The organism is Helicobacter fennelliae, assembly GCF_900451005.1.
GTDB lineage: Bacteria > Campylobacterota > Campylobacteria > Campylobacterales > Helicobacteraceae > Helicobacter_B > Helicobacter_B fennelliae.
Genome location: NZ_UGIB01000002.1, coordinates 1 through 57,671, shown reverse-complemented (window position 1 = coordinate 57,671; position 57,671 = coordinate 1). Strand labels below are relative to the sequence as shown.

Here is a 57,671-nt window from a genome sequence, read left to right as displayed (position 1 = left end):
TTTGGTGAGCTTAAATTAGATTCTCTAATCCTCTCGCCCCAAAAACACACAATCACGCTTGACTCTAAGCCTATCCAAACCACACGCAAAGAGTTTGAATTGCTTGAATTTCTGCTTCAAAATATGGAGCGCACTTTCAGCAGAGAAGAGCTTTTGGAGATTGTCTGGGGATATGAATACACCGGTGAAACGCGCACAATCGATATGCATATCAATACTTTGCGCACCAAACTAGGAGCTTTAGGCAATCATATTAAAACAATTCGCGGAGTCGGATATAAAATCACCCAAGACAAAGAGTAATCAAATAGCCAAAAAGGAGGGCAGAATCTAGAATCTGTATTTTGACATTCTGACTCTAGCATTATAAAGGGAAAGAATCCAGTCAAAAAAATGCAGAATTGCATTTAATCATCATCGCTAAATCGCTAAATAGAAAAATAGATTCTAGATTCTACTCCCCCACCACAAACCCTCCAACTTCTTATTACTTTCATTTTGCTTTCATTTAAGGTTATTTAATTTTATTTCAAGGTTAATTAAGTTCATTCAAGTTTAATTTCTTTAAGGTTAATTTTTGATTTGGATTGCTACAATCACATCTCGTCTCTAGAATCTAGTTTTTTGTCATTGTGAGACTTTTGTTAGAAGTTGTGGCAATTTATAAGAATCTACTTTGTTGTTATTTCAAACAAAACAATGCCAACTAGAATCTACCCAAACAAGCAAAATAAAAGAATCAAGATAAAAGAATTAAAAGAATAAATAAAAGATGATAAAAAGATAAACTACATAAAAGGCATATCACATTGAAAAATGTAAAAGCGAATATAAAAGTAAGAGAATTAAAAAGCATAAGGAGCTAAAAAGTGAGAGGATTGAGAAGTTTTAGTATTCGTATTTTGGCACTTTTGGCTTGCTTGCACTCTGTGTGCTTTGCCTATCTGGATCCTGGTAGTGGCTCGCTCTTGCTCTCATCAGTCGTGGCGATTTTTATCTCTAGTATTTTTTTCTTTAAAGGTATATTTTATAAGATTAGCTTTTTAATAAATGGGGGGGGGGCAAGCAAAAGCTTATTTAGGCAAAAAGATAGCACTAGATCCTACAAGCCTAGATTCTACAAATATCGTCTTTTATTGCGAAGGTAAGCAGTATAGCAATGTTTTCTCCCCTATCTTAGACTATTTTGATTTACTTCATTTTCCATATATTTATTACACCTCAAGCCCTGATGATCCCCTGCTTACTCGTGCTAAAAGTTGCACCCATTCGCACTTTGAGTTTATCGGTGATCCAAACAAGGCATGGGTAAAGCTCAATTCGCTTACCGCAAATATTGTAGTGATGACTACGCCCGCACTTGATGTGCTACAAATCCGCCGATCAAAAGGTGTAAAACATTATTGCCACATTATCCATTCTCCTGCAAGTGTTGATAATTACGAAGTTTTTGCACTTGATTATTTTGATTCTGTATTGGTTAATTCCACAATACATGAGCCATTTATTCGTGAAGTTGAAGCTGTGCGAGGACTAAAGCAAAAAAAGCTTATCCTCTCTGGCTGCACTTATCTTGATGTATTGCAAGCAAAGCTAAAGGCTTTTCAAAACACACAAAAACCAAATACAGAATCTAAAACTTCAAAAACTATCCTTATCTCACCTTCTTGGGGAAGAGAAGCATTACTAAGTAAATATGGTATGCAACTTATCACGCCTTTAGCAGAAGCTGGGTTTGAGATCATCATTCGCCCACATCCACAAAGCTTTATTTCAGAATCTAGCCTTATTGTTTCCTTGCAGAATCTCACACAAAGCTATCCTAATGTCTCTTGGGATACTCGCACAGATAATATTTATGCGCTAGATAGAACAGATCTTATGATAGGAGATTTCTCTGGTGTGATTTTTGATTTTATATGTCTTTTTGAAAAGCCTATCATCACAATAGAAACACATTTTAATGTAGTAGGTTATGACTTAGAAGACACAAGCTTCAAAGAACCTTGGGTGTGTGGTGTGCTTAAAACTATAGGCAAAAACATAAAAGCAGAGCAAATACCCCAAATCGCACAAATTGCTGATGAGATTTTGCACTCTAAGGAATCTAAGCAGATTCAATCCAATATAAAAGCCCTCAAATCATCGCTTTGGACATATGAAGGATACGGTGGAGAAGTTTGCGCTAAAGCACTTCTTAGTCTGCAACAAGAGCTTTTAGCACAAGAGCTAAACCCATCTATCCTCTCAAAAGTAATGCAGATAAACTCTATTTTAGGCAATCAACAAAAACAAGGAGGCATAAATGCTTGATATTTTGTATTTTATCCTCATCTATCCACTAGAGCAAAGCTTAGATTTTATCTTAGGATTTCTTATTAAGTGTTTGCATAGTCCTGCACTTAGCATTATTGCGATAAGTATTTTGATAAATCTATTTTTATTTAAACTTTTTGTTTATACCGACAGGCTTGCAGAATCTGATAAAGCAATAAAGCAAAAGCTAGATTCTCGTATCAAAGGCTGGAAGAGTGTCTATAAAGGCGCAAAGCTCCATGCTTTTACTAAAACACTCTACCGCCAAAACCACTATCACCCTATTTTTGCATTGCGAGGACTTGGGGGACTAGCACTGCAAATTCCATTTTTTATCGCGATTGCTGCAGTCATTAGTAAAAGCTCTGTATTTGAGGGTATCTCTTTTCTTTGGATAAATGATTTGAGCAAGCCAGATTCTGTGCTTTTTGCAAATCTGCATATATTGCCGCTTTTAATGACAATATTTACTTTGCTAAATGTCTTTATCTCTAGTAAAGAGAGGGCTGCTAGGATCCAAGGCACGCTTATTGCGCTAATATTTTTGGTGCTACTTTATAATATGCCTAGCGCGCTTGTGCTGTATTGGACGATAAATACACTTTTTTATTTGCTAAAAAGTGTGATAAATAATTATAAATTGTCATTGCGCAGAAATAAATCACAAGAGACAAGCAAAATCTTTAGTGTAATTCATCATCATTGTGATTCAAGCAAAGAATCATCATCTTGCCATAAGCCAACTACTTGTCATTCTGAAGGAGTGCAAAGCATGACTGAAGAATCCGCAAATACTAGATTCTTCGCTCACACTCGCAATGACAAAGTGGATTCTATAGATTGCCACGCTTCACAAGTGAAGCTCGCAATGACAAAAGGTGTGTGTTGCCATAAATCTATTAATGTAGATTCTAGCAATGACAATACAAACAAATCACTTTACATAAATATCTCAATCTTTGCGATTTTAAATATCTCCTTTTTAATCTGTGTATTTTCACCCTTTGCGGTATATAGCTCTGATGTGAGTCAGTTTGACCCTACACAGACAAGTGCCACACTCTCTGCACTTTTTGGAATCTTTTTGCTTAGTAGCTTTGTATGTATATATCTCACAAGCTTTTTTTATAATACAAGATTACTAAAGCTTGGGACTTTTGCAGTAAGTGTAATCTTACTTATAGGATTAGTTTATACTTTTATCTTGGATTATAATGTGGTTACGGGTGAAGCATATTCGCAAATGGACAATTTCGTTTTCAAAAATCCGCATAATCTTAGCAATCCTTATGCCAAATATGTAGATTTAGGCATTGGGATTGGTGCGTGCATTTTAGCTTTATTCCTTTTGCGCTTCGCTGGATTTTGGGATAAAGCCCTCAAAATTATTAGCGCAACCCTTGCTCTTGTATGGCTGTTTTCACTTTTTACTATCTATGCAGAAAATAAAAAACTCTTAGCTTCCAAACAAGAGATAAAACTTAATGCGAATCTCGATGAACTTTTACCAAGTTTTATGCACGATTTAGGAGCATTTAGCAAAGATAAACAAAATGTGCTTGTGCTTTTGTTTGATGGATTCACAGGCTCGCATTTAAAAGTAATCTTAGAGCAATTTCCAGAATTTAAAAACAATTTACAAGGATTTACTTATTATCCAAATACCCTTTCGCTTGATGGGCATACTTCACGCACAGCACACACTATTCTAACAGGACATAATCTTTCTGCTTACGCGCAGAAAGATAAATCAATGCAACAATACAGCGAAACCATAACAAATGCGCTTATAAATTCATTTTCACAATTTGCCTCCAAAGGCTTTGAAGTGCAATCTTATGGTATGCCTTATATTAGTTCTAATGACCTTGACACTCCATATATTACAATCATAGAAGCAAATCAAGATTTTTTACCTTATTATGAAAAAATACATAATATTCAAGAACAAATCCAAAATTTAAGGGCACAAAATCGCCCTATTGGTGAAATGGCATCTATTGGATTATTTTACTTTGCGCCTTATTCTCTTAGGACAAGAATTTATAAAGATTTTGAATTTGGCAACTACTCGTGGCTTTTTGGCGCAAGAGTGCAAATAGGTTCTTTTATCAATGGAATCTCTGCTGCTTCTGCTCTATCTACAATCGTGCGCAATCTTAATACGGACGCAAAAAATAAAACTTTCAAATACATTCATACAAATCATACACATTATCCTTTTGCGCTAGATTCCACCACTTGCACGCCAAAAATGCACGCTCCTAGTCAATTACCACAAGAATACAACCCATTTATTGCAAACAAAGGGCACTATGATAATGAAATCTGCGCAATGAAAGAAGCTTTTATTTTAATTGATTTTCTTAAGAAAAATAAGATTTATGACAATACAATGCTTGTGCTTATAAGCGACCATAGCTATAATGACATCATCGACCACAAGCAAGCTTATAAACCTTCAATAGGCAACAATCCAAACCCACTTTTGCTGATAAAAGACTTTAATAGCAATGCTCCTTTAAAAGTAGATTCTCGCCTGATGAGTAATGCTGATGTTTATGGGATTTTATGCGATGAGCTCAAAGCGTGCAATAAAGTAAATATCTTAAAGAACTATCCAGAATCTAGAGAGCTTATCCACACACTTAATGTGCATTGGACAGAGCAGGCAAAAAACGCTTCTTATCTTATATTTGAAAAAATTTGGCGCGTCAAAGATAATGTGCTAGACCCTAACGCATTTAAGGAAATAAACAAGGAGCAACAATGAATAAATCTACCTCTACACAAACTAACCCCATAATCTATGTAGCCATGGCGGCAGATTTACTCCATGCAGGGCATATAAATATTTTAAAATTTGCAAGAGAACTCGCAGATTCTAATAATGGCAAAGTCGTAGTAGGTTTGCTTACAGATAGTGCGATAGCTCAGGCTGATGAAGCACCATTTTTGGACTACGAACAGCGTAAAATCGTACTAGAAAATCTCACGCTTATAGATTCTATAATCCCTCAAGAAAGTTTCAGCTATAAAGACAATCTAGCCAAGATAAAACCGCAATTTATCGTGCATGGCGATGATTGGCAAAGTGGGTATTTAAGCAAGTATCGCAAGGAGGTGCTAGACTTCCTCCATGCCCATTATCCGCAAGATTTAGAGGATAAATCCACGCACCCTGCACTCGTAGAGATCCCATACAGCTCACAAATAAATGCTCTTGGTATCAAAAAAGCGATGAATTCACTAGGCATTAGCACTGCTATGCGTCAAGCACGACTAAAAAAACTCCTCACACTTAAAAAGCCTCTACGGATTCTAGAATCCCACTCTGCCCTATCCGCGCTCATCGCCCAAAATGTCTATGTGCTGAAAAATGGCGTGCGCGTGGAATTTGATGGATTTTGGAGCTCTAGCCTTACAGACTCTACCCTGCGAGGCAAGCCAGATATCGAGGCTCTCGATCTCACAAACCGCCTGCAAAGCATAAATGAGATTTTTGAGGTTACCACAAAGTCGCTTATCTATGATGCAGACACGGGCGGGAGAGTGGAGCACTTTATCTTTAGCGTCAAGACCCTAGAGCGACTAGGGGTGAGCGCGGTCATTATCGAGGATAAAACAGGCTTAAAGAAAAATTCGCTCCTTGGCAATGAAGTAGCGCAAAGCCAAGAGAGCATAGAGGAGTTTTGCGCAAAGATCACCGCCGGCAAGCGCGCGCAAGTAACCAGCGACTTTATGATAATCGCGCGCATAGAATCTTTGATACTTGATAAGGGGCAAGATGATGCACTCAAGCGTGCCTTTGCCTACATAGAGGCGGGCGCAGATGGCATAATGATCCACTCAAGGCAAAAGAGCCCGAGTGAGATTCTGAGCTTTTTGCGCGCCTTTAGAGCAAAAGACAGCACCACACCAATCGTGCTAGTGCCCACAAGCTTCAATGCCATCACCGCCACAGAGCTAGCAGATGCCGGCGCAAACATCATAATCTACGCCAACCACGCCCTACGCGCAAGCTTCGTAGCGATGCAGGAAGTCGCACAGGGGATTTTGGAGCATGACAGGAGCTTGGAGATAGAATCTAAATGTATGAGTGTGAAAGAGATTTTATCACTAATCCCGGGGACGATCTAATGGAAATCCTAGAATTTCCGTGTGCGGTTTTGGTCTCGCTTGGATTACGAGCACTTAGATTCTGTGGTTTGTCATTGCAAGCATTAGCGTGGCAATTCAACAAAAAGAATTCATCATCACAACCAAAGGAATCCTATGCTTGATACAAACGAATTTGGCGCGCTTTTGGGCAGGCTTGGGTTTTGCGATTTTAGCGGTGTGCCCTGCTCCTACCTCGCGCCACTCATAAACTACGCGATAAACTCAAAGCACTTTATCATGGCAAATAACGAGGGCGACGCGGTGGCAATCGCTGCGGGAATCTCGCTTGCTAGTATGGGAAATATAGGCGAGGTTTTAAATGAGGATTCTAAAAATTTGCAGAATCTAGGCGCGCAAAGTAAAAATTCTAAAATTTGTGATGAGAAATTGCGAGATTCTGCGAATGAGGCGCACCTAGATGTGCGTCGCAGTGAAGCAGAAGCGATGCGTGGCGATTTATCGCGCAAAGATAGAATTTTTAAAAATTTTGGCTGTGTGCTGATGCAAAACTCCGGACTTAGTAATGCATTATCACCCCTCACAAGCCTAAATCACACTTTTAAGATTCCAATCATTGGCTTTGTATCGCTTAGAGGCGAGCGCAACGAGCGCGGAGAAAACACCGATGAGCCACAGCACGAGCTTTTGGGCGTGATAACCGATAGGCTTTTAGAGACTTGCCAAATAGAATATGAGTTTTTAGACTCTAATATCAATGTCGCAAAAGCCCAGCTAGAGCGCGCAAGAGAGGTTTTAGATTCTCATCAATGCTTCTTTTTTATCGTGCGTGAGGGGACATTTGCAAAGGTGGGGTTAAAAGATTTTAGTGTTTGCGATGAGAAATTGCCAGATTCTGCGAATGAGGCGTTTTTGAATGCAAATGAGATTCTAAACGCGCTAAAAAATCCAAGCGAGACCAAAACCGCGTGCGGAAATTCTAGAATTTCCTTGCCTACAAGATTACAAGCTTTAGAAATCTTACAAAATCTTGCGCTTAAAAATTCCGCCCTCCTCCTTGCCACCACCGGCAAAACCGGGCGCGAGCTTTATGAGATCGATGATACACCAAACCAGCTCTACATGGTCGGCTCCATGGGCTGTGTGAGCTCTCTAGCACTTGGGCTAAGCCTCAAAGCCACAAACAAGGTGCTAGCCATCGATGGAGATTCTGCGCTCCTTATGCGACTTGGTGTGCTCAGCACAAATGCCTACTATGCCAAAGCACACAACACGGGCAATTTCTGCCATATCCTGCTTGATAACCAAAGCCATGACAGCACCGGCGGGCAGTTTAACCTCTCGCCATTTGTGGATTTTTGCCAAATAGCTAGATCCTGTGGATATGAGCTTGTCATCAATGCGCGCGATTTGGGCGAGTTTAGGGACGCGATTGAGCGCATTTTGGAGCGCAAAAGTGGCGGAGCAAGCTTTGTGTATCTGCGTATCGCCAAAGGGAGCAAAGAGAATCTAGGACGCCCTAAAGTAACGCCAAGGCAAGTGGCGCAAAGGCTTGCGGAGTTTGTGGCAAATCCAAAAATACAAAGGAGACAAAATGAAAAATAATACAACAAAAACTTGGCATGACATTTGGGCGGGCAAAAATGCTCAAATCAATAAAAACACAGAAGCAAACAAAATCCTAGAGCAACTCTTTGTGCTCACAGGGTTTGATTCTAAAAGCTCGAGTGCCATCAGTGTGGAAAATTACAGAAAATTTGTCAGTGAGACTTTCAAGTGGGCAGACTTGCAAACTTGCGATAGTCTATATGAGGTGGGCTGTGGAGCTGGAGTTTTCCTTTATGCTATGGAGCTCGAAAAAGCATTAATGGGGGGGGGGGCAGCAGCAAATGAATAGCGGATTTGCGAGACTTGGCGGCATTGATTATGCAAAAAATCTTTGTGCTATCGCTCAAAGTGTCTTGCCACACGCTCATATCGTCCAAATGCAAGCAAAAGATTTTGATACAAATCCGCAATATGATTGCGTCGCGTCCTTTGGCGTGTTTCATTATTTTGAGAATCTAAACTATGCAAAAGAAGTGATTTATAAGATGATAGCTAAAGCAAAGAAAAAGGTGCTTTTTTTGGATATTTTAGATTCTAAAAAGCGCGATGAGGACAAAAGCTACAAGATTAAAGCTTACGGAGAAGAGGAATATAAAAAGCTCTATGAGGGTGAAACAAAGCATTTGTATTATGAAAAATCATTTTTTAGAGAAATTGCGCACGACCTCAATCTAAAATGTGATATAAAAGATCAAAATATAACAGGCTATAAAAATTCTAGCTTTAGATTTAACTGCGCAATAAGTAAGGAAAAATTATGATAGCAGTGATCTTAGCTGCTGGACTTGGTAGCCGACTAAGAGGACTAAATGGTGATTTGCCTAAGGGATTTTTACGCATTAGCGGACTAGAGCTAAGCCTCATTGAGCGATCAATCGCTCTTTTAAGTAAATTTGGAATAAATAAAATCATAATAGGCACAGGATATAATGCCAAAGAATACGACAAACTTGCCCTAAAATATAGCCATGTACTTACGCATAAAAATGAGCATTTTGCTAATACTGGAAGTGCATATACGCTTGAATGTCTAAAGGGGATTATAGATGAAGATTTTTTGCTTTTAGAATCTGATTTGCTATATGAGAGCAAGGCTCTTAAAACATTGCTTGAAGATAATCACAAAGACTTAATCCTAGCAAGTAGCCTTACACAAAGTGGCGATGAAGTATTTTTAGAGATTGTAGATTCTAAGCTAAAAAATCTCTCCAAAAATCAAAGCGAGCTAAACTCTATAAATGCCGAGCTTGTAGGAATAAGCAAAATTTCACTAGATACTTTTAAAAAGCTAGATTTTACAAAAGTAAAAGATTATGAATATTTACTAAAAAATTTTCAAGCAAAGATAGAAAACAATCTAATTTGGTGTGAGATAGACTGCCTAGAACATTTGCATCGCGCACAAGAAAAAATAATCCCATATTTGGATTTTAAAGACTTAAAAATCACAAAGGAGAAAAAATGACAAATGTCCTATTAAATCCCGGTCCTGCAAACACTACACTAAATGTAAAGCTCGCGCAAGTAGTAGAGGATATATGCCCTAGAGAGAGGGAATTTGGCGTGACTATGGAGGAAGTAAGCAATGGGCTTGTAGAGTTCGTGCAAGGTGGAGTAAATAAAAAAGCCGTGTTATTTGGCGGAAGCGGGACTTTGGCGGTAGAATCTGCCCTAAGCTCGATCGTAGGAGCAAATGACAAGCTTGCTATTATTACAAATGGAGCTTATGGCAAGCGTATGGAAGAAATAGCAAAGGCTCACTCGCTTAATTTTGTGGTGTTTCAATCAAGTTTTTTAGAGCCACTTGATTTTGATGATGTTGCAGATTTTTTACAAAAAGAGCAACCAAATTTTATCGCAATTATCCATAGTGAGACTACAAGCGGACTATTAAATGATTTGCATACTTTAAGCAAAATTGCAAAAAATATAGATGCAAAAATTATCGCTGATTGTATGAGTAGCTACGCGTGCTATCCGCTAAACCTTGATGAAGTGGATTTTATCATCGCTTCAAGCAATAAAAACATTCAAGCAATAGCAGGAGTAAGCTTTGTGATAGCAAATGAGGACAATATCCTAAAAGCAAGCCATTCAAAAAGCCTATATCTCAATCTAAAAGCACAATATGAATATTTTAAGGCACACTTTCAAATGCGATTTACTCCACCGGTGCAAACCATCTATGCGCTAAAAACTGCGATTGATGAGCTAAGAGCTGAGGGGCTAAATATGCGATTTGAGCGATACAAGGCAAATAATACACTTTTAAGAGAGGGTTTAAAATCTCTTGGATTTGAGATTTTTCCAAAGCGATCTTTTGGCGTCATCATCACTGCTATTACCCTACCTAATAATATGAGCTTTGAATCTCTACATACACACTGCAAAAATCATGGCTATACGATTTATCCGGGCAAAATCGATGGGCTAAATATGTTTCGCATAGCAAACATTGGCGCGATTACCCAAAATGAGATAAGAGGATTTTTGGAGGTTTTGAGGAATTTTGAGAAATAAATTTCTTAGGCTTTTGTGGATTTGTGGGATTCTACTAGATTTTTAAGTTTTGCTATATTTGCGATTTTTACACCAAAATATCTGCTACAATACATTTTTTATTATCGCTTTGAGTGCAAGGAGTGGCGATGCAGGCAAAAAAAGTTTATATTATTCATGGCTATGACGCGCATCCGCACAAGCATTGGTTTGTGTGGCTAAAGGGCGAGCTGGAGCAAAGCAAAAATGTGCGCGTTGAGATTCTAAGCTTGCCAAATCCTAGCGCGCCTGTGCTAGAGGAGTGGCTGGCGACTTTGGAGGTGCAGATCGGCGTGGCGGATGAGCACAGCTTTATTATCGGGCATAGCCTTGGCTGCATTACGACTTTGCGCTATGTGGAGCGGCTAGATTCTGTCGCTAGCGTGGGTGGCGTGCTGCTTGTGAGTGGCTTTGATAAACCCCTAAGCATTTTGCCAAGCCTCAATCCTTTTACGCGAAAGCCGCTAGACTACCCAAAACTGCGACAAATCATCAAGCAAAAAGTCGTGCTAAGCGCTAAAGATGACACAATCGTGCCAACTGAACTAAGCAAAGAGCTCGCAGAAAATCTAGGCGCAGAATTTATACAAACGCAAACAGGCGGGCATTTTATGGAATCCAATGGCTTCACAACCTTCCCACTGGTGTTGGAGAAAATGCAAGCAATGCTGGGGGAATGAATTATTAGCTCAAACACGCTTTTAATAAAGTGGTGTTTATTTTTATCTTGGCTATCTAAATAATCTACCACCTGCGTTTTATTAGATTGACTAAATATGCAGATATTCTATGGTTTCATCTTTTTTGTTGTATCTTTTGCTGTATTTTCACTATACATTAAGCTTTTTACATAGTGAAATTTACAAGTTCAATGCCACTTCTTTGCACCTTATTTTCTTTTAAGCACATATAACCTCTTTTTTCAAAAAAGCCCTTTGCACTAAGTGAAGCATAAGTGATGATAGGAGTTTTTATCTTGCTTTCTACATTTTCACAAAGCAAACTTGCTATGCCTTGTCTTTGGTGCTTATAAGAGATGAAAAGATACTCAAGCAAAGCAAAATCATCTTGTATTTTCATACTTGCAAAACCTAGAATTTCTCTATCTTTACAGGCTATGAGAGTGTGATTTTGCTTGAGTTTTATATCAAATTCTTGGACATTAAGAGCTTTAGCCCACGCTAAAATCTGCTCTTTACTATAATCTTTAATATTTACATTTTTAAGAGTATTATAAAACAAGCCTAGCAAAGCCTCGTGATAAGAGCTATTGTAGTTTTTAAGTTTCAAAACAAGCCCAAATTTTGCAAGAATTTTATATCTCTTATTTTATTTTTCATCATTTCACTATTTTTTTCAAGCTCCAGTTTTCTTGCCACCGAGATTTTTACAAACTCGCTTTCTTTTTCAAAGCCTATAAATTTTCGTCCCAAGAGATTTGCCGCTATGCCTGTGCTCGCACTGCCACTAAAAGGATCGCCTGTGAGCGAGTTTGTATTACTTGCCATTAAAAGAAGGCGGACAAGTAAAGCTAAAGGCTTTTGAGTAGGGTGTTTGCCATTTATTTTCTCCCAAGGAGCAATCGCGGGAAAAGCCCAAACATCACGCATTTGTTTGTCATTATTAAGTTTTTTCAGCAAATCATAATTAAAAATATGTTTGTGTTTGGCTGATTTTCTCGCCCAAATAATTTGCTCGGTTGAGTGTGTCAGATAGCGACAGCTAAAATTTGGTGGAGGATTAGTCTTTTGCCAAGTGATAATATTTAAAATCTTAAAATCAAGCTTTTGCAAGACTCTACCAAGCGAAAAGATATTATGATAAGTTCCGCTTATAAGCAAACTTCCTGTATCTTTTAGGGCGGTTTTAGCATTTTGTATCCACTGCGTGTTAAACTCATCAATATCACTAATACTTGCCTCCTTATCCCACTCGCCCTTATTAACACTTACAATTTTGCCACTTTGAATGCTTAAGCCATCATTTGAAAGAAAATAAGGCGGATCAGCAAAAAGCAAGTCAAATTCTCCTTTAAACTTTGGTAAAAACTCGTTGCAATCGCCTTGATAAAGGATAAATTGTTTGTCTTTACTTTCAAAGGTTGGGGGTTTAAAATTAATTTGAGGAGCTGTCATTTTTTTATCTTTGAGATAAAATCTTGTATATTGTTAAGATTATAAATTTCTACACTTTTATAGGCTTCTTGAAGTTTGTTTTTGGCTGATAACCAACCTCGCCCATCAGTTATCCAAATAAATTCATAATTTGAAAAATTCTCAAATTTAGGGGCTAAATCTTGATAGGCTCTTGAAGTTTCATTGAGTTTGCTTCCACCAACAGAATAAAAGTTACATTCTATAAAATAACTTTTTTGTTCTGCAAAAATTACAAAATCAAATTTTTTAATATCATCACCAAAAGCCTTGTGTAAATCTGAAAAATCTTTAATATTTACTTGTTCTTTAAAATATAAATTAGCCTTTGTAAAAATTTGTGCGATGAGGTTTTCCATAATTTTACCACTTCGTTGTTTGCGTGCATTGCTATCAAGTCCTACTTCTATACCGAAGACAAAATCATTTAAATCTTTGATTTTTTTATCTGCAAATATTTCAGCTAAGCCACTTTCGCAAATAAAAGTATAAATTCCTTCTATACTAGAAAAATAAGAATTTAAAGCTCTTTGTCTGCCAAATTCATCAAATAAAATATCCTTTTCATCTCGCACAGACAAAATAATATGCAAGCACTCAAACGCCTTTGGATATTCTTTAAAAAGCGTTGTTATATTTTGTTTTAACTCAGTTTTTTCTTTGCCAAGTAAAAAATTTAGATGATTTAAAGAAATGCTTATTTCATCACGATTTTTTAAACACTTTTGCCAATCTACATAAAAAGATAGGGTTCTATTACTAGACCTTAAGGTAGTTATAAATTTTTCAAAATCCAATCTATTTCTCATGCTTAACCTTCCCCTACTCCCACTCTATCGTAGCAGGCGGTTTAGAGCTTATATCATACACCACGCGGTTTATGCCTGAGACTTCATTAATTATCCTGCGGCTGATATTTTCTAGTAGCTCATAGGGCAGATGCGAAAAAGTCGCTGTCATTCCATCTTGTGCTTCCACGGCTCTTACACAAATAGTATTATCATAAGTGCGGTTATCGCCCATTACGCCCACACTTCGCACATTTAAAAGCACACAAAATGCCTGCCACACGCTATCATACAAACCCCATTTATGCAGCTCTTCTATAAAGATAGAATCCGCTTCTTTCAATAGCTCTAAATCCGCCGCATTCACCTCGCCCATAATGCGTATGGCAAGTCCGGGTCCGGGGAAAGGGTGCCTCATAAGCATAGATTCAGGCATTCCTAATTCTCTGCCTAACGCCCTTACCTCGTCCTTAAAAAGCTCTCTTAAAGGCTCGATTAACTCAAACTTCATCCATTCAGGCAGTCCGCCGACATTATGGTGGCTTTTTATCGTTTTGCTAGGACCTTTCACGCTCACAGATTCAATCACATCAGGGTAGAGTGTGCCTTGTGCTAGGAATTTTATTTCACCTTTTGTGTTGTGCTTTTTAGCCTCAGCTTCAAAGACTTCTATGAAGGTTTCACCAATTATTTTTCGCTTTTGCTCAGGCTCTGTAACACCCTTTAACCTTCCTAAAAATAGCTCTTTTGCGTCTGCTACAATCAAAGGCACTTTTAGATTCTCTTTAAACATCGCTTCTACCGCTTCTCTCTCCCCCTTTCTTAAAAGCCCAGTATCCACAAAAACAGGGATAAGATTCTCCCCTATGGCACGATAAAGAAGTATGGCTACCACGCTAGAATCTACGCCCCCACTCACAGCACACAACACTTTCTGCGTTGGCTTTTGCGTGCTTTTAAGGGAGTTTGATTTTGTAGCTTCGTCATTTATGTTTAATAAACTCCTTGCTTCAAAATCTGCACAACCCTTAAAATCATCACAAAATCCTTCCGCATTAGAATCTAACCCTTTTTCTTGTAGATTTTCTTGCGTTGGCTTAGAATCCACTTTTTTAGAATCCCCAAGCACTTTTTCACGCAGTTTTGCAATCTCACTTTCCGCAAAATTCCGCATATTCCAGCTTGTATCTGCCCCACAAATCCCCACAGCAAAATTCCGCAAAATCTCTCCGCCACACTCACTATGCACGACTTCTGGGTGAAACTGCAAAGCATATACATTTCGTTTAAAGTCCGCGATAGCACAATAATGCGTATTTCCACTTTTAGCTAATTCCACAAAGCCGCTAGGTAGAGACTCCACCTTATCCGCGTGGCTCATCCACACGATAGAATCTTGCTTTACACCCTTAAACAACGCCAAATTTAAATCCGCAATTTCTAAAACCGCTTTGCCAAACTCCTGTGCCTCTGCCCTTACCACACTTCCGCCAAAAAAATGTGCGATATACTGCATACCATAGCAGATTCCAAGGATTGGCACGCCCAGTGTGAAAATCGCAGAATCTAGCTTGTAGGCATTCTCCTCATACACGCTTGCAGGTCCGCCGCTAAGTATTAGCCCGCGTGCGCGTTTAGCGCGGATAGATTCTATGCTTGCATTATAGGGCATTATCTCTGTGTAGATTCCGCATTCTCTAAGCCTACGCGCGATAAGCTGCGTGTATTGACTGCCAAAGTCAAGCACCAAAATTTGTGTATTCATACTGCCTCCCAAAATCTTTAAACTCAAAATATTTTTATATTGTTGCAAATTGCGGATTCTGCCAAAATTACCACTAAGCAAAATCCCACTCTAAAGTCAGAGAATCTAAAATCGCAATCTTAGCACATTCTAGCTTAAAGCAGATTCTAAAGGCACGGATTTTGCTACACAAGCCCAAACAAATAATAAAAGTCTGCATAGAAGCGCAATTTAGGTATGTGTGATTAGGCAGATGGGCGCGACAAAACGATAAAAACGATAAGGCGACAAATCAAAATAAGGAGAGTAAATACCAAATAAGGCGATGGAAGCGGTGGCAAAAGAAGTGCGCAAAGTGCGTGATGGCGTCCTTTGTGCGCTTATAGCAGGAGACTACGCGCAGGGTTTAGAGCTTGCAAAGCAAGTGCTTACAGGACAAATGCCTTATGACAAAAAACACATCAAAAACCATAACAGAAAGCAGAGACAACACACCAAATCAAGCACAAGTAGAATCTCAAGAGATTATCGAGTTTGCCAGTCTGTGCGCGCTTTTGTGTAAAAACGCTCAAAGCGCATTGCAACTTTGCACTCTTGCTTATGAGTGCGACCCTTCGGCTTTTCACGCACTCTGCCTTGCCAAAGCTTACGCACTAAATGGCATATATGACAAAGCGTGCGAAATCTGTGAGAATCTTAACTCTCACACAAGCGCGCTAGATTCTAGTGCGCTAGAATCTGTATTCAAGCCCCAAGTGCTTGAAGTTTTGTGCGAATGCTTTGAGAATCTAAAAGACCCTCAAAATCTCATACAGAATCTCGCGCAGAATCCAACGCAGAATTTAATATGGATTCCAATATAGAATCTAATATAAATTCTTGCACAAACTCAAGCATAAAATCAAGCCAAAACCCCCAAAGCACCACAAATCACACAAAAAAATCGCGCTTTTTTGGGATACGGAGCTTGATTATAACGATTTCCGTTCAAGAAATCTCTCACTCACATTTTTGCTTGATATGTTAAAATTTTTGCCCGATTCACACATTGAGCTTCTCTCCTTTCAAGTGCCCAAAAATGCGATTGGGTGGGGGGCTCAGACAAAAAAATAGCAAGAGCAATTACACAAAGCAGGCATTGTGGATTGTGGCTTGAAATTTAGCGATTGGCTCGATACTTACAAGGCGCTCAAAGAAGTGGATTTGCTTGTTTGCATTGATAGCGCGATCGCGCATTTGGCACTTTGCGTTGGCGTGCCTACTTTTGTGCTTTTGCCAAAATATTTTGACTGGCATTGGGGCAGACTAGAATCTCCTGCAAGCATATTTTATCCGCACGCGCATTTACTGCGGCTTGAGGATTTTCACCCAATCACACAAAACCAAAGCACAGAATCTCAAGCCAAAATAGATTCTCAAAGCCAAAAAATCTGTGCAAAAATCTGCGAGATTCTAGGATTGTGATAAATTTTGTTATTATTGCAAGTAAATCTAGTCTATGTTGCAAATCTTAGCGACCTTTGACATCTAAAATCTTAGTGTGTTTTTTGATAAAGCAACAGATAAGGAAATTTGCAAAACTTATCACAAAAAATATCGTCAAAATACAATTAGGAGCGACAAAATCGCCTTTTGTCAGAATCAAAACAATGCCATAATGAAGCACAAACAAAGATGTGCCTGATCCACAAAAGCGTTATATCGCGTCTTAGTATAGATTTGAAGCTAAATTCTAGGGCTGCTTTTTTGAAGTTTTTAAACGATGGTATAAAGCAAGAAGTTTGATTGGCAAAGTTAGGTATTCCTCTCTAAATTTTTGTGTCAAAAACGCCTCTTCAGCACTCACGATTCGCTCATAATACAGCCAAAATGCTAGAACAAAAACAAGGATAAAAAGAAAATTGCCACTCAAAATCACAGGGCTAAGCATCATAAAAAAATTGCCTAAATAGAGGGGATTTCTACATACAGAATATAGCCCTGTGGTATTGAGACTGACTGCTTCTTGGGCTTTGGTGCCTTTTATGGAAGTGCCTGCTGGGACGACACCTGCGACAAGAGTGCGTATAGTCTGCCCCAAAAGCCCAACTACAAGAGCTGTAACAATTAGAGGAATGTTATAAATTGCCCCCCCCCCCCGACAATACCGCCACTATCGCCTTTAGGATCACTCTCAAATAAAGGCGAACCATAAAAATACACACTCAAAAGAAGCAAAGGAATCATCACCAAAGGCAAATAACTTCTGTATCGAAACAGAAAATCACCCTCTGCAATTAAAGATTTTTGCAAAGTCATACGCTCTCCTTAATTTTTTATTTTTGTTTGGTTTAACTTGATTTTTATTTGGTGCTTTAAACGCACATAAAAATTTGGATTTTACTTTATGTTTTATAAAAATCACATAAACTTTATACACTCATAGAATCCATAATCACTTCGCAACACTCAAACCATAAATAATGCAAAATCTAAATTCCAAACGAGAATCTAAAATCTCTAAAAGGTAAAAAAATATTTTACTAAATAAGGTGGCTTTAAGTAGTTTTGTATCAAACTTGCATTGTTAATGCAAATAAATAGGAAGTTTGAGTATAATCTTAGGATTTTTAGATTCTGCTTGTATTTTGGCATAATGCAGAATCTAAATTGCAAAGCACAACAAAGGAATTAAAGGAGACAAAATGTCAAATATGATTGCTCCAGATAAAACGCCTGTGTGGGTCAATGAGACACGATGTAAAGCTTGTGATATATGTGTTTCTCGTTGCCCTGCGGGAGTTTTGGGAATGAGATTGGATCACCATAAGGTTTTGGGGAAAGTCATTGAGGTCGCTCACCCAGAGAGCTGCATAGGGTGTTGCGAATGCGAATTGCATTGTCCAGATTTTGCAATTTATGTTGCCGATAGGAAAGAGTTTAAATTTGCAAAACTCACTCAAGAAGCCCAAGAAAGAGCCCAAAAAGTTCGGGAAAACAATTTTATGATTATTGATAAAAAGGAAGAATAATGCGAGAAGTGATTTCTGGTGGAAATGAATTAGTAGCAAAAGCGGCTATTGATGTGGGTTGTAGATTTTATGGTGGGTATCCTATTACGCCATCATCTGATATTATGCATGAGATGAGCGTTTTGCTTCCGCAATATGGTGGTAAATTTATCCAAATGGAAGATGAAATCAGTGGTATATCTGTTTCTTTGGGTGCTTCTATGAGCGGGGTTAAGGCGATGACTGGAAGTTCTGGACCGGGCATTTCGCTTAAAGTTGAGCAAATCGGGCTTGCATTTATGGCAGAGATTCCTTTGGTGATTGCTGATGTTATGCGCTCTGGTCCCTCAACAGGAATGCCAACTCGCGTAGCACAAGGCGATATTAACTTTTTGAAGCACCCAACACATGGCGATTTTAAATCTGTGGCTATCGCTCCGGGTAACCTTGAAGAATCCTATACACAAACAGTGCGTGCGTTTAATTTGGCAGAAGAGCTGATGACACCGGTATTTTTGATGATGGACGAAACCATAGGACATATGTATGGCAAAACCTACATTCCGGATTTGGAAGAAGTGCAAAAAAATATCATCAATCGTCGCGTATTTACCGGTGATCCAAAAGACTACAAGCCGTATGAAGTTGGTGCAAATGAAGGGGCGATATTAAATCCATTTTTTAAAGGGTATCGCTATCATATCACAGGATTGCATCACGGACCGCTAGGCTTTCCGACAGAAGATGCGAAAATGGGGCAGGCTCTTATTGATCGATTGTTTAACAAAATAGAATCTAGAGAATCAAGCATTTGTCAAAATGAGGAATTTGAGCTAGAAGATGCAGAGATTGTGGTTATTGCGTATGGATCGAGTGCATTAGCAGTCAAAGAGGCGATTCCTCATCTTCGGGCAATGGGCAAAAAAGTCGGGTTATTTCGCCCTATCACGATTTGGCCAAGTCCCAAAACACGACTCAAAGAATTAGGCAAAAAATACCAAAAAATCATTGTGATCGAGCTCAATAAAGGACAATACCTTGAGGAAATCGAGCGGATTTTGGAGCGCAAGGTAGAATTTATGGGGCAAGCAAATGGGCGAAGTATCGCTCCAAATCAGATCATTGAACGAATTAAGGAGATATAAAATGGCTTTTAATTATGATGAATATTTGCGTGCAGATAAAATGCCTACACTTTGGTGTTGGGGCTGTGGCGATGGTGTGATTTTAAAATCCATAATCCGCACGATTGACGCGCTTGGCTGGAAAATGGACGATGTGTGTTTGGTGAGTGGGATTGGCTGCAGTGGGCGAATGAGCTCTTATGTGAATTGCAACACTGTGCATACGACACATGGACGCGCTGTGGCTTATGCCACAGGTATAAAGCTTGCTAATCCTGATAAACATGTGATTGTCGTTAGTGGCGATGGTGATGCGCTTGCTATCGGTGGCAATCACACAATGCATGCGTGTAGGAGAAATATTGATATTAATTTTGTGCTTGTAAATAATTTTATTTATGGTTTGACAAACTCGCAAACTTCGCCCACAACCCCAAAAGGAATGTGGACTGTTACAGCCCAATATGGCAATATCGATAATAATTTTAATCCATGCACTCTCGCAGATGCGGCAGGAGCAACTTTTATCGCACGAGAATCTGTAATTGATCCTAAAAGAATTGAGAAAGCATTTTTGGAAGGCTTTAAGCATGAGGGCTTTAGCTTTTTTGACATTCATAGCAACTGCCATATCAATCTCGGGCGCAAAAACAAAATGGGCGAAGCGGTGCAGACACTCAAATGGATAGATTCTCGAATTATGACAAAGCGCAAGTTTGATGAATTATCACCAGAAGAGCAAAATGGCAAATTTCCAACCGGAATCCTCAAGCATGATACAAGCAAAATGGAGTATTGCAAGGCGTATGATGAAGTCATCCAAAAAGCACAGCAAAAAAAGGGAGGACATTAATTTATGGAAGCGCAACTTAGATTTACAGGAGTAGGAGGACAAGGGGTTTTGCTTGCAGGGGAGATTCTCGCAGAATCCAGAATCCGCGCAGGAGGCTATGGGATTCAGGCTTCTACTTATACTTCACAAGTGCGTGGAGGTCCTACAAAAGTCGATATTTTGCTAGATTCTAAAGAGATTTTATATCCGTATGCAATCGAAGGGGAGATAAGCTTTATGCTCTCCACCGCGCAAGTAAGCTACGATCAATTCAAAAGTGGCGTCAAAGATGGCGGGATCATTGTCGTTGAGCCAAATTTAGTCAAGCCAACACCTCAAGATGAGCAAAAATTTAGAATCTATCATATTCCTATCATCACCATAGCCAAAGAAGAAGTAGGCAATGTCGTTACGCAATCAGTCGTCGCACTTGGCGTTACGGTGGCTTTCACACATTGTGTCGATAGAGATTTGGTCTATCAAACAATGATTTCCAAAGTGCCTGCCAAAGTCGTAGAACTCAATAAGAAAGCATTTGAACTTGGCGAAAAATACGCAAATGAGGCGTTAAAAAACAAAAGCTAGATTCTAGGGCTTAAGCCTATGCCTTTTATCCAAAAAGATTTTTACCTCCATACCCCGATAAAAGCGACTCTTTTTTTGAAGCAATTGGGGTATCCGCCACATCTCGCGCAAAAAATCATCGACAAAAAGCGACTCAAACACAATAACATTCCTGTAAAAAAATCTCAGATTCTGCAAGGGCTTGTGCGTCTGACTTATTTTGAAGAGCGGTTTTATCAAGCAAATGAGCTGATAGAGCCGTTTTTTATCACAAAAGATTTTGCTTGCTTTAATAAGCCACCAAAGCTCTTGATTCACCCAAAGGGAAGCTTTTTGCATAAGAGCCTTTTAGATTCTATGATGTTTTATTTTGACTCGCACACAAAGCCTATTCATCGCCTAGATTACGAGACAAGCGGGATTGTGCTTGCAGGGAGAGGATATGCAAATGAGCGCGCTTTGAAAGATATGTTTATGGCAAAGCAAGTCCAAAAGCTCTATATTGCAAAGATTAGAGGACATTTATCAGAATCTATAACAATACAAGCTCCTATCAAAGAACCCACCAAGGCTGATAAACTCGCAAGAAAAAATCTTTGCATTCGCTCACAAATCCACCCACAAGGCAAGCTAGCCACAACGATTGTAATTCCTATTGCATATCATGGTGATTGCACTTTTGTCAAGGTGATCCCACTCACAGGCAGGACGCATCAGATTCGGCTTCACCTTTGGTATAGTGGCTATCCGATTGTCAATGATTTTTTGTATAGCGATGATGATGCGCAAAGTATGCGCTATCTTGATGAAATCAAAGCCAGCTTTCAGTCGTATTCGCATAAATTTGCGCCAAATCCACACATAGAGCAAAACCCCGCACTCAACGATTTGTATGCTGATAAATTTTTATGCCTGCATGCGTATGCGCTTAGATTCTGCTTTAAGGGCATTACATATCATATTTGCACGACGCAAAGCCTGCATGTATTGAATTGGTGGGATTGTGATTTGGATTTGGCACAAGTAGGAAGTTTTTAGAATCTAAATTCCACAATACAAAACAATCCAAACTCAAGCAAGCCACAAAGTCTTAAGTCCATCTCACGCAAAATTGCCACCCAATCTCTCACCACCCAAAATATGAAAATGCAAATGCGGCACTTCCTGCCCGCTATTTGCACCAATATTTGTAACGAGCCGATAGCCACTCTCTTTGATTCCAGCGATTTCTACGACTTTGAGTATAAATGCGCTCATTTTACCCATAAGGGCAGAATCTATCGCATTAAAATCTTTGAGCTCTTTTTTGGGGATTGCAAGGATATGCACTTTGGCTTTTGGGGCGATGTCATAAAACGCCAAAAATTCCTCATCTTCATACACTTTTTTGCAAGGGATTTCGCCTTTGATGATTTTTGAAAACACACTCATTTTTGCTCCTTTAGTCCTAACTTCAATCCTACGCGCATTTTTGACGCGGATTTTGAATTGTATATCAAATCACTAAACACATCAAAATCCACACAAAAAAAGCACATTTATCTCCTTAAGCTTTGGTTTGCTATGATTGCGAATTATTTTAGATTCTAGGATTATGATGAGACATATACCTGTGCTTTTAGATGAAGTGTGTGCGCTGTTTGAGCCTATTGGTAATAACATTAATGGCGTTTTTATCGACTGCACGCTTGGCTTAGGCGGGCATTCTCAAGCACTTTTAGCACGACACAAAAACATCACACTTATTGGCATAGACAAAGACACTCAAGCCATAGCTATCGCTAAGCAGAATCTAAAAAATTTTAGCGATAGGGTGCAGATTCTGCAAGGTGGCTTTGGCTATCAGCTAGAAGTCGCACTGCATCGCGCATTTAAATCTCAAAAAAAAGTCGTAGGAATCCTAGCTGACATTGGCGTAAGCTCATTGCAGCTTGATAGTCTTGAGCGCGGGTTTAGTTTCAAGAGTGAAAACCTTGATATGCGAATGGATACAAACCAGAATCTTGATGCTCACTACATTCTTTGTCATTATTCGCAATTTGAGCTAGAGCGGGTGTTTAGAGAGTATGGCGAGATAAAAGAATACAAAAAGCTTGCGCGCTTGCTGAAATCACGCGAATTTGCGAGCGCAAAAGATTTGAGCGCGTTTCTTTCACAACATTTTAGCAATCCTAGAATCAACCCTGCCACTTTGGCATTTCAGGCATTGCGCATCGAAGTCAATGACGAATTAGGAGAATTAAAGCGTTTTTTCAATACCATTGCCAAATATTTTCACGAGCTTAGCGGCGCGATTGTAGACGTGATAAGCTTTCATTCTTTAGAAGATAGGATCACAAAAGAGACTTTTAGAGAATGGAGCAAAAGCTGTATCTGCGATCCAAATGCCTATCGTTGCGAATGTGGTAATAACCACGCTAAAGGGCGGATTCTAACCAAAAAGCCAATCACGCCAAGCCAAAATGAATTGCGTGCAAATCCACGTTCAAGAAGCTCAAAACTGCGAGCATTTGTGGTGGATAAAACATAAAATAAAATCTTAAGAATATCAAGGGCAATATAAGGAGAAAAAATGAATGATGTAAGAATCGAGTATGACGAAAAAAACGGGCTTTCTATCGGAGAGGAGAGCACTCAAAGAGGGCTAAGCATTAGCGCGCTTATTTATGCGTTTGTGTTTTTGCTTGCGGGGCTTTTTATCTGCGTCCCCAAAATCTATCTTAGCAGCACGATTTATTATTTGAGTCGCGACATCAATAAACTCCAAACCCAAAGCGATCTACTCAAAGAAGAAAACAAACGACTAAGTAACGAGCGCGAAATATTGCGCTACAACTATCTCAAGCAAAATCTCAAAGCCTTAGAATCTCAAGTGGCACCTTAAATGCCTTATCGCACCTCGCAAGCAAAACGTAATAATAAAACAAAATACACAGGCAAATTTTTCAAGTAGCACAAAGCAAAAATCTAGATTCTAGAATCCCAAAATCTCATGGAAAATGAATATTATCCAAATGCTCTTTATAGGTTGTGCTAAAAGTATGCACGCCATTTTTATTGCGCACAAAATACAAATAATCCACATCAGCTGGATTTACAGCCGCTCTAATCGCCTCGATACTCGCGCTTCCGACAGGATATGGCGGAATGCCTTTGTTGCGGTATGTATTAAATGGCGTTGGATCAGTTCTAATGCGTTGGGGTGTGATTTTGGTGTGCGAATACGCTCCATAATTAAGCGAGCCGTCCATTTGCAAAGGCATTTTGAGCTTTAAACGATTGAAGATGACAGCCGATACAAGTGGCATTTCTTGCTTGTTTGCGGCTTCTTTTTGTATGATAGATGCTATTGTTATATATCTAAACCACTCCTCTTGCTTATAGCTACCAAGTAATTTTACGGCAAGATTCTGGTGTATTTTTAAGGATTGCTGCACCAAATTCATCATCAAACTTTCCTCATTAATGCCTATTGGAATCTTATAAGTATTTGGAAAAATCACTCCATCTTCATAAGGTGCGTATTTGCTATAACTCTCTTTGAGCTTATTTTCATCAAGCGAAAGCTTTACTGCAATATCTTGGATAAAAAAATACAAAGTCTCGCCCGGAATCAGCACGATTTTATTTTGTGCGGCTTTTGCATTGACAAGGCGATACAAAAAATCCCCCTTAGCAATGCGCTCTCCTCCCATATCAATCAGCCCACTTTGAGGCTTGCCTAGAATCCGCAATATATTTTTGTCAATTTGATTAATATCAAAATTATTTTTTGATAGATATGTTATAATCGACGAAATAGAACCCGAAGGAATAGAGACAATGGGCGTTGTTTTTATCTCCAAAGCCAAATAAAAGAAAACAATTAAAACAATGAGCAAAGCAGTATCCAAAAGAAGACTTAATATTTTTATTATCCTTTTTATCATTCTTTCTACCCTTTTTGGTGGTTTTATGCTTTTGTCAAATGGCATAAATATCAAACAAATCAAAATTGCCAATATTCAAATAAGCGGATTCTACCTAAAACTAAACAATAAATTTATTTTACACATTCAGCAAATAGATATTTCAAAAATTTTAGCCAAAAAACAATCCACCAATCTTGATGATTCATCATTTGACATACAGGAAGTGAGCGATTATGTCAAATATGTGTTATGGGGTATTGCGTATTTTGAAGAGCTCAAAGTCAAAAATATCATCTTAAATAGCGATTATGAGGCGTCGATTGATTATAATGGCAAGCAATACGCGCTCACCTTTCCGCAAGTCAAAGCTGTTTTTGACATTCAAAACAAAGACGACAAAATCCTCATCGACATCAAGCAATTAGCCTTGCTTCATTCAAGCATTGATATAGCAGGAAGGCTTATTTATGCGCCTTCTGATAAGCAATTAGGCTTTGGACTTGTGCTATCTCCTCAGCAAGAAAAAATAACGCGATTTTTTTTGCAAGGCTCAACAAATTTCAAAACATTGCATGTGCAAACCAAAACCTCCAAACTCAAAAATCTTGACTTCCTCCATCAGCTCATCGAGCAGAATCTATCCGAGCAGATGATAATAACCCTCAACAAGTGGTTTTTTGATAGCTTGAAATACGACTCTATCGAGCTAAAAAACGCGAGCTTCAATCTCCAACTCAATACAAGAAATTTCTATAAAAGCCTTTTGCAAAACACAAAACTCAACCTCATCATAAATAAACCCCAATATTCACTAGAATCTAGCTTGCCAAATATTACCGCTGAAGAAGCCAAACTCGAGATTGTAGATTCTAAAGCCTTGCTTTCTTTCAAACAGCCACTTTACGCAAACAACAATCTTGAAGGCTCAAATCTAAGCTTTGTGCTTGAAGATGAGATCCCAACGCTTCATATTGCCTTGCTTTCAAATCATCTAATATACAATCAAGAACTAAAACAAATGCTTCATCATTTTGGAATAGCAATCCCTGTTGATTCCATACAAGGAAACATCACTGGCGATATACTCATCTCGCTAGGCTTTGCGCCAAACGCTACAAATGTCGGCACCAAAGGCTCTATCACGCTTGAAAATGGAATAGTCTATGTCGCAGATACTTATGTAGCGACCAAACAAGCTCAAGCAATGATTGCTATCAATCCACTTGCAGGCGAGTATGGAATCAATATCAATACAATCCACACAACGTATCAAAATATGTTTGATATTGATACGCAAACAAAAATCAATCTTTTAGATAAAAAGCTTACGACAAATCTTATCGTGCATGCATTGCGAGTCAGCACAAATCCCGAGATAAACCAGCAACTCCTTAGCCCTCAAGATATTTTCAAAAACCTAGATAAAATAGATTCTGATACCTTTGAGTCAGCAGAATCTCAAGACAAATCCAAGAGCCAAGAGAACCAAAATCAAGAAAATCAGCAGAATCTAGAAAATTCAGAAAATCTAGAGAACCCGCAGAATCTAAATGAATCAATAGAACCCCCCACAAATCCAATCACACAAAATTTCAACCACATTATCGCCTCATCTTTGCAATCAACACTAAAATACATTCATCATATCCACTACGCCCAGAATAACGCGACCTCAACTGATGTGCCATTATCACCAACCTTGCCTCAACCAGCGCAACCCCAGCCCGCACAACCCCAATCTATACAAATAGAGAATCCAAACGCGCCAACAAAAACGGAAGCAGAAGCGAACCTGCCAACTTTTGCCAAGCCAGATACATCGCTTGCCCCAGAAGAATCCACACTCAATCTCCAAGATGACGACCAAGATAACCAAAATAATAATAAAAATAACGACACAGACAACACAAAAGATAGCACTCAAATCAATGAGCCCAAAACCCCGCAATCTAACCAAAATATAAATCCAAATCAAAACATAAACCAGAATCTACAAAGCACACAAAACACCAAAGAATCTAGTGGCATTTCAGAATCTACCAATACTCAAAATTCTGCCCCATTAGATTCTAGCTCATTAGATTCTAGTTCGCAAACCACAAATCAAGCACAATCTAGCCAAGCAAATCAAGAGCTAAATGAGCCAGATGAGTCAAACCAGAATCTAGAGCAAACCGCAAAAAAAACAGAGCAACCCACCATAAATACCGCAAATAAACCCACACATAAATCCGCCCTAAAGCTTGATTTCAAAAAACCAATGAGCCAAGAGCAAATGCAAAAAGCCATTATCGCGCTTATCCAAGAAGAAGAAAATGATAAATTCACTTATGATATTTTCAAGGCTACGCAAGAGGATTTTCCGCCATTGCAAATACAAGTTGATTTCTCCACACCAACGATTCATATCAATATCGAGCAGCTCAAAACTTATATCGATATTTTTAGCGATGAAATCCGCTTCAATATCGCTGACTTTTCGCAATTTTCTCCATATTCTCCATTGATGAATTTTTTGGGGTTAAAAGAAGGCGATGCGCTGATTTATCTTCAAGATGCGACAAATTTTAAATTCAAAATCAATATCTTAAATTACCCCTCATTTATCCTCAATAAAAAAGGGCAAGTTATCCGCAATTTCTCGTTTTATGGTGATTTGCATAATGGCAAACTTAATGTCAAATCTGATGATGATCTTATTGCTTTGCAATTTGTTGATAATAGCGTATGGACGACATTTAAAAATATCGATATTGATATTAATATGCTGCTTACAAGCCAAGTGCCGGCGATTGAAAATATTTTTAACGCACCCGGTGGCAAAACAGAAGTCTTTAGCAAAGAGCAAATCCAAAACGAAAATGCTTTTTTGCGTCAAAAAAGACGTTATGAGCGACAAAATGGCATTAAGCCACGTATTGTCTCTATCGATGCGCAAAACACAACTGGATTTTTCAAAGATATTATTCTGCCATTTGATGAAGTCAATGCAAAAATCCGAGATGGTCGCATAGTAGCTGATGCGACTTACAAAAATGGTATCGCTAATATTGATATTATCCGAGGAAATGTTTTATTTAAGGCTGGAAATTTCAGTAGTGAATTTTTAAATAAAGTCATCAAAAGCAATATCGTTGAAGGCGGATTATTTGGCATCAATGGAATCTATCGTCAAGATGTATTTAATGGCGAAGTAACTATGCAAAACACGACTTTCAAAGGGTTTGCGATTATCCAAAATGTCATCAGCCTTATTGATACTATTCCGTCATTGATTATGTTTAGGAATCCAAACCTAGGTGCGCAAGGCTATGAAGTCTCCAAAGGCAAAATCTTAATCTCGCTTAACACTCAATATGTCGGACTAGAATCTATAAATCTTGTTGGCAAAACTATGGATGTCAAAGGTGATGGAGTCATCGAGCTTGAGAGTGGAGAAGTGGATATTGGGCTTTCAATCTCAACGCTCAAAAGCCTAAGCGGAATCCTCAATAAAATCCCAATAGCAGGCTATCTTATCTTAGGCGAAGAGGGCAAAGTAACAACGCAAGTGGGCATCAAAGGCACAATATCTAATCCAAAAACCCAAGTCAGCTTAGCTGAAGATTTATTAAAAACCCCGCTTAAAATCATAGAAAGAGTGTTTTCGCCGATAGATATGATTGTTGATGAAATGAGAAAGGGTATAGATTAATGCCTCTCTCCAATCTCAATGCCGAGCAGCTTAGCGCGGCAACTGCAAGAATGGGGCATAATCTTGTCATCGCCTCCGCTGGCACAGGCAAAACCTCAACCATTGTCGGACGCATAGCCTACCTCCTCCACAACGGAATCAAAGCAGAGGAGATTTTACTTCTGACTTTTACTAATAAAGCCTCGCTTGAAATGATCGCAAGGATTGAGAAAAAATTTGGCTTTATCGCCAAACAAATAGAATCTGGCACTTTTCATGCTGTCTCATACCGCTATCTCAAAAACAAATACTCTATCACACTCAAGCAGCCACGAGAGCTCAAAATCCTTTTTAAAAGTATCGCTGAAAGGCATATATACAAAGATATAGGCTCTGTGAAGCCCTATTCTGCTGAATATCTCTTTGATATATACTCGCTTTTTTTAAATTCTCAAAACAATGAAACCCTAAGCCAATGGCTTGAAAACAAAGGCTCTGATCATAGCCAATATGTCGATATTTACGAGCATATCTTTGATGAATACCAAGCACTCAAAAAAGAATACAATTATATGGATTACAACGACTTATTAATCGAATACGCCAATGAAATGAGACAAATAGAATGCCAATACAAAGAGATTTTGTGCGATGAATACCAAGATACAAACCCATTACAAAATCATGTCATCACTTCACTTAACCCAAAGAGTCTTTTTTGTGTGGGAGATTATGACCAAAGCATTTATGCCTTTAATGGTGCAGATATTTCAATCATTTCAAATTTTTCAAAAGTATATGCAGATTCTCAAGTCTTTACATTGACAAAAAACTACCGCTCGACAAGATATATTCTTGATTTGGCAAATCGCGTAATCCAAAACAACGAGCGCATTTACCACAAATCTCTTGAAGTAGTCAAAACCCAAGAACCCATTTTGCCAAAGCTCCTTGTGTATGATGATTTATTTACCCAATACCAAAGTATCGCCAAAAAAATCCTCACAGCAAATTATCCACTTGAAGATATTGCTATTATTTTTAGAAACAACTCATCAGCTGATGGTTGTGAAGCGTCATTGCGCGAGCTAAATATCCCTTCCAAACGCAAAGGTGGCACAAGCTTTTTTGACTCCAAAGAAATCGCACTTATCCTTGATATTTGCGCGCTTATTTATAATCACAAAGATATGATGGCATATATCCATACATTAAGCTATGGCTCTAGCATAGGCAATTCTACCGCCAAAGAAATCTTTGAAGCACTCGTGCGATTAGGCAATGGCAATGCAAATCATGGGCTATTGCACCCCAATAATGAAAGACCTTATTTACAACGAAGCAAAAGCGCGCAACTCGGGCTTTTTGATGATTTTTTTATACTACAAGATTCTAAGAGATTTGATGCACTTCTTTCAGAATCTTTTGCCTCACACCCAATCCTCTCACACCCCAAGCTCAACGCCCAAGGCGCAAAATTTTTAAATGATTTTTTTCATCTTATACATTCAAACCGCTCACACTCAAATCCAAAATCTTTGATTGCTGCAATCGCTAAGGATAAGTTTTATAGACAGATTATTGATGAATTATGTATCCAGCGCGCGCGAGACAAAAATGGCGAAATCCAAATCGATAAACAGCAAGAAGCAAAAGAGAGAATCGAGCGCAAAATACTTTTATTGCAAGATATTGCCAATCATTATGACTATCTAGGAAGCTTTTTGAATGCGATGATTCTAAGCTCTAATGAAAACTCTCAAGGCAATGGCGTCAATCTCTTAAGCATTCACGCAAGCAAAGGCTTAGAATTTGGAATGGTGTTTGTAATCGACCTTATGCAAGGAAGATTTCCAAATCTCAAACTCATGACAAAAAGCGGAAGCCTCGAAGAAGAGCGGAGGCTGTTTTATGTAGCCACCACAAGAGCCAAAGAGATTCTCTATCTCTCCTATGCCAAAAAAGATTCTCTCAAAAACATTCAGTATGAGCCTTCTATTTTTCTTTATGAAGCAAAAATGCTTGAAAAATAACTAATAAAAAGTGTATTGTTATTTTTTTGTTACACAAAAGATAAATAATAAGACTTCCAAATTTAAAAAATAGGAGTCAAAAATGAAATCTCTCAAAACGAGTTTATGGAGTAAAGTTCTTCTTAGCGTAAGTGCTATTGCTATGAGTTTAAGCATTGCAAATGCAGATGTCAAAGAAGGGACAGATTATGTTGTTTTAAAAGAAGAAATTCCAAACGCACAAAACACAGTGATTGAAGTATATAGCTATGCATGTCCATTTTGCTATAAATACTCAAAATTCATTCCAGAAATCATCAAAAACCTTCCAAAAGGCGTAACTTTCAAACCTTACCACTTAGAGCAAAAAGGTGATTATGGTAAGCAAGCAAGCCAAGTGTATGCCGTAGCTATGGCAAAAGACAAAAAAGCTGGAATCGACATTAATGATACTGACAAATCTTCTTTTCAAAAAGCAGAACATGCGTATTTTGAGCAATACCATGCAAAAAAGAATCGCTGGAAAGATGGAAAAGATGTAGATGGCTTCTTAAAAACAGGACTTGATGCAGCGGGAATCAGCCTTGAAGAATTCAATAAAGCACTTGATGATGCAGATGTAAAAGCTATCCTTACAGAATGGGAAGCGAGCTATAATGTAGCGACTATTCAAGGCGTGCCAGCATTTATTGTCAATGGTAAATATCTTATTTACACGAAATCAATCTCTTCACTTCAAGATCTAGAATCTAAAATCCAAGAATTGCTAAAAAAATAGATTCTATTCAAAGGATTATCAATGAGTAAAATTTGGAGTGAATTCAAAAAATCTCCGATCTCTGCTATTGCTAAATGGCAGGATCAGAGATTTTTATGGATTCTTATGACTGTTGTATGTTTGGCATTGGTTGCGGTCGCACATTATGTGTTTCAAGACTATGGATATATGAAGCCTTGCGAGCAATGCGTGTATATTCGTTATGCGTTTGTCGTTATGGCAATAGGCGGAATTATCGTTGCTATCTATCCAAAAAATATTATCCTCAAAGTCATCGGATATGTTTTGGCATTTTATGGAGCGATTCGCGGGATTATGTATTCTGTAAAATTGAATAATATCCACCATGCAGCTCATAGCGATGATCCATTCCAAGAAGTGCAAGGCTGTTCTGCAGTTCCGCATTTTGACTTTGGATTGCCATTACATATTTGGTTTCCTGATTGGTTTAATCCAACTGGTGATTGCGGGTTTGATTACCCAACCGTTCCAGATGGTGTGGTGCTTGAAGGATTTAGAAAAGCATTTGTGGATTTCTATGAAGATGGCTGGTATCTAATCCCAAGTCAGCATTTTGGCAATATGGCACAATGTTGTTTGCTTGCCTATGTTGTATGCTTTGTGATTTTAGCTATTATGGCTATCAGCTGGATTATTGATTTCAGCAAAAAAACTAAAACTCACTAGTAGTTTCTTTTATAATCTTTCTTATTTGTGGATTTAGATTTTAGTTTGTAATGATTTTACCAATCTAAATCCGCAAGCTCTCACAAACTTATTTTTAAATTAAAGTAAGTGTAATTTCGTCATTCTGAAGGAGTAATGCAAAGCAAAACGACTAAAGAATCTAGAAACACAGAATTTAATGTGAATTCAGATTTTGTGTTTTACAAAATTACATCGTGTTGTTTTTATTTTGGCTTTTTATTAGTCTTCTTCTGGATTCTTCGGGTTTTGCCCTAAGACATGACAAAAAATCGGCATTGCGAGCCGATTTATCGGCGTGACAATCCATATCTTTCATTCTAGATTCCAAAATAGATTCTGGTTTGTTTTTTTGGATTTTTCACTTACGCTTAAGATGACAAAATAATTTGTTTTCTGGATTCTGCATTACTCCTTCAGAATGACAAAATAGCGATTTGTTTATCAAAAAAGACAGAATCTAAACACCACATTTATAACTTTATGCGCGATTACAAAACGCCACATATTCGCATCTTGCGCATTGTTTATAATCAGCCTTTTCAAAGTTCATCTCCGCGTGCGATTCTTGCAATGCACTTTGTATCTCCTCTTTGGCATTATGCAATGCTTCCTTGCTGATTGATTGAAACACATTGCTATCTCTCAAAAAAAACGCCCCAACCTCAATGTCTCTAGATTCTGCGCTAGATTCTAGATTTTGCGCCTCAAGCATCGTGTATAAGCCTAATTGCAGGCTTAAAAATCTTTGCGCTTCTTTATCGGTTTTAGGATATTTTTGGAATTTATAGTCAAAAATCTTTATGACTCCATTTTCAATGTCAATCCTATCAAATCGCCCCTTGACTCTCCTGCCTTCAATTACGCCCTCTTTTGCCACCTCACAGCCGATGACTTGAAAGCCATTTTGCGCCCTTTGCTTCTCATACTCCCAAAATCTCGCCATTTCAAAGCGATGAAACTCAAACAAAAACTCTTGGATTCTGCTTTGTGGCAGTATGTGCGCATAAAATTCTCTCTCAATCATCTCAATATCTTTTTGATAAAGCATTTGATTAAGGTGCGCTCCATAGGCTTCTTTGAGGCTATCGTGGATAGATTCTCCGATTTCTTGATTTGTATTTGGTGGTAGTGGTTTTTTGAGATTACACATATAGTAATAATAAAATTTGCGCTTACACTGCAAAAGCACCTTTAAGCTCGAATACGAAAACACAAAGCTAGAATCTATCGTATCAATGATTTCTTCTTCTTGATATGGCTTCATCGCTATTTGCTCAAAAAGCGCAAACCGCTCATCTCCATCAAATGTAGGAATACCAAGCTCATCAATCATACTTGCTGGATTCTCCTCATCATTTGCGCAATATGTCAATCGCGCCTTACTTGCTCGCAAAAAAAGCTGATAATAATAATGTTTTTGCAAATCCTGCCTATCTTTCATCGTAGGCATATCAAGGCTTTGACGCAATGCGCTATTTAAAAACATATCGCTATCTTTGACTTTTGGTATAGTGCTTGCATTAAAATCAACCACAAACACATACTCCAAATCAAGCCCCCGAGTCTCCAAAACCTCCATAACTCGAATCTGCCCACCACCCACATCATCAATACTTAGCTCTTTTATTTCTCTCAAAAAAAGCTCCACAAAATCTGCCCATTGAAGCTTTTGTATCTCTGCGTGTATTGGCTCATATTGCAGCAAAATCTCTTGGATTTTATGAAGGATTACAGATGGGATCTGATGTGAAATCTGAGATTGCGCAATGCATTGATTTATAAAGTCAAAATAAGATTCTGAAGAATCTATGGATTCTGCTTGACTTAATGTTTTTTCTAATACCATAAACCATTCAGAATCTACAATGCTTTTACCCATTGCATAGTTGAGATTGCGCGCAAGATCAAGCGTGTATAAAAAGTTTTGATAATCTTTTGATGGCAACACAACAGCAATTTTATCCGCATCTATGCCAGCTCCCAAAAGCTCTTGTATTTTTTCAAGCACATAGCTTGCTTGCGAGATACGCATACTAAAGCCAAAAGCCTTTATATCCAAAGCCTGCGGATATGCGCTTTGAGAAAGGATTGTTTTTGAAGCAAGGTCAATTTCGTAATTGTGATTTTCACAAAGGCTGATTCCTAGCCATTTGAAATGCTCCTTATTATATCGATCGATTTGAATGTGTAGAATAATTGACGTAATCTGCATGGCTTGCTGCAAAATAAAAATCTCTAATGGATTTAAAAACCCATCTAAAGCTATATGCACCTTAGAAAAAGCACGCAAAAACTCACTTACTATTTGTATCTCTGAAATTTTTGGTGTCGCGCAGAATTTGTATTCTTGAAGCTTTTGACTAAAGCGATCCCAAATCTGCTCTAGAATCTGCAAATGCTCGACATAATCCCCATAAATATCTTGAAGCGGAATCTGCTTTAAATCAACATTATGCAATGTAAGCTCTCGAAAAAATGAGATCAAAAAATCGCTACTTTCTAAATACCCCAAAAAACTATGCTCAAACACAAAAACATTTGTGATGTTTGGCATATCAGCGATAATATTACACAAAATGACTTTTTGGATATTGCGCGGAATAAGCATTCTATCAGGCACAAAAAATACATGAGCAAAAAAATCCCCTACACTCATAGCCCTTTCTATAGGAGTTTGCGGGGTTTGGACTTGTGCTTGAGTGTGCGGGGTTTGAGTGTGTGAATCTTGGGCGCGTAAGTGCAAATCTTGCGAGTTTGCAATGTCAGCACTACTGGCTTGTGGATTTTTGGCATAAAAATCAAGCACAAGCCTTTGGGTAGAAAAAACAAATAATTCAGAATCTACAAAATCTTGCATACTTTTTAAATTTGACTAAAGAATTTTTTGCTTCCCCACCAGCCAAACAATGACGCCAACCCAAAAAATAGCACAAATAACGCAATAAGCACACCAATAGTTAGCCCAGCAATTTTTGGATTAGCGATAAAAAGAAGCGCAATGATGATATTGAGAATCCCCAAAATCAGAATCCACACCCAATCAAGCCCTATTTTTTTGACTTCAAATGCATATCCGATGCCTAAAATCCCCTTAAATAAAGTCATAAATGCCACAAAATACACAAAAGTCAAAGAGGTAAATTCAAGCCCGCCAAAAATAAAAACAAGCGCAAACACAATGCTTAAAAGCCCATCAAGCAAGACAAAATTCGCACCTGATATGGATTTGATATTGAAATAATAAATTACATTGCTTATCCCACCGACAATCAAAAAAACCGGAAGTAAAAATACAAAACTCAAAAATGTCTCCATTGGCGTAAAGCACCCTATCACGCCAGCTACAATCATCATTACGCTAAAAAGCACCCAAAGTATGCTTCCAAAAGTTTTCATTATTGCTCCTTGAATTTATATTGAAATAAAAAGCATAATTGTATCTTAATGCATCTTAAGATTTTGCAAAATAGACAAAAATACTACACAATCCTAATCCATTTTGGAAGATATGCCAAAAGCCTATCTTGAATGATTAAAGATTCTGCCATATCACCGCTAAAAGTAATGATGTGTATATTTTCTTGCTTGCATATTTGAGTGATCGCTTGAGAAAGCACTTCACAAACACAGCTCACCGCACTATAAGCTACACCATTCATTTCTAATCCACCTAGCAAATAACTCAATGGCGTGCGCATAGCTTTGTCAATCTCTATACTGAAACTTGCACTTGCTACGCTTTCATTTGTATTTTCAATATTTTTATCTATATTTTCATTTATATTTTCGCGGACGCGTAGCTTGAAGTCAAATCGGCTGATATGCGGATACAAATAACTTTGAGCGGCATTCAAAAATTCTTTTTTGCATAATATGTCATATTGCCTAAAATCCTCACACATTTCACCCATAAAATCTTCATAAGATGTATCGCAATCTTTTCCACCTAATCCAACAAACATTTCATACATCACCCTAAATACATCGCTAAGATTCTGGCTTCGCCTAGAATCTAGCGCGCCATTGAGATTAATTTTTTGAGATTCTGCCCATTTGTGGTAGTTTTCTACAAGTCTTGCGCCAAGCTTATTTTTGCTACTGATTTGTTGAAGCAAAGCAAGCAGGTTTGATTCAAAATCAAGTGCCAAAAAATCCTTAGATTCTGTAATTTTAGATTCTGCTTGTGTGTAGATTCTTGTTTGAGATTTAGAATCTAAACAAATATGCAATATTTGCTCAAGTGGCTTATTCTTTGATGTATCAAGGGTAAATATATTTAATACTTTAGGTTTAGCATTATAGGCTGAAGTATTGTTTGGTGGCTCTTCTAAGTAGCCAAAGCTATCCCAAAAATTTGGCTCACTACAAGCGATACAGCCATGCCCAGCTTGGATTGGCCAGCTTGTTTTGGAATTAAATTTGACTTTTGGGCAGTTATTAAAAGTATAAGGTCCTTTGCAGCCTACTTTATACAAACAATATCCATTTTGCATATGTATATCATCAAAACTCTGCACAAAATCCCCAGAATCAAACCTTACTTTGCGCTCGCACATATCATGGAGACTTTTCCCATAACTCCACAAAGGACGATTGAGAGAATCTAATGGCGGATACTCTTGCATAAGAATATAATACATAATGCTTGCGACAATATTTGTATCACTTGGCGGACAGCCAGAGATATTGACAACCTTTTGCTCCAAAAATGTATCAAGCCCAACTGCATTTGTAGGATTAGGATAGGCAGCTTGCACCCCGCCAAAGCTAGAACAAGTCCCAACAGCAAAAATAGCTTCTGCTTTGCTTGCTAAATGCCTGCATTCTTGCTCGCCTGTTGTCCCTGATGCTCCAGAAGTAAAAAACAATGATGACTCGCCAAATGGCACACCGCCCTCAACAACCAAAATAAAATCCTCACTATCAAGCTTATCTAAAATATCTTTTGCCAAAAATCCCGCTGACCCCATTAATGTCTCATGGTATTCAAAGCGGATATATTTAAACATCAACGATCCTACATCGATTTTATCAAGACGCAATATACTCTCTGTGCAGCCACTACATTCTGCCAAATGAAGCCAAACAAGATTGCTTAAAGGCTTTTTTGAGAGGATATGGCTACAAAGTGCGAGATTATCTTTTGGAATACCAACCAAAGCGCATATAGAGCCAAGCCATTCCTCATCTATTTCGCGCGTAATGCCAGAATCTTGCAAGGATTGCAAATGCGAAGTGAGCTTGTGGGTTATGTATTCATTGCGTGTTTGATGTGTTATTTGATGTGTGTTTTGGTTTGTTATTTGCGCTGTTTCCATAGATTCTGAGTCTTTTCCTAGTCTTTTTCTAGTCTTTAGTTGGATTTAAGGTTGTTTCTCATTATTATATATGATTTGATAATCATTTGACGATGTAAGCATAATGATTCTATGCTTAAGATTATTTTTAATCTCTTATGAAGTTTTATTTTTTTATAATCCGCCTACAATTTTAACAAAAGGATGCACAATGGCACATAAAAAAATTATGGCTTCATTCACTTTATTTGGTCTAATGATAAGCGCAAATGCAGCTGATATTTCAATCAGCACTTATGGGAGACTCGGAGCGATTGGATCATTTGACTTTAGCGGCAGTAAAAGTAGCTATGCAGGGACTTTGGCACATCTTGGTGCGGATTTCTCTCTTACAAATGGCTTCAAATGGGGGCTTGGCGCAATCGGTGCTTGGGCAGCTTGGCAAGATAGCCGTTATGGGACAAATTCGACGCTTCCATATGAAGGCGGTGGCGATGCATCAGAAGCGTATGTAGGCTTCAAAAATAGACTTATTAGCTTTTATGCGGGACGATTTAAAAATGATTTTATGAAATTTGACTGGCTACAAGGCAATGTGCAAGGATTCTCATTGCGCTTCTCAACTTATGAGGATAAAGCATCTTATTGGATCACTTATGCCAACTCTTACCTCTACAATGGCAAACAACACAACTATATTCAAGGTGATAGAATTGCTGGCGATTTGACGACTTTATCGCCATTTAACCCTAACTCCAAAAACAGCTTAGTAGGCGGGGAAATCATCGCTCTTGGAATGGATTTTTCTATCAAGCACTTTTTGCTGAAACCATTTGCATTTATCAACACTGATGCACAAAAACGAGGTGCGCTATTTCAAGCTGGGCTAAAGGCTGGATTTAACTTCAATATCAGCAACGATTTTCTCTCAACAACAGTGCTTCAAGCAATGTATCAGTATTGGGATATTGTTCCAAATGGATCGGCTTCTTCTGTGCTTGTATGGGGTGATGAGACATTGCGCTACAAAAACTTCTTATTTGGTGCGGGTGTGCTAGGCATTATTGGTAATGAAAATTCTAGAATCTACGCTTTGAGTGATTCTTCTAAATTCTATGGCAGAACAATGTTTTCGCAATACTATGCTCCATATTTTAAAGGTGGCTCTTTGAGTGGATATGTCTTTGGTGGCTTTAGTATGAATAACAGAATCCGCGTCGATGGAATGGTGAGTTTTGGAAGCTATGCGGAATATTCTATTGTCTCTACATTTGGTATCTGGAAGCAAGACAATATGAAGCTTGATGTAGGTGTGGGCTATGCGTATGTCGATGCAAAATTACTCACAGGCAATGCACTTAATGCGTTTGTTAAATTCTCATATTAATTTAATTGAGACTTCATTTTAGATTCTCATTAATCCTCTGATACGAGAATCTAGCGCAAATTCCTTATGATTTTTACCTATGATTTTTTGTATTAACTTTTTGGTATAAATTTTTATTACTCTTTGCCGATATAATTCAAGTATGAGCTTAGTCTCTACTTCCACAAAAAGGATACTTATGAAAACAAAACTTTTAGGAAGCGTTATTTTAGCTTCGACAATCACAACTGCATCAAATGCTGATGTGCAGCTTTTTGGACATTTAGGTGTCCTTTATAATCAGGGCTTTGGTGATGTTAAAATCGCTGGAGATAATATAAATTATGGTGGTCTCACAGGGCATTTGGGCGTAGATATTGGCTCTTCAAATGTCGGATTTGGTGTTGGTGGCTGGGGAGGAACACAGCTTTGGGGCACTCAAGATTATGCAAAAAATTTCGTCTATGGCGATCAATACATTGATCTATCAGATTTGTATTTCCGCTATAATGGTCAGTTTGACTTTTATGCTGGTCGCTTTGATGGGCATTTCTTGAAAGCTGATTGGATAGATAATTACATTCAAGGTGTGGGCTTGAGCTGGAAGCTTGGTCAGAATTCTAACATTTGGGTAACTTGGGCAAATGACTACACAACTTATGGAGTATTGCCGGGTCGTATAGCAAGCGAGCTTCAAGCTTACAGAAGATTTCCTTCTAGCTTCAATAACTTTGGGGTTGGAGATTGGGATCTCATCGCTGGTGGTGCAAATTTAGATTTTGATATCTTGCAAATCGATCCATTTGTGCATTATTTCTTAGGCACACCAAATGCATGGAGAATTAATTATGGTGATGGAAACAACACTCTTCAAGCAGGAGCAAGAGCAGCACTTATGCTTGGTGGAAGTGGATTCAAATCAACCACAGCAGCGCGCTTTATGTGGCAAAACAATTATACTAACACTTTCCTTTTTTGGATTGATGAGGAACTACGATTCTCTGAGATCTTCAAGCTTGGTGCTGGTTGGTATATTGTAGGAAAAGATTCTGGAATCTACACTATCACCGATCATTCTCGATTCTACGGACGATACACTATACATAGCATGGGTTACTTTGGTGCAAACACAAACTCATGGTATGTATTTGGTGGTGTAGAACATAAGCGCGTAAAATTTGATGTATTGTATGCAGGCGGTGGCTATAATGAATTCTCAGCAGTAGCTTCTGTGCGTGTGCTTGATTATCAATTAGGCTTTATGAGAGAAGGTTTGGCTGTTGATGTGGGTGCTGGATATGTCGGTAATGGATTTGGCGACAACAACATTCAATACCACAATGCAATCGCATTTGCAAAACTTGTATTCTAAGTCTTGCCTCCCCTTATGGGGAGTTGTGTAAAAACATAAATTTTCCCTCTGCTTCTCCTAGAAAATCCGCGACAACTTGACACTTGATCTTAAAGAGCAAAAACAATCTCTCATCTTTTTTGTCTTCTAAACACTCAAAATTTCCCATACCTTTTGCCAAAATCAAATCCGCCTCATCATAGCTTTTTCTAGCCTGCGTATTTGCAAGATCATACAAAAACCCCGGAGATTCTACTCCAGAATCTAATACCTCACATATCGTAAATAGCTTAGAATCTGTTTGCGCTAAATCATCAAGTGTGATGTCATTGATAATTGGTTTTCCGCGTGTAAAATATGTGATTGTGAGATGTGGATAAAAGTGCTTGATAACTCGAATCAAAACCTCATCAAACTCATTCTCACCCGCATTATCTCCAATATATACAAGCTTTTTAGCCTGCCCTAATCTCTCCTTAAACGTCTCAAAATCAAACACCCCAAAATCAATCATATCAATATCAAATTCACAAGATTTGGCACCAAAAGTGTGAATATCAAATGGCTTCTGACTTCCATAATCAATCACATTACCCAAAACAGCCATTTTTACGCCCCATTCCAAATCATTCACAAAAGGAATGCTTGATAGAATCTGGCGCGCTGTGATAATGCTTTGTTTTTTGATTTTGGCGTATGGATCTTGATTATGGATTCTCTGTGTGATTTGTTTATAGATTTCAATAGCAAGCTTTGGAGGCGGGCAAGCAAGAGTAGTAGTAGAGGTAGGAATAAAATCAACTTTGCATTCCATATCAAAAAGTGCTAGAGTCTTGCACGCTTGATTATGCAAACATGTAAGACAATGTTGTGTGAGATTCATTTGTGAGCTCTGATGCTTGAACTATTATTGTGTATTATGTTTGGCTACCACCTGTGCCACTTCCTCCGGTATTATTTCCACCTGTATTACTGCCTCCCAAATCAGAAACACGTCCCCACATCAAACGATACTTTCGCTTCATAAATTCAAGCTCTTCGCGGGCGTGTTTAAGCTCTTCGCGCATTGTATCGATTGTTTTTTTATCATCATCATACACTTCTTGCATTGATATTAACGCTTCTTTTAAGAATCCATTTTCGTTTTTAAATGCCGCGATTGTCTCATCTTTTGCCATAACGACTTTTTCATGAAGCCCCATAATCGTATGAATCGTGCGCTCAACGAATACAGGATCATAAACCTGCCCATTGGCTTCAGCAGAAGTAAGCCCAGTTTGGACTCTGCTAATGAGCGCATTTGTGCTACTTTCAGCTTCAATATAAATTTCGCCATTTTCTTCTTTGCTTTTTATACTTCCATTTGCAATCATTTCATTGACTCTCTGCTCCTCAAGCCCAGAGATCTTAAGAAACTCATCAAATGCAACCCACGCACTATTTTTGTTTTCCATTATTTTACTCGCACCTCAATTTCTTGAGAATCTAATTCGACTTTTTTTGCTTTCATCACTCGATCTTCAAGCAATTTCCCAGCCAATTCTTCATTATTCAAACTCAGAATCTGCATAGCCAAATACGCAGCATTAATAGCACCCGCTTTTCCTATACTTACCGTTGCCACAGGCATTCCTGATGGCATTTGGACCGTGGATAAAAGCGCATCAAGCCCATCGAGCGCACCACTCATTAATGGAACGCCAATCACAGGCTTTGTTGTTTGCGATACGATTGCGCCAGCCAAATGCGCTGCCATTCCAGCTGCACCGATAAATACTTGCGCGCCTCTTATGCTTGCGTCCTTGATGTATTCTTTTGTCCGATCAGGGCTTCGATGAGCAGAGCTAATCAGCACTTCATAAGGCACATCAAATTTTTTAAGCACCTCAACACACTCGCTCATCACCTCAAAATCACTTTTACTTCCCATAACAATGCTTACAAAATCCATTCCGCTCTCCTATTGGCAGTTATAGCATTCTACCGATCTATTCATTACGCTTGATTCTTCATCTACACTTGGGCTCTCACTTCGCAAATAATATGTGGATTTGAGTCCTAGCTTCCATGCGAGCATATAGATGTCATTAAGCAGTTTTCCACTCACTTTATCAATCCTCATAAAAATATTTGTGCTTTGCCCTTGATCGATCCATTTTTGGCGCACAGCAGCCACTTTGATAATAGCAGTTTGATCCAAATTATAAGCTGAAGTATAAAAATTCCAAGTTTGTGCATCAAGCTCTGGCACCACCACAGGAATAAGCCCGCTTAGATTCTCCTCAAACCATTTGCGCTTATACACAGGCTCGATTGTCTGCGTTGTGCCCGCCAAAATACTAATCGAACTTGTTGGGGCAATAGCCATTAAATAGCCATTGCGTATTTTATTTTCTCTAACTCTTTTGCGTAATATATCCCAATCATAAACCTGACCAAAAAGCCCTCCCCTATCGACAAGACCTAATGCAGTCTTGTTTGCTAAATCAATAGGAAAAATCCCCTTGCTCCAATTTGAGCCTTCAAATTGCGGATAACTTCCTCTCTCAAGTGCCAAATCAGAGCTTGCTAAAATCGTATTATAGCTTATCATCTCCATAATCTCATCAATTTTTGCCAAATGCTCATCGCTTCCCCATTCTATGGATTGTGTCGCAAGCATTTGTGCCTCACCCATGACACCAAGCCCTATGGCGCGATTAAGCATATTCGTTACTTTGACTTTGCGATTTGGATAGAAATTAAGATCAATCACATTATCGAGCATACGCACTGCTATGGGTATCACGCGCTCTATATCTTCTTTTGTGTTGATTTTGCTAAGATTCACGCTTGCAAGATTACACACTGCAGTATAGCCACCTGTGTGGATTCTTGTTGTGATAAAAATTTGCTTTCCATTAAGCATATCAATGCTTGTAAGCTTATTGGCTTTTTTGGTGATGCCAATATCAGTTGTAACCATCTCCTCTTCTTCATAATACTCTTTTGTGCCATCGGTAAATTCTACTTCTACGCTTGAATGACTCGGAGCGGTGTTTTGAAAAATCTCTGTGCAAAGATTTGAGCTACGGATAATGCCCGCGTGCGCGTTTGGATTAGCGCGATTAGCAGAATCTTTAAAACACAAAAATGGCAAACCGGATTCAAAATAATTACTCAAAATCTTTTTCCATAAATCCTTAGCACTGATGTGATCTTTGATGATATTTGGATCATTTTCTAATTCCACATATCGCTTCTCAAATGCTTCGCCATAAAGTTCTGTAAGCTCTTTGCATTGATAAGGATCAAACAGCGTCCATAAGCCATTTTCTTCAACTCTTTTCATAAACAAATCACAAATCCAAAGCGCAGGAAAGAGATCATGAGTGCGTCGTCTCTCTTCACCAGAATTTTTACGCAAATCCACAAAATCATTGACATCTGTATGCCACACTTCAAGATAAGTAGCTATCGCGCCTTTGCGTGTGCCAAGCTGATCGACTGCGATTGCGACATCATTTGCGATTTTAAGAAATGGCACAACGCCACCGGCGGCATTTTTATATCCATCAATAAAACTTCCAAGCCCGCGCACTTGCGAATAATCCCAACCTATACCGCCACCATATTTACTCAAAAGTGCCATTTCCTTATACGCATCAAAGATTCCCTCGATATTATCAGGCGTGCTACCTACATAGCAAGAGCTTAATTGATGACGAGGCGTTCTTGCATTTGCCAATGTAGGAGTAGCACACACCACCTCAAACTTTGAGAGCAAATCATAAAATCGTATAGCCCATGTATTTGGATCTTGCTCGTTTTGTGCCAAAAACATCGCAATCGCCATAAACATATGCTGCGGAAGCTCAATTGGCTTATTGTCGCTATTTTTAAGCAAATACCGATCATAAAGAGTTTTGATACCAAGATAATTAAACTGCAAATCTCGATCTGGACAGATCTTAGAATTTAACAATTCTAAATCAAATTTTTCTTTTAATCCACGCACGATTTTCCCGGATTTTTCGCCAATTTCAAAATAATCTTTGAGATGTTTATAACCTGTAAAATTGCTGACTTTGTGATACAAATCATACAAAAACAAACGAGCCGCGACAAAAGTCCAATTTGGAGCTTCGATGTCGATTTTATCAACTGCTGTTTTGATGAGTGTTTGCTGGATTTCCTCAGAAGTGATTTTGTCTCTAAAATGTATTTTTGCATCAAGCTCTAGCTCGCTTTGATTCACGCCATGTAAGCCCTTCACTGCACTTGCAGTGTATTTTTGAATCTTAGTAATATCTAATGTCTCGATTCTTCCGCTTCTTTTGACTACAGTTATCATCTCCACTCCTTGTATATGACTTTTTTATTTATTGATAATGCACTCTAGATTCTTGGTTATGTTGTGTTTATTTCCTTGCTGCGCGTTTGCGTTCATTTGGATCTAAAAATTTCTTTCGAATACGAATAGAGGTAGGCGTAACTTCTAGAATCTCATCTTCTTCTATCCATTCTAATGCACGCTCTAATGTCAAATCTCGCGGTGGGACAAGCTTGATTGCTTCGTCCGCGCCGGAGGAACGCATATTTGTAAGATGTTTTGCTTTTATAGGATTCACATCTAAATCATTATCCCTGCTATGCTCGCCAATGACCATTCCCACATAAACTTTTGTCTGTGGGTTGATGAAAAGCACACCGCGCTCTTGGATATTAAAAAGTGAGAATCCTGTCGCTTCGCCTGATTCCATAGAGATGAGTGCGCCATTTTTGCGCGACTCTACACTTCCGCTATATGCGCGGAATTCTAAGAAGCTATGATTCATTATCCCCTCGCCCTTTGTATCTGTCAAAAACTCGCTCCTGTATCCTATGAGCCCACGCGCTGGAATCTCAAACTCTAAGCGCGTATATCCCTCGCCCATTGGATTCATCGCTTTCATCTCCGCCTTGCGTCTCCCTAGCCGCTCGATAATCGCCCCGCTAAAATCTTGGGGCGTGTCAATGACTAAATGCTCAAAAGGCTCGCATTTGACGCCATCAATCTCTTTGATAATCACTTCAGGGCGCGAAATGCTAAACTCAAAGCCCTCGCGGCGCAAGTTTTCAGCCAAAATCGTGATTTGCAGCTCGCCACGCCCACTTACGCGAAACTTACCCTCGCCCATTTCTTCACAGCGCATCGCAATATTTGTTTGCATTTCTTTTAATAGCCTATCTTTTATCTTATTGGCGGTTACATGCTTGCCTTCAGTGCCAGCTAGTGGGCTATCATTGACGGCAAAATACACACTCATCGTGGGCTCTTCTAAGTGCATTGGATCTAGTGGCATAGGATTTACAGGATCAACGATAGAATCCCCCACATCAATGGCATTAAAGCCCGCAATCGCGACAATATCGCCCGCCTCTGCCTCCTCGATTTCTGTGCGTGCTAGCCCTAGAAATCCTATGAGTTTGCTAATACGCCCGCTCTCTTTCTCGCCATCGCCCTTTGCTAGCATCACATTTGCGCCCTTTTTAATCACGCCATTAAACACGCGCGCAATGCCTATTTTGCCGACATAGTTATCATAGTCAAGTGTAAAAATCTGCATTTGCAAAGGATTCTCACTGCTTCCACTTGGCAATGGCACAGATTCTAAAATCGCCTCAAAAAGCGGCTCTAAGTCCTTTTTCTCATCTTCGAGATTCTTAATCGCGTAGCCATCGCGAGCGGCTGCATAAATCACAGGAAAATCAAGCTGAAAATCACTCGCACCCATTGCAACAAAAAGATCAAAGACTTCATCAACGACCCTATCAGGTTCAGCCGCAGGCTTATCGATTTTATTTACAACAACAATCGGGCGGATTCCAAAGCTTAGAGCCTTTTTGACGACAAATTTAGTCTGTGGCATTACGCCTTCTTGCGCATCGACAAGCAACAGCACGCCATCTACCATTTTTAACACGCGCTCCACCTCACCGCCAAAGTCCGCGTGCCCGGGCGTGTCGATGATGTTAATTTTTGTGCCTTTGTAGCGAATGGCAGTGTTTTTGGATAGAATCGTAATCCCGCGCTCACGCTCTAAATCATTACTATCCATCACACGCTCAGCGACTTCTTCGCGCTCACTAAAAGTGCCAGACTGGCGCAAAAGCCCATCAACTAAAGTTGTTTTACCATGATCAACATGCGCTATAACAGCTATATTTCGAATATCTTGCATTATAAGAATCTCTTTGTTTTAGGATTATTTTTAAAATTGAAATTGTATAATCTAAAGCTTAACGCTAACCTTAAAATCTCAAGTTTAATTTGTATCACTTTTTAAACTTTTTAACAATGGCAAAGACAATACATTGAATAATAAATATAAAGAAAATTGCAAGAAAAATAAGGGTAGAATCTAAAATTTGATATTTTTAGCATTTGGATTCTAGATGGATATAACAACAAACATAGCAATCAAACAAAGTCAGCACCACACACACAAAAGCACTACAATCATTACAAGCACCAGAATCGCACTTTGTGGCGCGATGATGTATTTTTGTAGCTTGATTTTTACAGGTTGTGCGACTGATTTAAGCAGTCTTAATACATTCTCAACATCATATTATGAGCACTCTCCACATAAAGCTTATGAGTTTGCCACAAAAAAAAGCAAAAACAACATAGATTTTCTATGGGCATTTCAAGCTGGCGTCAGCGCATATACAGCCGGCGAGAGACAAGCCAATGAGATTCTGGATAAAAGCGAAAAGATTTTTAATCATTTCGAATCAGAAGGGCTTCTTTCATCGGGGCTAGCGCAAACAGGTGCAACGCTTGTCAATGACAATGCAATGGCATATAGAGGCAATATTTATGAGGGTGTGTTTATCAACTACTACAAAGCCCTTGATAGAATGCTTTATCAAGATTTTAGCGGTGCTAGGGTTGAGTTTAACCGCGCAAATGATAGACAAAGAAGAGCCAAAGATTATTACACAAAGCAAATTATGCAGGCTATGGAAAACGAACAAGAGCGATACAATTCAAGCGATGCGACAAAAAACATCAAACAAGACAAATCGCAACTTGAGACAGAATCTATCCTCAAAGCCAAATACACAAATCTTGATAATTTCAAAGCTTTTGATACTTTTATCAATCCTGCTGTTTCTTATATGGCAGGATTATTTTTTGCGCTTCAGCAGGATTCTAAGGGGGTTGAATACCTCAAAGAAGCTTATGGTATCACGCATTCAAAAACTATCGGTGATGATATAGTGCATTTCACCTCTAGCCCGCAAGCACAACAAACACAATATTACACTTGGATTCTGCTTGAAGAGGGCAAACAAGCCCACAAAACAGAGCTTGAGTTTAATTTGCCAATCTGGACTACAAGCGGGCTTTATCACTTTGGTATCGCACTTCCGCAGATACATAATGGACTTAGTTTTTATCAACATTATGCACTACAAATCAGCCAAAAAGATATAATCAACGCGGATTTTATAATCTTTGAAGAGATCACAAATACCGATACAATCATCAGCACAGAATTTGAAAAACAACTTCGAGCGATCACCACACGATCTATCGTATCTGCATCAATCAAGCTTGCAGGGCAAGTCGGGCTTGCAAAAGGATTTGAACAAGTCAATCAATCCGCAGGGCTTTTAGCCTCGCTTGTTGGTAGCATTTACACAATGGCGACAACGCATGCGGATTTGCGTATAGCTAGCGTGCTTCCTCACAAAATCCTACTTGCCAAAATCCCAAGCACATTTAGCGCGCAAGAAGAGATTATATTTTTTGCGGATAATACGCCATTAGCCACGATAAAGTTTCATGACTGCGCCCCTACCCTAGAATCTAAAGCAGAATCCAAAATAAAATCCAAAGCAGAATCTAAGCACAAACAAGCCTATATGATGTGCCAAAACCAAAACAATATCCTCTACATTAGGCAGACAAAAAACAGCACTATTCTTAAAACGCTTTACCAAAAAAATGACTAAAACCATGCAAAAATAAATTATAATATGCCCTAAAATCTGGAATCTCAAGGACAAAAAATGACAAAAAAAATAACTATTTTTGGCTTGATACTTGGCGGAATCATCATTGTGGTTTTATGTGGGGTTTTGTTTTTTGGAAGCTATTTACTCAAAAAAAATATCCAAACCACGCTTGATTCATACGCACAAGAGTTACAACACTCTATACCTAATCTAAAGATCGCGCCATTTTCTTGTAGCGGATTTACAAGCATCACTTGCCAAAGCCCGCAAATCACCTTTTCTCATTATATCGAGCTTCAAGATTTTGAGATGAATATACAAAATCTTCATAGCAGCAATAAACTTGATTTTTCTTTTCAGTCCAAACTCGCACTATTTAATAATCAAAACAGCCAAAAAACTACAAACATAAACACTTTACTTAATATGTTTCTTATCTCTATGTCGCCAAATCTCAATCCCTCAACCCTCATCACACCAAACGCCTTTAAATGCACGATTAATAATGAATTTGCTAATCAAATAATCCACAATATCACGCAGTGTAATTTCACCGCACCACATATACAATACCTCCTCCAAGCCCGCACTGCACAAAATCTCAATACAAACCTCAAGCAACTCAAAGATGTCATACTTGAAAGCTATGAGCTCTATATGCAAAATCCACAAGAATTTAAAAACAACTTCAAATTGCAGTTTGATTCTGCGCGACTCACGCTCACACCGCAGAATCTAAAAGAGAGCATTTTTGAGCAAATCAAATCTCAAGATACAAATTTCACGCCTGATTTGTATGCCAAAAGTATAGAGTTTTCAAAAAATATCGCTTTGTATATGCTTGGTATATCTTTTAATCGTAGTGCATTTCCATTCAAGCAAGAAATACTCCAATCCATCGATGGCATCGCCAATATGCTTAATGCGCAAAATAATGGAATAGAATACACCCTCTCAAACACTTCAGGGCAATTTATCTCTCTGCTTGAGCTAGAATCTATGCTAGAAAAATACAACCTCTCAAATCTATCTCTGCAATACAAAGAGCTCCACAAAGAGCCTAAAGAGCCTCATAATGAGCCAAGAGCCGCGCAATGAATAAGACACACAATACAAACAATCTAAGAAATGACAAAAAAGGCAAAAAAGGCTTAGCGCGCTTATGGAATGCGTTTTTTTACTCCAAAGATGGACTTATCGCAGCCTTTAGAGATGAAGCAGGATTTCGCCAAGTTTGCTTGATAGCTTTGTGCTGTTTTGTGGGGGGATTTTACTTTGGGCAAGATTTTAGCCAAAAAATCCTCTTAGCACTGCCGGGGTTTTTGTGCGTGATTGTCGAACTTTTTAATACAGCCATCGAAAACGCAATCGACCACACAAGCCTAGAATCTCACCCGCTCGCCAAAAAAGCCAAAGATATGGGAAGTGCCGCGCAAATGCTAAGCATTATATTTGTAGGCATTGTGTGGGGAGTATTTATCTTAATGCAAATTTGGTGAGAATGATTAAGTAGAATCTAGATTCTATTTTCCATGTGATCTAACTCCTCTCTTTTTGCTTCTTTTTGCAGATTGCTTTGTTTGGCTTATCTTGTGTTATTTTGGCGACGCACGAAAAGTAGCGACTCACTTGGTTTTATCTTACGCCAAAGCTTTCAAAACTACAAAAATAAGCTAAAAATAGAGGATTTCTTACACGCTCGTTTGTGTTTGACATAGAATCTCGTCATTACTTGAGCGAGTGAAACGAACGAAGAATCCAGAAAAAATCGTCATTGCGAGGCTTCCGCTAGGAAGTCGTGGCAATCTATTTTTGCTAGATTGCTTCGTCCTATTGTCCTCGCAATGACGGGAGTGTAGGCTTGTCATTGCGAGCAAAATTGAAAATTTTGCGTGGCAATCTAGAATCTAAAAACAGATTCTAAAATCTAGAATCAAAGACTTAAAAATCAATGAGCCTTTGTATCAATAACAAGTAATGTATAATGCCCTGCTTGTTTTTTCTGCACAGAAGTGAGATTTTCTATAAACGTATCACTTGGATTTGAATTCTCAAGAATCACAAATAATCGCACATTTTCTTGTTTGTTTTTTACATCATCGAGAATCTTTTTTATATCAGATTCTGGTGAGCTTGCCCATTCTCCGCTTGAGATTTGCTCTTGGTGGTTGAGATTAAGGCGGAATTTATAATACAAAAATATACTAGTAACTGAATTATGCACCAACAAAATATCATTATCTGTAATATTATCTTTCGTATAAGCTACAAGTTCGCTTATTACAGGTCTTTGAAAGCTATTGTGAAATTTATATATTTTTATACCACAAACAATAAGCAAATAGAGAAAAATGCCCCCCATTTGCCTTAAAACAGGGCAAATGATAAGAAAAAGTAAAATTGATGTAACAAAATGTAATAATCTTGTAAGGTTTGAAAAATAAATATTTTGTGTAAGGGTAAAGTATAAAAAGTAAGTTGTCTAAAAAATACTAAGAAAGATAGTGGGGAACTTAGAATCTATGAGTGGGGTTTGTGGGGTGAGAGTAAAATCAAACTCATTAGAATCTGCAAACATAGCGCCATTAAAGTTATAGCCAAAATCAAGCCACAGAATCTGCTCATTTAATAGGGCTTTGTGAGTGGATTATCCAACGCATCACATACAAAAAAGGACTTGCAATACATAAGATAGTTATATTCCGGGCTTGTGTGAGGCGGATGCTCAGGGTCAAATCTATCTGCGGCTTGATTATACTCTTTAAAAACCTTGCGGATAGAATCTAGGGCATTTGTATCAAAAGATTCTAAATCTTTATGAATGATTATCATTTTAGATTCTAATCCGCATAAAGAACGCATTGCATAAATTTCTAAACCTATATCTTCATTTGTGTAAATGATGAAGTTATTTTGCAATTTTGATAAAAAGCTAAAGTATTCAAGGTAGGTTTGTGTCGTGCGTTTTGCTTTGTAAGACTTCGTGCTTTGTGTAGCTAAGTCAAGCTTGTAAAAAGCAGTGATAATTGTGGGGGGGGGGGTAAAACTCTTATTTTGCGACATAAGCTTAAAACCTTTATTTAAACTTTTTTTTGCCAAAATTTTTCACTCCTAAATTTTAATTCTCTTTTGAGACAATCCTATACCAATTTTGAGCAAGAAACTCCCTTGTAAGCACCAGAATAGAAGCGAGAATCAGGCTTGAAAAGAATACAAGAATAAATTTTGCTTTTGTAGAAGTCTGCACAATGGGTCTGTCTTCGATGTCTTCGATGTTGTATGTTAATAATCCCTTACTTGCAAAATCCAATTCTACCAAACGCCAATCTATGTTTTGTGATTTTGTAGCCAATGGTTTAGAATTGAGATAAAATTGCTGAATCTGAGATTTAAATGTCTTAAGAGAGCTATTGTTGTCTATGTTGAATACTATATCTTTGATACACTGCTTTGCATCGTTCAAGTTTTTAGCCTCAAATGAGAGTGAATACAAAGCAGGTATGGAAGGATTCTGCATAAGAGTAGAATAACACCTATTCATAGCACATATAGACTCCTTCTCTGCCCAAATATCATTCTCAATCTCTGTTGCACCATCACCATTTCCCACATGCTTATCCAAAGCACAATCAAGCTTATGCGATAGAGCAATCCACTTCTTCTTATGATATTCAAAACTCGGTGCAAGCATTGTGTGTAATTGCTGATTGGAAATAATTGGCTGATTGTTAAAGTTTTTGATACCAAAGTGCAATTTATAAACCTTAGGCTTAATACTTTTCTTTGATTGCTCTAACTCTTTATCCGCTTGCATATTCTCACTTTGAACCAAAGCCAAAGATTGGGAATCCACAGATGTTTTAAAAATCCACCAACACCCAAAGCAAAAAACAAGCAAAAAGCTTATCACAAACAATTTCCAACGCCTAACAAAAATTGACAATATCTCCCAAGAATCCAAATTTTTCATCACACTCCTTTAAAATAAATTAAAACAAAAAATAAAAAAATGGTCCAGCTATGTCATAATTCCAATACACCCTTGTATTTGTAATATCTCCAAAATAGGTTTTTACGCTAACTGTATTCCACAACATTAATAGTGCAAAAATCTGCAATAAAAATGGTTGCTTACGCATCGCCAAGAACATAAAATAACCAAAGGCAATCTCCATAAACAAGACACCCATACGAAGCGAAAAGTGATTACTTACACCAATTGACCCCCAATACACTAAAATAGAGCCAAAAATAACATATCGCCACTGCTTATGTGCTTTATCAACATAAAGATAGGTGAAACACATAAGCATAAAAGTAAGGACAAAATTTCGAGCTGTAATAGAGCTTCCATCAAGAGTAGAGCCAACAATATACGGTCCAATCTTCCCTTTTAAAGTATCAATAAAAATCGCGTGGTTTGGGAAATCTCAAAGGAATTTAATAATCTCATCAAAAAAATAAAACCCAAACATAAGCAACAAGCTTATCATCATTCCAATTTTTGGCTTTTTCATTAATAGCCAAACAAAAAGATAAAAACCTAATGCAGTTGTATGAAACAAAGTAGCAATAACAACATAAACAAGATGAAGTTTTAAACGCTTTTCTGTAAAAGCATAGAGTCAAAATACAGATGATAAGAGCTGTCTTATCACATTTCCAGCAAACCAGTAATGAAAAAACAAAAGACTTAAGGCCACACATAATGTCCTTTGTTTTGGAGCGATATGGAACATAGCATATACTTCAAGCCATATATAAAACAACAGCGCCGCAGTAAAAATATTAATTGCAATAAAAGTTGAACTACTAAGTTCTCCTAAAAATCTACTCAAAATAAGATAATACAAGGGCAAAGCTACTTCTAACCCAGCACCATAATCAAACAAAGCCTGAAAATTATTATTAAGCAGTTTTTCATATGTGTGATAATAGTTAATATAATCACTGTGTGGAATACAATCACCATTATAGATTGATGCAGAAAGAATAATACAAAGCGAAATAATGACACGAGATTTTTTTGTAAAAACAGAAGAAAAAACAATCAAAAAAAACCAGCAACACTTGCAATCATAGGTGAAAATGGCAAAATAACCCACGGAATAAGTGCCAAAATTAAGGGAAAAACATCAGTCTGTTTAATATTTTGTAAGCTCGATACACTGCCAATAGATAGATTATTCAAAGCAAGTCCTGTTTTTTTTTTTTTTTGATTAAGCCAAATCAAAAAAATTACAACAAAAGAGAAGTGCGGTTGTAATGTAGTTTTGCTTATGAATTACTTACATTTTATTATAAACAAAATCTTTATTTATCTTGGCTTTTCTACTCTCCAACTTAAACTTAACTAAATTCCACCCAAACCAAACAAGTAAGATTCTGTATCCTTAACTCACACATTAAACCTAAAGTGCATTATATCCCCATCTTGCACGATATATTCTTTCCCCTCAATCCGCATAGCCCCTGCTTCTTTTGCCTTTGCCTCTCCGCCATAGCGCACAAAATCCTCATAGCTAATCGTCTCAGCGCGTATAAAGCCTTTTTCAAAATCCTTATGTATCACGCTAGCAGCTTGCGGGGCTTTGTCGCCTTTTTTGATCGTCCAAGCACGCACTTCTTTCACCCCAGCTGTAAAATAACTTATCAGCCCAAGCTTTGCAAACCCTGTGCGAATGATTTGCTCCAATCCAGATTCTGCGCAACCCAAAGACTCCAAAAACTCTTTCCTCTCAATAGAATCTAACCCCACCATTTCCTCTTCAATTTTTGCGCAAAGCTTTATGACTTCAGCATTTTTGCTTTTCCCATATTCGCGCACTTTTTTTACATATTCATTATCTGATTCTAGATTCTTTTCATCGACATTTGCCCCATAAATCACCTCTTTGCCACTCAAAAATCGCAACTCTTTGTTTAAAGCCATAAACTCTTCACTCTCGCGCCCCAAAAAACTACTTGCAGGCTGATTTGTTTGCAAATGTGCCAAAAGAGATTGCGCGATTTCAAGTGCTTTATTTGCGCCTTTTTGTGCTTTAGATTCTCGCTCAAGACGTGCTATTTTTTTCTCAAGAGTCGCAATATCTGCTATAATGAGCTCTAGCTCGATGATTTCAATATCTCCGATAGGATCTATGCGTCCCTCGACATGCGTAATGTCAGAATCCTCAAAACAACGCACAATGTGTAATATCGCGTCTGCTTCTTTGATATTTGCCAAAAATTGATTCCCAAGTCCCTCGCCTTTGCTCGCGCCTCGCACAAGCCCTGCAATATCGACAAATTCTATTTGAGAGTGCAAAATCCGCTCAGGCTTTACAATCTTAGCAAGCTCATCTAAGCGAGAATCTGGCACTTCGACAACTGCTTTATTTGGCTCAATCGTGCAAAATGGATAATTTGCTGCTTGAGCATTTTGGGTTTTAGTGAGTGCGTTAAAGGTTGTTGATTTGCCTACATTTGGAAGTCCGACAATACCAATTGATAGCCCCATTATTTTTTGCCCTTTGTATTTGCAAAATCAAGATTTTGGATATAGTCCGTAATAAACGCCACTCCTGCGCGCACTCCCGCACCACTTGCTCCAAATGGATTTATATCCCATTCTTTTTCTACATAAGCTGGTCCGGCTATATCGATATGAAGCCATTTGTTTTTGAATTCATCTCTGATAAATTCTCCCAAAAACATTCCCGCGCTAATAGCACCACCATAGCGACTTGAGGCGACATTGCTTACATCTGCGATTTTAGATTCTATAAGCTTTTTGATATGGCGATTAAATGGCAATCTTGCAACAAGCTCTCCAGAATCTAGCGCGCTTGTCTCAAATGCTATTTTTAGTGATTCATCATAGCCCATGATTCCGCTTGTGTATTCTCCAAGCCCAACCACACAAGCCCCAGTGAGCGTAGCAAAATCAATCAAAACATCAGGCTTAAGATCTTGTGCATACGAGAGACAATCACAAAGCACCAAACGCCCCTCTGCATCAGTATTTCTCACTTCAATGCTTTTGCCTTCACGCGAGATAAGCACATCATCAGGCTTGTAAGCATTACCGCCAATCATATTTTCCGTAGCACCGATAATCCCATGCACTTCGACTTCTAGCCCTAAGCGACTGATCGCATTCATAATCCCAAGCACAGCGCAACCGCCGCTCTTATCTGCTTTCATCGTAACCATAAAATCAGCAGGCTTCAAACTCAATCCGCCACTATCATAAGTCAGCCCCTTTCCAACAAGCACGATTTTTGCCTTTGGCTGCTTTGGTTTGAAGCTAAGATGAATGAGTTTTGGCGATCGACTTGATGCGCGACTCACAGCCAGAAATGCGCCCATTTTTTCGCTTTTGAGATCTTTTTTGGTTAGAATCTTACATTGGATTTTGTTGGATTGTGCGATTTCTTTGGCTTTGTTTGCGAGATATTTTGGTGTGGCAATTTGTGGCGGGGTATTGACTAAATCGCGCGCTAGGTTTGTGGATTCTGCGAGGATATAGACTTTTTTGAGCCATTCTTGATTAGTAGTGTGTTTTTTGAAAAGATAAGTTTGTGTAGAGATGAAAAGCTCTTGAAGTGATTTTTCTTTGGTTTTAGATTTAAATTCTGTATAGCTATATTCGCTAAGCAACGCTCCTAGCGCAAATGCCGACATTTGAGAGTCATCACCATAGAATCCAATCTTTGCAGTTTTGAATGTATAATTTGCCAAAGTGCGGACAGCCAACGCTCCTGCCTCGCGCAAACAATCAGAATCTAACTTCTCAATAGGAATATAAAGCGTGCAATCACCCTGATCTAAGAACACAGACTGCGATGTAAAACCCCATTTTTTTAATGATTTGTGATTAATCCATTCGTGTTTGAGATTTTTATCAATCACCAAAACAACGCTCACATCGGCATCTATCTTTGTGAAATTCTCATTTTTTAGTGTTATTTGTAACATTATTTATCCTTTTAAATTATTTTGAAGTTTGTCAATTTTTTTATCGATTTTTTTGGTATGAGTCGAAAAATACCACAACACCCCGCCTAAAAACGCAAGTGCAAGTGCAATCAAAATATAAGGGTGCCCTTTAAACAAATGAAGCACATCAAGGATTTGCTCGCCAAAAAACCAAGCAAGCAAAATCGTTATCGCCGCCCAAATCCAAGCACTCAATAAATTAATACACGCAAATTTAAGCGCGCTATAACGCGTTATACCAATACTTATAGGAATAATTGTGCGCATACCATACATATAACGTTGCAAAAAAATAATAGGCCAGCCATATTTCTGAAGCAACAAATGAGCAAGAGCTAGTTTGCGCCTTTGCTTGCTGAGCTGTTTTTGGATATAGCCTTTGTTAAATCGCCCAATATAAAAATAAATCTGATCGCCAACAAACCCTCCAAGCCCTGCGACAAAAATAGCAAGTCCGACATTCATATGCCCAGTATGCGAAGCGATACCTGCAAAAATAAGCCCTAGCTCGCCCTCTAAAATGCTCCAACAAAATAAAATCAAATACCCCCAATCCTCCACATAAGTATCCCATACATTGACTATAAATTCTTCAAGCGAAAATTCAGAATTTCGCACAGAATAAAAAAGCCAGCCAACAAGGGCAATAAGTAAGATTCCGATAATAAATGATTTGAGATGAGCTTTGATAAATTGCATTAAATATCCAATATGTGAAATTGACTCACAGGTAATGTAACGCTACCACACTCCAAAAGTCGCAATAAAAAGCACGCCTCTATACATTCTCCGCCTGCTTTTTTGATAAGCTCTAAGCTTGCTTTTGCAGTGCCACCTGTGGCTAGCAAATCATCAATAAGCACAACGCACGCAGGCTTAAAATCAAAAGCATCGATATGGATTTCAAGCGTATCAGTGCCATACTCAAGCGCGTAATCTTGCGTGTAGGTTTTTGAAGGCAGTTTGCCCTTTTTGCGCACAGGCACAAACCCAACCCCAAGCGCATACGCCAAAGCTGAACCAAAAATAAACCCTCTAGATTCTATACCAACAATATGTGTGATATTGTGTTTTTCATAGCGATTTTTCAAAAACGAAATCACATTGCCAAATACTTCTGCATGCGCTAAAAGCGTTGTAATATCGCGAAATATAATGCCTTTTTTGGGATAGTCTAGAATCTGACGCAAATTTTGTTTGACTTGGGCTTGAAGTTGCTGTAATGTCTGCATTGTATGTCCTTTGTTTGCTTAAAGTAGAGCCTCGATTTTTTGCTCTAAATCTTTAATGCGCGTTTTGTATTTGTCTGTCTCGACACGATATTGAGAATTGCGTTGTTTGAGCGTTTTAATCTCATTACGCAAAGAATTTGTCTCTTGAGTCAAAATATCGATATTGCCTAATGCCCTCTGGAGCTGGAGCTGGTGCTTTTGGATAAGAATTTCTGCTTCTTGAAGTGTAAGCTTCATTGCGGCTGCGTTTTTTTCTTCTCGTTGGGCGACAGAGCGATAAAACATCGTTTTTGCAATCATATACAATATAAAGAGGACAAACATTGTTCCCAAAAACCACTTTAACACTAAATCCATTGTGTATCCTTATTCTTTCGATACAGAATCTAATTTCTTGATTCTGCATGTATGCCTTCCGCCCTCAAATGGCGTTTGGATAAAGGCTTCAAGCATAGATTCTACTTCGCCCTCGCCACTTACGCGCGCACCCAAGCACAGCACATTTGCGTCATTATGCGCTCTTGTCATTTTTGCCATATACGCGCTCGTGCATAATGCCGCTCGAATGCCCTCAAATCGATTTGCGCTCATACTCATA

58 protein-coding genes (1 of these 58 running past the window's edge) are annotated in these 57,671 nt (G+C 38.4%); 29 read left to right on the top strand and 29 right to left on the bottom strand.

All coding sequences use genetic code 11. The features are described from left to right. From DY109_RS10590 to DY109_RS10540, 10 genes are all read left to right on the top strand, one after another. Positions 1 to 303 carry the 3' portion of a response regulator transcription factor gene (locus DY109_RS10590; RefSeq protein ID WP_023948242.1) on the top strand. Its footprint begins 372 nt before the window's first position, so 303 of the gene's 675 nt are visible here — the last part of the coding sequence; the start codon falls outside the window, past its left edge; the stop codon is at positions 301 to 303. Positions 304 to 1,050: 747 nt separating this feature from the next. Next, on the top strand, positions 1,051 to 2,313 hold the full coding sequence (locus tag DY109_RS10580; RefSeq protein ID WP_115737893.1) for a CDP-glycerol glycerophosphotransferase family protein: 1,263 nt from the start codon (positions 1,051 to 1,053) through the stop codon (positions 2,311 to 2,313). Then, positions 2,306 to 5,089: a YidC/Oxa1 family membrane protein insertase gene (locus DY109_RS10575; RefSeq protein ID WP_115737892.1), complete on the top strand. Its 2,784-nt coding sequence runs from the start codon at positions 2,306 to 2,308 to the stop codon at positions 5,087 to 5,089. Before DY109_RS10580 ends, DY109_RS10575 begins: the two co-directional genes overlap by 8 nt. After that, positions 5,086 to 6,456, top strand: a complete 1,371-nt coding sequence (gene aepX / locus DY109_RS10570) for a phosphoenolpyruvate mutase (protein WP_023946901.1) — start codon at positions 5,086 to 5,088, stop codon at positions 6,454 to 6,456. The genes DY109_RS10575 and aepX overlap by 4 nt, the downstream gene beginning before the upstream one ends. A gap of 135 nt (positions 6,457 to 6,591) precedes the next feature. Then, on the top strand, positions 6,592 to 8,040 hold the full coding sequence (locus tag DY109_RS10565) for a thiamine pyrophosphate-dependent enzyme (protein WP_023946904.1): 1,449 nt from the start codon (positions 6,592 to 6,594) through the stop codon (positions 8,038 to 8,040). Next, positions 8,030 to 8,332, top strand: a complete 303-nt coding sequence (locus tag DY109_RS10560; protein WP_023946906.1) for a hypothetical protein — start codon at positions 8,030 to 8,032, stop codon at positions 8,330 to 8,332. Before DY109_RS10565 ends, DY109_RS10560 begins: the two co-directional genes overlap by 11 nt. Continuing rightward, positions 8,325 to 8,804, top strand: coding sequence for a class I SAM-dependent methyltransferase (locus tag DY109_RS10555; RefSeq protein ID WP_023946908.1), 480 nt, complete (start codon positions 8,325 to 8,327; stop codon positions 8,802 to 8,804). The genes DY109_RS10560 and DY109_RS10555 overlap by 8 nt, the downstream gene beginning before the upstream one ends. Next, positions 8,801 to 9,508, top strand: a complete 708-nt coding sequence (locus DY109_RS10550; protein ID WP_023946910.1) for a phosphocholine cytidylyltransferase family protein — start codon at positions 8,801 to 8,803, stop codon at positions 9,506 to 9,508. Before DY109_RS10555 ends, DY109_RS10550 begins: the two co-directional genes overlap by 4 nt. Continuing rightward, a complete protein-coding gene (locus DY109_RS10545) occupies positions 9,505 to 10,563 on the top strand; it encodes a pyridoxal-phosphate-dependent aminotransferase family protein (RefSeq protein ID WP_023946912.1) in 1,059 nt (352 codons plus the stop codon). The genes DY109_RS10550 and DY109_RS10545 overlap by 4 nt, the downstream gene beginning before the upstream one ends. A 128-nt stretch (positions 10,564 to 10,691) precedes the next feature. Further along, positions 10,692 to 11,261, top strand: a complete 570-nt coding sequence (locus DY109_RS10540) for an RBBP9/YdeN family alpha/beta hydrolase (RefSeq protein WP_023946915.1) — start codon at positions 10,692 to 10,694, stop codon at positions 11,259 to 11,261. 166 nt (positions 11,262 to 11,427) lie between these two features. Here DY109_RS10540 and DY109_RS10535 read toward each other — a convergent pair whose 3' ends face one another. The 5 genes from DY109_RS10535 to DY109_RS12410 all read right to left on the bottom strand — a co-directional run bounded on the left by DY109_RS10535 (position 11,428) and on the right by DY109_RS12410 (position 15,486). Next, on the bottom strand, positions 11,428 to 11,871 hold the full coding sequence (locus DY109_RS10535) for a GNAT family N-acetyltransferase (RefSeq protein WP_023946916.1): 444 nt from the start codon (positions 11,869 to 11,871) through the stop codon (positions 11,428 to 11,430). Then, positions 11,868 to 12,716: a DNA-methyltransferase gene (locus DY109_RS10530; RefSeq protein WP_023946918.1), complete on the bottom strand. Its 849-nt coding sequence runs from the start codon at positions 12,714 to 12,716 to the stop codon at positions 11,868 to 11,870. Before DY109_RS10530 ends, DY109_RS10535 begins: the two co-directional genes overlap by 4 nt. After that, positions 12,713 to 13,543: a type II restriction endonuclease gene (locus DY109_RS10525; protein ID WP_023946920.1), complete on the bottom strand. Its 831-nt coding sequence runs from the start codon at positions 13,541 to 13,543 to the stop codon at positions 12,713 to 12,715. The genes DY109_RS10530 and DY109_RS10525 overlap by 4 nt, the downstream gene beginning before the upstream one ends. Positions 13,544 to 13,556: 13 nt before the next feature. Then, the gene (guaA, locus tag DY109_RS10520) at positions 13,557 to 15,287 is read right to left on the bottom strand and encodes a glutamine-hydrolyzing GMP synthase (RefSeq protein ID WP_034549326.1); all 1,731 of its coding nucleotides are present in this window, start codon (positions 15,285 to 15,287) and stop codon (positions 13,557 to 13,559) included. Positions 15,288 to 15,360: 73 nt separating this feature from the next. Beyond that, positions 15,361 to 15,486 carry a hypothetical protein gene (locus DY109_RS12410; RefSeq protein ID WP_023946924.1) on the bottom strand — a complete coding sequence of 42 codons (126 nt, stop codon included), beginning with the start codon at positions 15,484 to 15,486 and terminating at the stop codon, positions 15,361 to 15,363. 105 nt (positions 15,487 to 15,591) lie between these two features. Here DY109_RS12410 and DY109_RS11725 point away from each other — a divergent pair, with 105 nt between their 5' ends. From DY109_RS11725 to DY109_RS10500, 3 genes are all read left to right on the top strand, one after another. After that, positions 15,592 to 15,828 carry a hypothetical protein gene (locus DY109_RS11725; protein ID WP_034549327.1) on the top strand — a complete coding sequence of 79 codons (237 nt, stop codon included), beginning with the start codon at positions 15,592 to 15,594 and terminating at the stop codon, positions 15,826 to 15,828. Continuing rightward, the gene (locus DY109_RS10510) at positions 15,713 to 16,129 is read left to right on the top strand and encodes a hypothetical protein (RefSeq protein WP_147277907.1); all 417 of its coding nucleotides are present in this window, start codon (positions 15,713 to 15,715) and stop codon (positions 16,127 to 16,129) included. The genes DY109_RS11725 and DY109_RS10510 overlap by 116 nt, the downstream gene beginning before the upstream one ends. Before the next feature lie 277 nt (positions 16,130 to 16,406). Continuing rightward, complete coding sequence (locus DY109_RS10500) at positions 16,407 to 16,730, top strand: hypothetical protein (RefSeq protein ID WP_023946931.1); 324 nt, start codon at positions 16,407 to 16,409, stop codon at positions 16,728 to 16,730. Between the two features lie 268 nt (positions 16,731 to 16,998). Here the strand turns inward: DY109_RS10500 and DY109_RS12190 are convergent, their stop codons facing one another. Together DY109_RS12190 and DY109_RS12185 are read right to left on the bottom strand one after the other, a co-directional pair. After that, complete coding sequence (locus tag DY109_RS12190; RefSeq protein ID WP_023946934.1) at positions 16,999 to 17,346, bottom strand: methyltransferase family protein; 348 nt, start codon at positions 17,344 to 17,346, stop codon at positions 16,999 to 17,001. A 26-nt stretch (positions 17,347 to 17,372) separates the two neighbouring features. Next, positions 17,373 to 17,564 (bottom strand): hypothetical protein, encoded by a 192-nt coding sequence (locus DY109_RS12185; RefSeq protein WP_023946936.1) that lies wholly within the window; start codon positions 17,562 to 17,564, stop codon positions 17,373 to 17,375. A gap of 386 nt (positions 17,565 to 17,950) precedes the next feature. On the opposite strand from DY109_RS12185, the gene DY109_RS10490 reads away from it, so the two are divergent. The 5 genes from DY109_RS10490 to DY109_RS10470 are packed head-to-tail and all read left to right on the top strand — an operon-like array spanning position 17,951 to position 21,814. Then, positions 17,951 to 18,277 (top strand): 4Fe-4S binding protein, encoded by a 327-nt coding sequence (locus tag DY109_RS10490; RefSeq protein ID WP_023946942.1) that lies wholly within the window; start codon positions 17,951 to 17,953, stop codon positions 18,275 to 18,277. Continuing rightward, positions 18,277 to 19,401 (top strand): 2-oxoglutarate synthase subunit alpha, encoded by a 1,125-nt coding sequence (locus DY109_RS10485; RefSeq protein ID WP_023946944.1) that lies wholly within the window; start codon positions 18,277 to 18,279, stop codon positions 19,399 to 19,401. Before DY109_RS10490 ends, DY109_RS10485 begins: the two co-directional genes overlap by 1 nt. A gap of 1 nt (position 19,402) precedes the next feature. Next, positions 19,403 to 20,233, top strand: a complete 831-nt coding sequence (locus tag DY109_RS10480) for a 2-oxoglutarate ferredoxin oxidoreductase subunit beta (protein ID WP_023946946.1) — start codon at positions 19,403 to 19,405, stop codon at positions 20,231 to 20,233. A gap of 3 nt (positions 20,234 to 20,236) precedes the next feature. Then, on the top strand, positions 20,237 to 20,797 hold the full coding sequence (locus DY109_RS10475) for a 2-oxoglutarate:acceptor oxidoreductase subunit OorC (protein WP_023946948.1): 561 nt from the start codon (positions 20,237 to 20,239) through the stop codon (positions 20,795 to 20,797). A gap of 18 nt (positions 20,798 to 20,815) precedes the next feature. After that, the gene (locus DY109_RS10470; RefSeq protein WP_023946950.1) at positions 20,816 to 21,814 is read left to right on the top strand and encodes a pseudouridine synthase family protein; all 999 of its coding nucleotides are present in this window, start codon (positions 20,816 to 20,818) and stop codon (positions 21,812 to 21,814) included. A 63-nt stretch (positions 21,815 to 21,877) separates the two neighbouring features. Here the strand turns inward: DY109_RS10470 and DY109_RS10465 are convergent, their stop codons facing one another. Then, positions 21,878 to 22,207 carry a histidine triad nucleotide-binding protein gene (locus DY109_RS10465; protein ID WP_023946952.1) on the bottom strand — a complete coding sequence of 110 codons (330 nt, stop codon included), beginning with the start codon at positions 22,205 to 22,207 and terminating at the stop codon, positions 21,878 to 21,880. A 163-nt stretch (positions 22,208 to 22,370) separates the two neighbouring features. On the opposite strand from DY109_RS10465, the gene rsmH reads away from it, so the two are divergent. Both rsmH and DY109_RS10455 read left to right on the top strand, forming a co-directional pair. Next, the gene (gene rsmH, locus DY109_RS10460) at positions 22,371 to 23,306 is read left to right on the top strand and encodes a 16S rRNA (cytosine(1402)-N(4))-methyltransferase RsmH (RefSeq protein WP_409365447.1); all 936 of its coding nucleotides are present in this window, start codon (positions 22,371 to 22,373) and stop codon (positions 23,304 to 23,306) included. A gap of 42 nt (positions 23,307 to 23,348) precedes the next feature. Then, complete coding sequence (locus DY109_RS10455; protein WP_023946956.1) at positions 23,349 to 23,660, top strand: DUF948 domain-containing protein; 312 nt, start codon at positions 23,349 to 23,351, stop codon at positions 23,658 to 23,660. A 106-nt stretch (positions 23,661 to 23,766) separates the two neighbouring features. Here DY109_RS10455 and mltG read toward each other — a convergent pair whose 3' ends face one another. Further along, positions 23,767 to 24,705, bottom strand: coding sequence for an endolytic transglycosylase MltG (gene mltG / locus DY109_RS10450; protein WP_081714866.1), 939 nt, complete (start codon positions 24,703 to 24,705; stop codon positions 23,767 to 23,769). Between mltG and DY109_RS10445 the strand changes: the two genes are divergently transcribed. From DY109_RS10445 to dsbI, 4 genes are all read left to right on the top strand, one after another. Next, positions 24,650 to 28,381, top strand: coding sequence for a YhdP family protein (locus DY109_RS10445; protein WP_023946960.1), 3,732 nt, complete (start codon positions 24,650 to 24,652; stop codon positions 28,379 to 28,381). The genes mltG and DY109_RS10445 overlap by 56 nt on opposite strands. Further along, positions 28,381 to 30,393 carry an ATP-dependent helicase gene (locus DY109_RS10440; RefSeq protein WP_023946962.1) on the top strand — a complete coding sequence of 671 codons (2,013 nt, stop codon included), beginning with the start codon at positions 28,381 to 28,383 and terminating at the stop codon, positions 30,391 to 30,393. Before DY109_RS10445 ends, DY109_RS10440 begins: the two co-directional genes overlap by 1 nt. Positions 30,394 to 30,475: 82 nt before the next feature. Continuing rightward, positions 30,476 to 31,150, top strand: a complete 675-nt coding sequence (locus DY109_RS10435; RefSeq protein ID WP_023946964.1) for a thiol:disulfide interchange protein DsbA/DsbL — start codon at positions 30,476 to 30,478, stop codon at positions 31,148 to 31,150. 21 nt (positions 31,151 to 31,171) lie between these two features. Continuing rightward, positions 31,172 to 31,837 carry a protein-disulfide oxidoreductase DsbI gene (gene dsbI, locus DY109_RS10430; protein WP_023946966.1) on the top strand — a complete coding sequence of 222 codons (666 nt, stop codon included), beginning with the start codon at positions 31,172 to 31,174 and terminating at the stop codon, positions 31,835 to 31,837. Positions 31,838 to 32,336: 499 nt separating this feature from the next. On the opposite strand, the gene DY109_RS10425 is transcribed toward dsbI, so the two are convergent. From DY109_RS10425 to DY109_RS10415, 3 genes are all read right to left on the bottom strand, one after another. Further along, entirely contained in the window at positions 32,337 to 34,715 is a 2,379-nt protein-coding gene (locus tag DY109_RS10425) for a PD-(D/E)XK nuclease family protein (protein WP_023946968.1), read from the bottom strand. Positions 34,716 to 34,720: 5 nt separating this feature from the next. Further along, a complete protein-coding gene (locus DY109_RS10420) occupies positions 34,721 to 35,254 on the bottom strand; it encodes an HdeD family acid-resistance protein (protein WP_023946970.1) in 534 nt (177 codons plus the stop codon). Positions 35,255 to 35,337: 83 nt separating this feature from the next. Further along, positions 35,338 to 37,176, bottom strand: coding sequence for a hydrogenase small subunit (locus DY109_RS10415; RefSeq protein WP_023946972.1), 1,839 nt, complete (start codon positions 37,174 to 37,176; stop codon positions 35,338 to 35,340). A gap of 190 nt (positions 37,177 to 37,366) precedes the next feature. Here DY109_RS10415 and DY109_RS10410 point away from each other — a divergent pair, with 190 nt between their 5' ends. Beyond that, positions 37,367 to 38,542: a hypothetical protein gene (locus DY109_RS10410; RefSeq protein WP_023946974.1), complete on the top strand. Its 1,176-nt coding sequence runs from the start codon at positions 37,367 to 37,369 to the stop codon at positions 38,540 to 38,542. A gap of 18 nt (positions 38,543 to 38,560) precedes the next feature. Here the strand turns inward: DY109_RS10410 and DY109_RS11630 are convergent, their stop codons facing one another. Next, positions 38,561 to 38,707: a hypothetical protein gene (locus DY109_RS11630; RefSeq protein WP_023946976.1), complete on the bottom strand. Its 147-nt coding sequence runs from the start codon at positions 38,705 to 38,707 to the stop codon at positions 38,561 to 38,563. Positions 38,708 to 38,720: 13 nt separating this feature from the next. On the opposite strand from DY109_RS11630, the gene DY109_RS10405 reads away from it, so the two are divergent. Further along, positions 38,721 to 39,893 carry a hypothetical protein gene (locus DY109_RS10405; protein WP_023946978.1) on the top strand — a complete coding sequence of 391 codons (1,173 nt, stop codon included), beginning with the start codon at positions 38,721 to 38,723 and terminating at the stop codon, positions 39,891 to 39,893. A 13-nt stretch (positions 39,894 to 39,906) separates the two neighbouring features. Here the strand turns inward: DY109_RS10405 and DY109_RS10400 are convergent, their stop codons facing one another. The 5 genes from DY109_RS10400 to typA all read right to left on the bottom strand — a co-directional run bounded on the left by DY109_RS10400 (position 39,907) and on the right by typA (position 46,075). Beyond that, complete coding sequence (locus DY109_RS10400; protein WP_023946980.1) at positions 39,907 to 40,755, bottom strand: damage-control phosphatase ARMT1 family protein; 849 nt, start codon at positions 40,753 to 40,755, stop codon at positions 39,907 to 39,909. Between the two features lie 34 nt (positions 40,756 to 40,789). Further along, a complete protein-coding gene (locus tag DY109_RS10395; RefSeq protein ID WP_023946982.1) occupies positions 40,790 to 41,326 on the bottom strand; it encodes a DUF3972 domain-containing protein in 537 nt (178 codons plus the stop codon). Then, entirely contained in the window at positions 41,326 to 41,823 is a 498-nt protein-coding gene (gene purE / locus DY109_RS10390) for a 5-(carboxyamino)imidazole ribonucleotide mutase (protein WP_023946984.1), read from the bottom strand. The genes DY109_RS10395 and purE overlap by 1 nt, the downstream gene beginning before the upstream one ends. Before the next feature lie 9 nt (positions 41,824 to 41,832). Beyond that, positions 41,833 to 44,205, bottom strand: a complete 2,373-nt coding sequence (locus DY109_RS10385; protein ID WP_023946986.1) for a ribonucleoside-diphosphate reductase subunit alpha — start codon at positions 44,203 to 44,205, stop codon at positions 41,833 to 41,835. Between the two features lie 67 nt (positions 44,206 to 44,272). Then, positions 44,273 to 46,075 (bottom strand): translational GTPase TypA, encoded by a 1,803-nt coding sequence (typA, locus tag DY109_RS10380; RefSeq protein ID WP_023946988.1) that lies wholly within the window; start codon positions 46,073 to 46,075, stop codon positions 44,273 to 44,275. Positions 46,076 to 46,289: 214 nt separating this feature from the next. Between typA and DY109_RS10375 the strand changes: the two genes are divergently transcribed. From DY109_RS10375 to DY109_RS10365, 3 genes are read left to right on the top strand one after another with little or no spacing between them, the layout of a single operon-like run. Then, positions 46,290 to 47,858, top strand: coding sequence for a COG3014 family protein (locus DY109_RS10375; RefSeq protein ID WP_023946990.1), 1,569 nt, complete (start codon positions 46,290 to 46,292; stop codon positions 47,856 to 47,858). A 57-nt stretch (positions 47,859 to 47,915) separates the two neighbouring features. Then, entirely contained in the window at positions 47,916 to 48,959 is a 1,044-nt protein-coding gene (locus DY109_RS10370) for a hypothetical protein (protein ID WP_023946992.1), read from the top strand. Further along, entirely contained in the window at positions 48,956 to 49,360 is a 405-nt protein-coding gene (locus tag DY109_RS10365) for a diacylglycerol kinase (protein ID WP_023946994.1), read from the top strand. The genes DY109_RS10370 and DY109_RS10365 overlap by 4 nt, the downstream gene beginning before the upstream one ends. Positions 49,361 to 49,552: 192 nt before the next feature. On the opposite strand, the gene DY109_RS11625 is transcribed toward DY109_RS10365, so the two are convergent. The 11 genes from DY109_RS11625 to DY109_RS10310 form a co-directional block, all read right to left on the bottom strand. Next, positions 49,553 to 49,729: a hypothetical protein gene (locus DY109_RS11625; RefSeq protein WP_158413009.1), complete on the bottom strand. Its 177-nt coding sequence runs from the start codon at positions 49,727 to 49,729 to the stop codon at positions 49,553 to 49,555. Between the two features lie 80 nt (positions 49,730 to 49,809). Beyond that, entirely contained in the window at positions 49,810 to 50,223 is a 414-nt protein-coding gene (locus DY109_RS10360) for a hypothetical protein (RefSeq protein ID WP_112058456.1), read from the bottom strand. A 263-nt stretch (positions 50,224 to 50,486) separates the two neighbouring features. Further along, entirely contained in the window at positions 50,487 to 50,924 is a 438-nt protein-coding gene (locus DY109_RS10355) for a WlaTC/HtrL family glycosyltransferase (protein WP_147291196.1), read from the bottom strand. A 55-nt stretch (positions 50,925 to 50,979) separates the two neighbouring features. Continuing rightward, on the bottom strand, positions 50,980 to 51,831 hold the full coding sequence (locus DY109_RS10350) for a hypothetical protein (RefSeq protein ID WP_023949864.1): 852 nt from the start codon (positions 51,829 to 51,831) through the stop codon (positions 50,980 to 50,982). Positions 51,832 to 52,486: 655 nt separating this feature from the next. Then, positions 52,487 to 52,915: a hypothetical protein gene (locus tag DY109_RS10340; protein ID WP_147291195.1), complete on the bottom strand. Its 429-nt coding sequence runs from the start codon at positions 52,913 to 52,915 to the stop codon at positions 52,487 to 52,489. Positions 52,916 to 53,259: 344 nt separating this feature from the next. Next, positions 53,260 to 54,360: a redox-regulated ATPase YchF gene (gene ychF / locus DY109_RS10335; RefSeq protein WP_023949859.1), complete on the bottom strand. Its 1,101-nt coding sequence runs from the start codon at positions 54,358 to 54,360 to the stop codon at positions 53,260 to 53,262. After that, on the bottom strand, positions 54,360 to 55,820 hold the full coding sequence (locus DY109_RS10330; RefSeq protein ID WP_023949858.1) for a leucyl aminopeptidase: 1,461 nt from the start codon (positions 55,818 to 55,820) through the stop codon (positions 54,360 to 54,362). The genes ychF and DY109_RS10330 overlap by 1 nt, the downstream gene beginning before the upstream one ends. A 3-nt stretch (positions 55,821 to 55,823) precedes the next feature. Then, positions 55,824 to 56,540: a DedA family protein gene (locus tag DY109_RS10325; protein ID WP_023949857.1), complete on the bottom strand. Its 717-nt coding sequence runs from the start codon at positions 56,538 to 56,540 to the stop codon at positions 55,824 to 55,826. Beyond that, a complete protein-coding gene (apt, locus tag DY109_RS10320) occupies positions 56,540 to 57,073 on the bottom strand; it encodes an adenine phosphoribosyltransferase (RefSeq protein ID WP_023949856.1) in 534 nt (177 codons plus the stop codon). Before apt ends, DY109_RS10325 begins: the two co-directional genes overlap by 1 nt. Positions 57,074 to 57,091: 18 nt before the next feature. Then, complete coding sequence (locus DY109_RS10315) at positions 57,092 to 57,430, bottom strand: hypothetical protein (protein ID WP_023949855.1); 339 nt, start codon at positions 57,428 to 57,430, stop codon at positions 57,092 to 57,094. 9 nt (positions 57,431 to 57,439) lie between these two features. Then, positions 57,440 to 57,671 (bottom strand): RpiB/LacA/LacB family sugar-phosphate isomerase (locus tag DY109_RS10310; RefSeq protein ID WP_115737891.1); only part of this gene is annotated, 232 nt, incomplete at its 5' end.

What these genes read in the sequence shown, in the direction of transcription:
- DY109_RS10580 (WP_115737893.1), top strand. Translation starts at nt 1,051, where the DNA reads ATGGGGGGGGGGCAAGCAAAAGCTTATTTAGGCAAAAAGATAGCACTA.
- DY109_RS10575 (WP_115737892.1), top strand. Translation starts at nt 2,306, where the DNA reads ATGCTTGATATTTTGTATTTTATCCTCATCTATCCACTAGAGCAAAGC.
- aepX (WP_023946901.1), top strand. Translation starts at nt 5,086, where the DNA reads ATGAATAAATCTACCTCTACACAAACTAACCCCATAATCTATGTAGCC.
- DY109_RS10565 (WP_023946904.1), top strand. Translation starts at nt 6,592, where the DNA reads ATGCTTGATACAAACGAATTTGGCGCGCTTTTGGGCAGGCTTGGGTTT.
- DY109_RS10560 (WP_023946906.1), top strand. Translation starts at nt 8,030, where the DNA reads ATGAAAAATAATACAACAAAAACTTGGCATGACATTTGGGCGGGCAAA.
- DY109_RS10555 (WP_023946908.1), top strand. Translation starts at nt 8,325, where the DNA reads ATGAATAGCGGATTTGCGAGACTTGGCGGCATTGATTATGCAAAAAAT.
- DY109_RS10550 (WP_023946910.1), top strand. Translation starts at nt 8,801, where the DNA reads ATGATAGCAGTGATCTTAGCTGCTGGACTTGGTAGCCGACTAAGAGGA.
- DY109_RS10545 (WP_023946912.1), top strand. Translation starts at nt 9,505, where the DNA reads ATGACAAATGTCCTATTAAATCCCGGTCCTGCAAACACTACACTAAAT.
- DY109_RS10540 (WP_023946915.1), top strand. Translation starts at nt 10,692, where the DNA reads ATGCAGGCAAAAAAAGTTTATATTATTCATGGCTATGACGCGCATCCG.
- DY109_RS10530 (WP_023946918.1), bottom strand. Translation starts at nt 12,716, where the DNA reads ATGACAGCTCCTCAAATTAATTTTAAACCCCCAACCTTTGAAAGTAAA.
- DY109_RS10525 (WP_023946920.1), bottom strand. Translation starts at nt 13,543, where the DNA reads ATGAGAAATAGATTGGATTTTGAAAAATTTATAACTACCTTAAGGTCT.
- guaA (WP_034549326.1), bottom strand. Translation starts at nt 15,287, where the DNA reads ATGAATACACAAATTTTGGTGCTTGACTTTGGCAGTCAATACACGCAG.
- DY109_RS12410 (WP_023946924.1), bottom strand. Translation starts at nt 15,486, where the DNA reads ATGCAGACTTTTATTATTTGTTTGGGCTTGTGTAGCAAAATCCGTGCC.
- DY109_RS11725 (WP_034549327.1), top strand. Translation starts at nt 15,592, where the DNA reads ATGGAAGCGGTGGCAAAAGAAGTGCGCAAAGTGCGTGATGGCGTCCTT.
- DY109_RS10510 (WP_147277907.1), top strand. Translation starts at nt 15,713, where the DNA reads ATGACAAAAAACACATCAAAAACCATAACAGAAAGCAGAGACAACACA.
- DY109_RS12185 (WP_023946936.1), bottom strand. Translation starts at nt 17,564, where the DNA reads ATGACTTTGCAAAAATCTTTAATTGCAGAGGGTGATTTTCTGTTTCGA.
- DY109_RS10490 (WP_023946942.1), top strand. Translation starts at nt 17,951, where the DNA reads ATGTCAAATATGATTGCTCCAGATAAAACGCCTGTGTGGGTCAATGAG.
- DY109_RS10485 (WP_023946944.1), top strand. Translation starts at nt 18,277, where the DNA reads ATGCGAGAAGTGATTTCTGGTGGAAATGAATTAGTAGCAAAAGCGGCT.
- DY109_RS10480 (WP_023946946.1), top strand. Translation starts at nt 19,403, where the DNA reads ATGGCTTTTAATTATGATGAATATTTGCGTGCAGATAAAATGCCTACA.
- DY109_RS10475 (WP_023946948.1), top strand. Translation starts at nt 20,237, where the DNA reads ATGGAAGCGCAACTTAGATTTACAGGAGTAGGAGGACAAGGGGTTTTG.
- DY109_RS10470 (WP_023946950.1), top strand. Translation starts at nt 20,816, where the DNA reads ATGCCTTTTATCCAAAAAGATTTTTACCTCCATACCCCGATAAAAGCG.
- DY109_RS10465 (WP_023946952.1), bottom strand. Translation starts at nt 22,207, where the DNA reads ATGAGTGTGTTTTCAAAAATCATCAAAGGCGAAATCCCTTGCAAAAAA.
- rsmH (WP_409365447.1), top strand. Translation starts at nt 22,371, where the DNA reads ATGATGAGACATATACCTGTGCTTTTAGATGAAGTGTGTGCGCTGTTT.
- DY109_RS10455 (WP_023946956.1), top strand. Translation starts at nt 23,349, where the DNA reads ATGAATGATGTAAGAATCGAGTATGACGAAAAAAACGGGCTTTCTATC.
- DY109_RS10445 (WP_023946960.1), top strand. Translation starts at nt 24,650, where the DNA reads ATGAGCAAAGCAGTATCCAAAAGAAGACTTAATATTTTTATTATCCTT.
- mltG (WP_081714866.1), bottom strand. Translation starts at nt 24,705, where the DNA reads ATGATAAAAAGGATAATAAAAATATTAAGTCTTCTTTTGGATACTGCT.
- DY109_RS10440 (WP_023946962.1), top strand. Translation starts at nt 28,381, where the DNA reads ATGCCTCTCTCCAATCTCAATGCCGAGCAGCTTAGCGCGGCAACTGCA.
- DY109_RS10435 (WP_023946964.1), top strand. Translation starts at nt 30,476, where the DNA reads ATGAAATCTCTCAAAACGAGTTTATGGAGTAAAGTTCTTCTTAGCGTA.
- dsbI (WP_023946966.1), top strand. Translation starts at nt 31,172, where the DNA reads ATGAGTAAAATTTGGAGTGAATTCAAAAAATCTCCGATCTCTGCTATT.
- DY109_RS10425 (WP_023946968.1), bottom strand. Translation starts at nt 34,715, where the DNA reads ATGCAAGATTTTGTAGATTCTGAATTATTTGTTTTTTCTACCCAAAGG.
- DY109_RS10420 (WP_023946970.1), bottom strand. Translation starts at nt 35,254, where the DNA reads ATGAAAACTTTTGGAAGCATACTTTGGGTGCTTTTTAGCGTAATGATG.
- DY109_RS10415 (WP_023946972.1), bottom strand. Translation starts at nt 37,176, where the DNA reads ATGGAAACAGCGCAAATAACAAACCAAAACACACATCAAATAACACAT.
- DY109_RS10410 (WP_023946974.1), top strand. Translation starts at nt 37,367, where the DNA reads ATGGCACATAAAAAAATTATGGCTTCATTCACTTTATTTGGTCTAATG.
- DY109_RS10405 (WP_023946978.1), top strand. Translation starts at nt 38,721, where the DNA reads ATGAAAACAAAACTTTTAGGAAGCGTTATTTTAGCTTCGACAATCACA.
- DY109_RS10400 (WP_023946980.1), bottom strand. Translation starts at nt 40,755, where the DNA reads ATGAATCTCACACAACATTGTCTTACATGTTTGCATAATCAAGCGTGC.
- DY109_RS10395 (WP_023946982.1), bottom strand. Translation starts at nt 41,326, where the DNA reads ATGGAAAACAAAAATAGTGCGTGGGTTGCATTTGATGAGTTTCTTAAG.
- purE (WP_023946984.1), bottom strand. Translation starts at nt 41,823, where the DNA reads ATGGATTTTGTAAGCATTGTTATGGGAAGTAAAAGTGATTTTGAGGTG.
- DY109_RS10385 (WP_023946986.1), bottom strand. Translation starts at nt 44,205, where the DNA reads ATGATAACTGTAGTCAAAAGAAGCGGAAGAATCGAGACATTAGATATT.
- typA (WP_023946988.1), bottom strand. Translation starts at nt 46,075, where the DNA reads ATGCAAGATATTCGAAATATAGCTGTTATAGCGCATGTTGATCATGGT.
- DY109_RS10375 (WP_023946990.1), top strand. Translation starts at nt 46,290, where the DNA reads ATGGATATAACAACAAACATAGCAATCAAACAAAGTCAGCACCACACA.
- DY109_RS10370 (WP_023946992.1), top strand. Translation starts at nt 47,916, where the DNA reads ATGACAAAAAAAATAACTATTTTTGGCTTGATACTTGGCGGAATCATC.
- DY109_RS10365 (WP_023946994.1), top strand. Translation starts at nt 48,956, where the DNA reads ATGAATAAGACACACAATACAAACAATCTAAGAAATGACAAAAAAGGC.
- DY109_RS11625 (WP_158413009.1), bottom strand. Translation starts at nt 49,729, where the DNA reads ATGACAAGCCTACACTCCCGTCATTGCGAGGACAATAGGACGAAGCAA.
- DY109_RS10360 (WP_112058456.1), bottom strand. Translation starts at nt 50,223, where the DNA reads ATGGGGGGCATTTTTCTCTATTTGCTTATTGTTTGTGGTATAAAAATA.
- DY109_RS10355 (WP_147291196.1), bottom strand. Translation starts at nt 50,924, where the DNA reads ATGTCGCAAAATAAGAGTTTTACCCCCCCCCCCACAATTATCACTGCT.
- DY109_RS10350 (WP_023949864.1), bottom strand. Translation starts at nt 51,831, where the DNA reads ATGAAAAATTTGGATTCTTGGGAGATATTGTCAATTTTTGTTAGGCGT.
- ychF (WP_023949859.1), bottom strand. Translation starts at nt 54,360, where the DNA reads ATGGGGCTATCAATTGGTATTGTCGGACTTCCAAATGTAGGCAAATCA.
- DY109_RS10330 (WP_023949858.1), bottom strand. Translation starts at nt 55,820, where the DNA reads ATGTTACAAATAACACTAAAAAATGAGAATTTCACAAAGATAGATGCC.
- DY109_RS10325 (WP_023949857.1), bottom strand. Translation starts at nt 56,540, where the DNA reads ATGCAATTTATCAAAGCTCATCTCAAATCATTTATTATCGGAATCTTA.
- apt (WP_023949856.1), bottom strand. Translation starts at nt 57,073, where the DNA reads ATGCAGACATTACAGCAACTTCAAGCCCAAGTCAAACAAAATTTGCGT.
- DY109_RS10315 (WP_023949855.1), bottom strand. Translation starts at nt 57,430, where the DNA reads ATGGATTTAGTGTTAAAGTGGTTTTTGGGAACAATGTTTGTCCTCTTT.